Source organism: Halopseudomonas phragmitis (genome assembly GCF_002056295.1).
Taxonomy (GTDB): Bacteria; Pseudomonadota; Gammaproteobacteria; order Pseudomonadales; family Pseudomonadaceae; genus Halopseudomonas; species Halopseudomonas phragmitis.
In genome coordinates, this window is sequence record NZ_CP020100.1 from 1,335,242 (window position 1) to 1,391,725 (window position 56,484).

Here is a 56,484-nt window from a genome sequence, read left to right on the forward strand (position 1 = left end):
CCTGAGCCCACTGGGCACCGTAGTCGATGTAGGAACCCTTTCGGCCCATGTTTTCCAGGCTGTTGTCGAACGCCTCGTTCATCCACACGTCGTTGCCGGGCAGGCCCAGCGGGCTGTTGCCGTCGGCGCCGTTGTCAGACAGGAAGATGATGAAGGTGTTGTCGTACTGCCCGGTCTGTTTCAGGTAGTCGAACAGCCGGCCGATGTGATGATCCATGTTGTCGACCATTGCCGCGTAAACTTCCATGCTGCGCGCTTCGCGGGCTCTTTGCTCGTCGCTGAGTTGATCCCAGCTCGGCAGTACACCCTGCATCGGCAGGTGCGGTTCGATACCGGCATCGATCAGCCCGAGGCGCTGCATGTTTGCCAGTCGCTGCTGGCGGATCGCTTCATAGCCGGCGGCATAACGCCCTTCATATTTGTCCAGCCACTCATCTGGGGCATGCAGCGGCCAGTGTGGTGCGGTATAGGACAGCAGGGCAAAGAACGGCTTGCCGGTTTCCCGGTCGGTTTCGATGTAGTCGATCAGCTTGTTGGTGTGAAACTCGGTGGAGAAGAAGCCCTTGGGCACTTCGACCTGCTGGCCGTCTTCGCGGTAGATGGCCTTGGGGTCGACGCTGATGATCGCGGTCATGTCGTCGAAATGGCTGGCACCGCCCTGGACCAGAATGTATGAGCGGTCAAAACCACGGTTTTTCGGGCTCAGTTCTTCAGTGCGGCCCAGGTGCCACTTGCCGGTGGTATAGGTGCTGTAACCGGCGTCCTGCAGCACTTCGGCCAGATTGGCCACGCGCTGATTTAGATAGCCCTCATAACCAGGCTGGCCCTGCTGGAACGGCTGCATCAGTTCGGCCATGTTGCCCAGCCCGGCAATATGGCTGTCAGTACCGGACATCATCATGGCCCGGGTTGGCGAGCAGGTCGGCGCAGTGTGGAAGTTGGTCAGACGCAGGCCTTCGCCAGCCAGAGCATCGAGGTTGGGGGTGTCGATCTCGCCGCCGTAGCTGCCCAGATCGCTGTAGCCCAGATCGTCGGCCATGATGATCAGAAAGTTGGGCCGTTCGGCGGCGTGGCTGGTGGCACTGATAAGGCCGCAGGTGAGGGCGGCCAGGGCCAGATGCTTGAACTTCATCGAGGTGTCCTCTCTTGTTGTTGTGACTCAGAAACGGAATGAACTGCGCAGGGCAACGAACTGGGTGCTTTGCCCGCCGGCGCTGCGGACCACGCTGCCGGCCTTGAAGTACTGGTAGTCCAGGTCCAGGGTCAGGTTGGCGGTCGGGGTCCAGCGGGCGTTGAGTCGGTAGTTGGTGCCAATGTCGCGACCGCCGACGGCGGTGCTGCCCGGGACTACCTGCATACCGGGCAGGTAGATGGCGTCGGCACTGCTCTGGCGCCAGTGCTTGAAGATCGCCGGCTCTATACGCAGGTCGTGGCGGGGCGAGAAGGCCAGCATCGGGCCGGCCAGCAGCAGGTTGGCCGGATTGGTCAGGCCCGCCTCGCCATACACGCCGCCACGCGGGAAGTGCGGATCGAAGGTCTCGGCGCGGCCGTCAGTGGGGTCATCATCACCGGAAGACAGATCGAGCCGCATCGCCAGACGCGGCTTCCAGGCCTGGTCGAAGGTGTAGCCCGACTCGCTCCAGATCCCCCAGGCGCGGATCGACTGACCGGCGAAGTGGCCGCGTTGATGCATGAAATCCCAGCTCCAGTCGTAGCCGTCATGCCGACCGAACAGCCGGGTACCGAGGGTATAGCGCTTTTCCCGGCCAAGCGTGCCGAACAGTGGCCGCTGCTTGCGTTCCAGACCCATGGCGTACAGGTCGATGCCGGTAACCTGGGCTTGCGGCAGGCTGGCGTAGAGGCCGTAGAAACGGGTGTTGTTGTCGGACTTGTCATCGAAGTTGCCATCTTCGTGGCGCACGGTGCGCATGGCAAAGGCGTCCAGTGTGCGACCACCCTGACCGTTCAGGGTCAGGCGCAGGCCGTCGAAGGTCTGGCGGATATTCGGGGTTTCGGCGTAAGTCACCAGCGCGTGCACGCCATAGGCCATTTCCTGGCGTCCGGCGCGAATCCGCAGGCGCTGCTGGCCCAGATCGAGGTTGCTTTCAACGAAGGCCTGATGAATGTCGTTACGACTTTCATCGCGCGGGTTTTGCAGTTCCTTGCCCCAACTGCGGGTGTTTTCCAGTTGTACGAAGGCGCGCAGGCGGTCATCCAGCAGGTGCAGGTCAGCATGCAGCTGGGCGCGTTGTTGCAGGTAATTGTCCTTGTGCACCGGGGTCAGGCCGAACAGCGGCTGGCGCACATTGTCGGCCCGGTAGCGCAGCTCGCCGCCCAGTTGCAGCCAGGCCGAGTCGCTCAGGCGGTGGTAACGGTAGTTGTCGAACCAGTCGGTACGTTTGGCCGGGTCGTCGAGGAAGCGGTAATCCTCCAGCCAGCGCGGCAGGCCGGGGCGTAGCGGCCGGCTCTGCTCCAGCGGGTTAGCGCCTGGCGCCTGGGCCTGGGCCGGCGGGCTCACGGCGCCAGCTACCAGCAGGGCAGGGATGGACAGGGCAGTAATCAAGGTACGCATGTGCTTGTGGTCCCATCATTGTTGTTATCGGGACCTTGAGTATCCTGCGTGGACTGAGCCGGCGTTATCGCCAGTGCGCAGTTACTTGCGACGCTGCGCAACAAGCTGCGCTATGGCAGCTCATATCCGCGGTCGATATGGCTTCTCGACGAGACATGGGCGCGCTACTTTCGGGCATATACAAGAACAACATCACTCCATGGAGGCGTGTCGTGAGCTCAGAACTGCGCTGGTTGAATGCCTATCCCGATAGTGTGCGCTGGGACGCGCCGTTGCCACAGCGCAGCGTCGATGCGCTACTGGCCGAGGCGGTAGCGGCTTATGCCGAACGCCCGGCGCTCGACTTTCTCGGCAGCAAGCTCAGCTATGCCGAGCTGGACCAACTGATCCAGCGGGCCGCCTGTGGGTTGCAGCGCCTGGGCGTCGGCCCCGGCGTGCATGTGGGGCTGTATCTGCCCAACTGCCCGCATTACTTCATTAGTTTCTTTGCCGTGTTGCGGGCCGGCGGCACGGTAGTCAACTATTCGCCGCTGGATGCCGAGCGTACTCTGGCGCACAAGATCGAGGACAGTCAGACCGACATCATGGTCACCCTGGATCTGGCCGCGTTCTACCCGAAAATGGCTGCGCTGCTAACCAGCAGCCGTCTGCGCGCTTTGGTGGTGGGCCAACTGACCGAATTCAATACGGCGGTTGAGCCGGCGGTCGCGGCCCAGTTGGGGCCGTCTGCCGAGGTGACCTATGGCACCGATTGTCAGCGCTTCACCGCCCTGCTGGATAACCACGGCGAGCTCAAGGCCCATCCGCTGGATGATCCGAAAACCGTGTTGGCGGTGCTGCAATATACCGGTGGCACCACCGGTCTGCCCAAGGGCGCTATGCTGACCCACGGCAATATCAGCAGTTCCTGCGCGCAATTGCGCGAGATTCTCGCCAGCTATCTGCAGCCGGGCCAGGAGCGGGTGCTGGCGGTGCTACCGCCATTCCATATCTATGCGCTGATGATCAACATGGTGTTCAGTCTGCACCTGGGGGCCGAGATCTACCTGCATCCGCGCTTCGATGCCGAGACGGTCCTGCGCGAGATCGACCGCAATCGCATCACCACCTTCCCCGGGGTGCCGACCATGTTCATCGGTCTGCTGGCCCATCCGCTGACCGCTGAGCTGGATCTGACCTCGCTGAAGATGTGCAACTCCGGCGGTGCGCCGCTGCCGCTGGATGTCCAGCAGCGTTACCAGCAGGTCGCCGGTTGCGCTCTGCGTGAGGGTTGGGGCATGACCGAAACCACCACCACCGGGACTTTTACGCCCAAGGATGCCGAGCCGCATCCGGGCTCCTGTGGTTTGCCGGTGCCGGGCTGCCGGATCAGGATTTTGCCGCTGGATGGCAGCGATCGTGAGCTGGCACCGGGTGAGCGCGGCGAGGTATGCATCAGTGGTCCGAACATCACCGCTGGCTACTGGAAACGGGCCGACGCCAGCGCCGAGGCCATGACCGCCGATGGCTTTTTACGGACCGGAGATGTCGGCTATATGGATGCCGACGGCTGGGTGTATATCGTCGACCGCACCAAGGACATGATTCTGTGCAGTGGCTATAACGTCTACCCGCGGGTGATCGAGGAAGCCATCTACGAACATCCGGCAGTCGAGGAGGTTTCGGTGATCGGTATCGACGATCCCTATCGCGGTCAGGCACCCAAGGCCTTTATAAAGCTCAAGGCTGGTGCCGAGGCATTCGACTTCGCCACGCTGCAGGCGTTTCTTGAGTCGCGTCTGGGCAAGCATGAACGGCTGGCGGCCATGGAGATTCGCGAAGCGTTGCCCAAGACCCCGGTGGGCAAGCTGTCGAAGAAGGAACTGGTCGACGAGGAGCGCCAGCGCAGTCAGGCTTGCGCCTGAGCGCCCGGCCTTGCGTCAGCGCGCAAGATTTGCTGACGCCGGGCTGGACGCAGAGCCGTTGACCGGCGACCATGCCTGCAAACAATAACCCACAGGCATTCGGTTGATGGCTCATTCCAGCTGGTCACGCTCACTGGCCCCGATGCTGGCACTGTTGCTGCTGGGGCTGGCGATTGCCGGCTGGTGGTGGACCCAGAGCCCACGGTCGCCGGTAACGGTGTCCCAGCCCGAATCGGTGCCGGCCGACCCGGCCGCGGCTAACCCGACACCCTTGACCGCCGAGTTCGTCGGTAGCCAAACGTGCGCCAACTGTCACACCGAGCAGCACAGCGCCTGGCAGGCGTCCCAGCATGCCCATGCGATGGCCCACGCCAGCGTCGAGACGGTGCTCGGCAATTTCAACGATCAGCATTTCGACTATGCCGGTGTGCGCTCGCGCTTCAGTCAGCGTGACGGCCGTTTTTTCGTCAACACCGATGGTCCCGACGGCAGTCTGAGCGAGTTCGAGGTGCTCTATACCTTTGGCCTGGAGCCGTTGCAGCAGTATCTGGTCGATCTTGGCGCTGGCCGCTTGCAGGCGCTGTCGATTGCCTGGGACACGCGCCCGGCAGAGCAGGGCGGGCAGCGCTGGTTCCACATCTATCCGGATGAGGCGATCAGCCATCGTGACCCGCTGCACTGGACCCGGCCGAGCCAGAACTGGAACTTCATGTGCGCCGACTGCCATGTCACCGACTTTCGCAAGCAGTACGATGCCCAGAGCGACAGTTTCGCCAGCACCTGGGCCGAACTCGGGGTCGGCTGCGAGGCCTGCCATGGTCCCGGCAGCGCGCATCTGGCCTGGGCCGCTGGCGAACTGGAACATCAGGATCAGGGGTTGCTGCGCCAGTTCAGCGAGCGCCGCGACATGCACTGGCTGTATGAGCTGGAACGGGTCACTGCGCGGCGCAGTGTGGTGCCGGGCGAGCGCACTGAACAGGCAGTCTGTGCCCAGTGTCACAGCATGCGCAGCCAGGTGGCCGAAGGTTTTCAGCATGGCGGGTCACTGCTCGATCACTACCGCCCGGAGCTTTTGCGCGATCCGCTCTATCATGCCGACGGCCAGCAACGTGAAGAGGTCTTCATCAGCACCTCCTTTGCCCAGAGCCGGATGCATGCGGCCGGGGTCACCTGCAGCGATTGCCACGAGCCACACAGCCAGCGTCTGCGCGCCGATGGCAACGCACTGTGTGCTACCTGCCACAGCCCCAGGCATTTCGATCAGCCCAGTCATCATTTTCATTCGCCCGGCTCACCCGGTGCCCAGTGTGTCAACTGCCATATGCCGCAAACCACTTACATGGTCATCGACCCGCGGCGCGATCACCAATTGAGTGTGCCGCGTCCGGACCTGACCCTGGCGCTCGGCACGCCGAATGCCTGCAGTGGCTGTCATAGCGATCAGACGCCGGACTGGGCCGCGCAACATATTGAAAACTGGTTCCCCTCCGGCCAGTGGCGTCAGGCCCATTTCGCCAGCGCGTTCGCCGCTGCCGACGCCGGTGATCCGGCGGCCCAGACTGATTTACAGGCCTTGGTGCGAGATCCGGCGCTGGCCCCGGTGGTGCGCGCCAGTGCTACCCGGCGTCTGCTTCCCGGCACAGACCCGCAGGCCTGGACCCTGCTGGCAGAGCAACTGCGCAGTGATGATCCGCTGCTGCGCCAGGGCGCGCTGGAAGCGTTCGAAAATGCGCCGCAGGAGCCGCGTCAGCAGTGGTTGCCAGCGTTGCTGGAAGACCCACAACGTAGCCTGCGGGCCAGTGCCGCCAGGCTGCTGGCCGATGTGTTCTTGCCCGCGGTCGGGCAGCCGGCTTTCGCTCGGGCGCTGGCGGAGTACGAGGCTGAACTGGCACTGCATGCTGACCGGGCCGACTATTTGAACCAGTTCGGCCTGCTGCGTCTGCGCCAGGGCCGCGCCGGTGAGGCTGAGCAGTACTGGGATCAGGCGCTGCGCCGTGATCCGCAGCATAGTGCCAGCCGCCTCAATCTGGCCGACCTGTTACGGGCTCAGGGCCGTGAGCTGGCGGTTGACCGGTTGCTGCGTGATGGGCTGCTGGCGCAGCCGCAAGAGGGGCTGCTGCATTATGCGTTGGGGCTGTCGCTGGTTCGTCAGCAGCGTAGCGATGAAGCTATCGCCGCGCTACGCCAGGCCTATCGGTTGCGCCCTGAGGATCCACGCATGGGGTATGTGCTGGCCGTAGCACTGGAGCCGCAGCGTCCCGAGGAGGCCTTGAGCTTGTTGGCGCAGGCCAGCGAACGTCACCCGTTCGACCGCAACCTGCTGTGGGCCGGGGCCAGCTTCAGCGTCAGGCACCAACAGCTGGCGGCTGCCCGTGACTATGCCGAGCGGCTTTTGGCGCTGGAGCCGGAACACCCGGGGGCCCGGCAATTGCTGCGGCAACTGCCGGCGCAGGACTCAGGCCGATAGCCGGCTGGTCAACTGGTTGAGATCGCCTGACAGCCGTTGCAGACCCTGGCTGGCCTGGGTGGTTCGTTCAACATCATCCTGGTTGGCGGTGGCAATCTGAGTGATTTCGGTGATATTGCGGGTAATGTCCTCGGCTACGCTGGTCTGTTCCTCGGCCGCCGTGGCGATCTGCCGGTTCATGTCGCGAATGGATTCCACTGCCAGGGTGATCTGACGCAGACGGTCGCCGGCCAGATTGACCTGCTGCATGCCGGCCTCACTGCTGGCCTGCCCACTTTCAATCGCCTTGACCGCTTCGAGCGAACCTTGCTGAACGCTGTGAATGATCTGCTGGATTTCACTGGTCGAGGCGCTGGTACGCTGTGCCAGGGTACGCACCTCATCTGCCACCACGGCAAAGCCGCGTCCGGCTTCGCCGGCCCGTGCCGCCTCAATCGCGGCATTGAGTGCCAACAGGTTGGTCTGTTCGGCGATCCCCTGAATCACTTCCAGCACTTTGCCGATCCGGTTGCTGTCGCCTTCCAGGCGGCGGATCACGGCAGTGGTTCGCTCAATTTCCACCAGCATGCCTTGCATGGCGCTGATAGTGTGCTGCATCACCTGCTCGCCGGCCTGGGCGTTGTTGTCGGCCTGACTGGCGGCCTCTGCGGCCTGGGCGGCATGGCGTGCTACTTCGCCGGCGGTGGCCGACATTTCCTGCATGGCGGTCGCAACCTGATCGGTGCGCGAGAACTGGTCGCTGGTGCCGGTGGCCATGCGGGTGGCGATGGTGTTGAGTTCTCCACTGGCGCGATCCAGTTCCTGAGTGCTTTGCTGAAGGCGGTTGAAGGTGTCGGCGAGAAAACCGCGCAACTGGTTGGCCGCGCGGGCCAGGGTGCCTAGCTCATCACGTCGGTCACTGTTGATCTGCTGACCGAAGCGGCCCTGGCTGAGCAGCTCGACCTGGCGGATCAGGTGGGTGATCGGGTTGACCAAGCGGCGATTAACCAGCCATAGGCTGAGCAGGCCGACCGTCACCGCGGCTCCAACCAGAATCAGCACTGCGAGCCAAATGGCCTGATTGGCGCGCTGATTGATCTGAGAGGCTTCCGCAGTGGCGCGCAGGGTCAACTGATCAGCCAGGGCCTCCAGTTGCTCGCTGGTTGCCCGGTCGATACCGCGCACACCGCGGTCACCTGCTGCCGGGTCGGCACCTTCGGCCAGGAAGCTGCGCAGCCCCTCACGGTAGCCGCGACCCAGACTCTGGTGTTCCTGGCGTAATATCCCGATTTGCCGCAGGGTTTCACTGTCCAGCTCCAGCCTACTGATTTCGCCCAGTACGCGCTGAACTTCCTGTTCTTGGGTTTCGAACTGCCGCCAGTAACGCTCCTGCTCCTGGGGGTTGGCGCCGCGCAGCAGGACGTTCTTCCATTCCTGTACCTGGCTTTTGAACGCCAGGTTGGCATCGCCGATCAGCGCCGTGGCTGTCAGCGGGCCGTCGAGCAGGACACGGTAAGCCTGAAGACTGGAGGACAACACGCTGAAGCTGGCCAGTGATACCAGCAGCACCAGCACCAGACTGCCGCTCAACAACGCAAGGGTTTGGGTGCGTAAGGAGGAAGTCAGACTCATGATTGGATTCCTGTAGCAGGGAGCGAAGGGCGCGCAGCATACCTATAAACATCGAGGTTGTCTGATTATCGTCCACCGCTGGTGGTACTTAAGACCGCTGGTCGGGCTACCAGGCTTTGCCGCATAATGCCGACTTTTATCCGGGAGATGGATCGCTCATGTTGCTGGCTCTGGGTGCAGTGATTGTCGGACTGGCCTTGTTGGTCTGGAGTGCCGACCGGTTTGTCGATGGTGCTTCGGCAACGGCTACCCATGCCGGTGTGCCGCCCTTGCTGATCGGCATGCTGATCATCGGTTTTGGTACTTCGGCGCCGGAGATGGTGGTTTCGGCGCTGGCGGCGATGCAGGGCAATCCTGGCCTGGCGCTGGGCAATGCCTATGGCTCGAACATTGCCAATATCGGCCTGGTGATTGGTCTGGTGGCGCTGATCAGTCCGATTACCGTGCACTCTCAGGTGATTCGCAAGGAGCTGCCGATCCTGCTCGGGGTCACCGCGCTGGCCGGCTGGCAACTGCTCAATGGTCAGCTCAGCCGGCTGGATGCCTGGGTATTGCTGGCAGCGTTCTTTCTGCTGATGGGCTGGTCGGTCTGGCAGGGCATTCGTGGCCGTGGCGATGCCTTGGGCAGCGATCTGGAAGCCGAGGTCAAGGACCATGCCATGCCGCTGGGGCGGGCGCTGTTCTGGCTGTTGTTCGGCCTGGTCTTGCTGGTGGTCAGTTCGCGGATTCTGGTCTGGGGTGCGGTCAGCATCGCTCAAGGCCTGGGAGTCAGTGATCTGATTATCGGTCTGACCATAGTCGCGGTTGGCACTTCGCTACCGGAACTGGCCTCGTCACTGGCGGCGATCCGCAAGAACGAGCACGATCTGGCATTGGGTAACGTGATTGGCTCGGGCCTGTTCAATACCCTGGCGGTGGTCGGGATTGCTGCCGGGATCATGCCGTTGGCGGTTGAGCCGGCGGTGCTGTATCGCGACTGGGTGCTGATGGCTGGCCTGACTGTGGCGCTGTTTGCTATGGGCTTTGGCCTCAAAGGCCGGCAGGGGCGGATCAGCCGCCTGGAAGGTGGGCTGTTGCTGGCGGTGTATATCGGCTACAGCGGTTATCTGGTTTCAACCATCCTGAGTCCCTGAGCTCTGCAGTCAAAGCTTGAAGCATCCGGTATGACTTTTGGTCGGCTTGACTGGGGCTCAGGGGGCGGCCCCGTGTATCATGCCTCACTGAACAGCCTGGAGTGTGATTCCGTTGAGCGATATGACTGACAGTAGCCGCGCCACCCCGCAGCACAAACCCCGGCCGATGATCGACCTGCTGGTCAGCATCGTCATCCCTTCGGTGATTTTGATGAAATTCAGTGGCGAGCAGCACCTGGGGCCAACGCAAGGCCTGCTGGTGGCGCTGCTGTTTCCGTTGGGCTGGGGCCTGTTCGAGCTGGTGCGCTACCGCAAGTACAACTTCATTGCCCTGCTTGGGCTTATCAGCGTCGGTCTGACCGGCGGTATCGGCCTGCTCAAGCTTGATCCGCAGTGGCTGGCGATCAAGGAAGCGGCGGTACCAGGCATCATCGGCCTGGCAGTATTGATCTCGACCCGCACCCGCTATCCGCTGATTCGAACCCTGCTGTACAACAAGAAGGTGCTCAACGTTGAGCTGATCCACGAGCGTCTGGTCGAGCGCGGACTGGTCGAGGTGTTCGAAGCGCGTCTGCTCAAGGCCACTTATTTCCTGGCCGGCACCTTCTTCTTTTCCTCGACCATGAACTACATTGTCGCCAAATGGATCGTGGTCAGCCCAGCCGGCACCCAGGCGTTCAATGAAGAGCTGGGCAAGATGACCCTGGTCAGCTATCCGATGATCGCGATTCCGTCGATGATCATGATGATGCTCATCCTGTTCTACCTGTGGCGCACCATCCACGGCCTGACCGGGCTGAAGATGGAAGAGATTGTGGCCGAGCATCTGACCGAAAAAGCCTGAGAACCTGTGTACGACCTGCTGCGCGTCGGCCCTGCGTCGTTAAAAACAGGACTCTAGCTCGCTAGGTCGTTAAACAGGTTCTGGGTCAGATCAGTCTCAAACTACAGCGACTCCAGCGCCGCACGCAGGGTGGCGACGGTGCGGTCAGGGTTGTGCAGTTTGTCCAGCCCGAACAGTCCGATGCGGAAGGTGCGGAACCCGGCCGGCTCGTCGCACATCAGCGGTACACCGGCGGCGGTTTGCAGACCATGGGCCAGGAAGGCGCTGCCATTGTGAATACGTTCGTCGCCGGTATAGCTGACGACTACGCCCGGTGCGCCGAAGCCTTCGGCGGCAACACTCTTGAATCCTTTTTCAGCCAGCAACTGGCGTACCGCTTGGCCGAGCGCCAATTGCTCCTGCTTGACCTGGTCGAAGCCGTAGTCGCGGGTTTCCAGCATGGTGTCGCGGAACTGCTTGAGCGCATCGGTGGGCATGGTTGCGTGGTAGGCGTGGCCACCGTTCTCATAGGCTTGCATGATCTGCAGCCATTTTTTCAGGTCACAGGCAAAGCTGTTGCTGGTAGTGTCCTGGATCGCTTCAAGAGCGCGTTCGCCGAGCATCACCAGGGCGCTGCAGGGTGAGGCGCTCCAGCCTTTTTGTGGGGCGCTGATCAGGACGTCGACGCCGCAGGCCTGCATGTCGACCCAGACCGTGCCGGAGGCGATGCAGTCGAGTACGAACAGGCCGCCGACCTCGTGTACCGCATCGGCTACCGCGCGCAGGTAGTCATCGGGCAGGATGATCCCGGCAGCGGTTTCCACATGCGGGGCGAAGACTACGGCTGGCTGGTGCTTGTGGATTGCGGCCACCACCTCGTCAATCGGGGCGGGGGCGAAGGCACCCTGGTCACCGGCTTCGATCTGGCGGGCCTTGAGCACGATTTCCTCGGCCGGCAGGCGAGCCATTTCGAAGATCTGGCTCCAGCGGTAGCTGAACCAGCCGTTGCGGATCACCAGGCAGCGCTGATCCTGGGCAAACTGGCGGGCTACCGCTTCCATGCCATAGGTTCCGCCACCGGGTACTACGGCTACGGCGGCGGCGTTGTAGACATCTTTGAGGGTGCCAGAAATGTCGCGCATGACCTGCTGGAAGGTTTGCGACATGTGGTTCAGTGAGCGGTCGGTGAAAACCACCGAGTATTCGAGCAGGCCTTCAGGGTCGATGGCGGGAACCAGCTTGGACACGGGCATTCTCCGGATTCAGACGGACAAGACGCCCGGGCTTGCCCGGGCATTGATGCCACATCCTAACCTGATTTGCCGCAGGAATCAGTCCTGTTCGCGGCTCAAATGGAAGAAGAAGTCGGTCGGCTTGCCCTTGATGTCACCCAGACCGATGACCACCTCGTCATTGACCTTGCGAAAGTAGTCCATGATCGGTTGCTGGTCGTAGATCAGCGCCGCAGAAACCACTCCGGCGTATTTCATTTCACGCATCTGGGCCCGGCCCAGGCCCTCGAAGGTGACTACGGTGCCGTCCGGGCCATGGACCAGCAGGGGCTCGACATCGGTCAGGGAGTTGAAGCGCTTGCCGTACCAGTTGATCGGGTCCGGTTCAGCGCCGCCGTCGAATTTGCCGCCTTTCCAAGTACCGAGCATGAACTCGGGGCTGACCGGTTCGAGCTGCTCGAACAGCGGCATCAGCGTCTCGGCCGGGTAGGCCTGGCCGCTGGCGATCATCTCCAGCCAGCGCTGCTCCAGTTCATCAGCCAGGGCTGGGCTGCTCAGGACGGCACTCAGGCCGAGTGCGGTCAGGGTTTTGCGGGTCTTGCTCATGTCATGTCCTCGTGTTGTGACGGGGCATGAACGGACGGTCAACCGGTACACAGACTCCAGCAAGCATCACGGGCCGCATCGATGTCGGCCTGATCGAGCGTGATGTGGCCATCGCGCTCGCTCTTGATCAGGTGCACGAAGGCCCCCCAGACCAGTGACATCAACACTTCCGGCCGCACATCCTGGCGGAAGATGCCCTGCTGTTGCAGGCTGCGGTACTGGGCCAGTATCGGACGCAGGAGCTCGTGCTCCAGCGTGCGGCTGGCCTCGTCCAGATATGGACGATGGTCCTGCAGCTCAAGGAAACGATAGGCGTGCGGTGCTTCACGGGTGAAGGCCAGCATGCGCTGCCAGATCACATCGAACAGTTCTCGCGCCGGTCGGCTCAGGTCAAGGTCGCGGTACAGGCTCAGGTGCAGGGCCTGTTTTTCTTCGCGGAACAGTTCGTTGACCAGGGTTTCCTTGCTGTCGAAATACCGGTAGATGGTACCGGTGCCGACACCGGCCTGTTCGGCCAATACCGGCATCGGTACGCCATTGACACCACCTTCGGCAAAGACCTTGAGCGCCGCCTGAAGAATGGCGGTGCGCTTGTCCTTGATTCGTGGGCGGGGTTTGCGGGTAGCTGCTGAACGAGTATTCATTGGCGCATTCTACCTGCAATTGACCGTCTGTCCATCCCCTGGGTTTCAGGTGTAGAAGGTTTGGTAGGGCTGGAAAATGCAGATGTTGGTGCCGCCCATGGTGTTGCCGTCGGTTAACTCGGAAAAATAGGTAAAGGCGCTGCCGGCCTTGAGTTCGACCGGGATGCGAATCCGGTTGCGGTTCTTGCCGGCCTCCGGGTTGCTGAAGCGCTCAAGAAAGATGTTGTCCCACCAGTACAGGTTTTGCGGATCGAACTCCTTGCTGTTGCTGGCCTCGCAGATGCGGAAGACGGTCCAGCAATCGACGCCGCTCAGTTCCTTGAGCGAGTCGCAGGTCACTTCGACGCCGGTCAGCGCAGTGCCGGCCGGCAGCGGCTGGCACTGGCCGGGCTGATAGCTGGCCTTGAGCCGTTCGCGCTGCGGCAGATAGGCGGCCATCAGTTTGTCTGACGGGGCATTGTCCTGTACCCGGGAAATGGTCTTGACGCTGCCATCCTTGCACTTGACTTCGATGACGTACTCGCCGGGCTCCATGAATCCGCTGTAGAGGTTGATCATGTACCAGTGCGAGTTGGTGGTGCGGTCGAAGATATGGCCGTTGAGGTTGCTGATGGTATAGGGCTGGTTGGCGACTTCGGCCACGTAGCCGTTGGGGCCGCGGGCGGTGATGCTGTCGATCAGCTCATGCACCGGGTCGCCGCCGGTGGGATAGAAGGCGATCAGGAACTTGTGTTGTTCCTTGGGCAGCCCGGTGTTTTCGAAGTCCATGTAGACGTTGCAGGCCATCAGATCGTACAGCTCGACTTTACCTTGAGGCATGGTGTTCTCCTGGTTGTTGTGTTTATGAATGAATGTTCATTCAATATAGGAAGGGTAATCGCTGAGCCCGGGCTTGCCAAGTGTTTTCCTGACCAGAGGCTGTAAATGACAACGGGGCGCCAGGCGCCCCGTTGGGAGTTGAGCCGAGGCTCAGTTGCGGCGGCTTTCGACGACCGCTTTCCAGGTCACCGGATCATCTTCCGGCGGTGGCATGCGTGCGCGCTTGTCGGCACTGCGGATCAGGAACCAGGCCAGCAGGGTGAACAGGCCCACCGCCAGCAGGATCAGGCTGGCAATCGCATTGATCTCCGGCTTGACCCCCAGACGCACCGAGGAGAACACCTCCATCGGCAGAGTGGTGGCACCGGGACCGGAGACGAAGCTGGCCAGTACCAGGTCATCGAGTGACAGGGTGAAGGACAACAGCCAGCCAGCGGCGATCGACGGCGCGATCATCGGTACGGTGATCAGCAGGAAGGTCTTCCACGGCGGCGAACCCAAGTCCATGGCCGCTTCTTCGATCGACTGGTCGAGCTCGCGCAACCGGCCGCTGACGACGATGGCGACATAGGCGGTGCAGAAGGTGGTATGCGCGATCCAGATGGTCATGATGCCGCGCTCGGCCGGCCAACCAATCAACTGGGCCATGGCCACGAACAGCAGCAGTAGCGACAGACCGGTGATCACCTCGGGCATGACCAGCGGCGCGGTGACCATGCCGGAGAACAGTGTGCGGCCCTTGAAACGCTTGATCCGGGTCATCACGAAGGCGGCCAGGGTGCCCAGCGCCACCGCCGCGTTGGCGGTGTAGAAGGCAATCTGCAGGCTGCGTTTGACCGCATTGATCAACTGGGTGTTGTCCAGCAGGCCAACATACCAGTGCACCGACCAGCCGCCCCAGACGGTTACCAGCCGTGAAGCATTGAACGAGTAGATGACCAGAATGACCATCGGGATGTAGATGAACGCCAGCCCGACCCAGAGCATGATGGTGGAGAAACTGAAGCGTGAACTGTTCATGCGTTCTTCTCCATTTCCTTGGCCTGGTTATAGTGGAAGAAGATGATTGGAATAAGCAGGATCAGCAGCATCACGATCGCCAGCGCCGAAGCCACCGGCCAGTCGCGGTTGTTGAAGAACTCCTGCCACAGCACTTTGCCGATCATCAGGGTTTCCGGGCCGCCCAGCAGTTCGGGAATCACGAACTCGCCGACCACCGGGATGAACACCAGCATCGACCCGGTGATGATGCCGGTCTTGGACAGCGGCACGGTGACCTTCCAGAACGCCTTGATCTTGCTGGCGCCCAGATCCATGGCCGCCTCCAGCAGCGTGTCGTCATGCTTGACCAGGTTGGCGTATAGCGGCAGAACCATGAACGGCAGGTAGGCATAGACCACGCCGATATACACTGCGGTATTGGTGTTAAGGATCTGCATCGGGGTGCTGATCAGGCCCAGCGACATCAGGGTCGAGTTGAGCAGACCGTTGGTGCTGAGGATGCCCATCCAGGCATAGACCCGGATCAGGATCGCGGTCCAGGTCGGCATCATGATCAGCAGCAGAAACACCAATTGCTTGTCGCGCGGGGCTTTGGCGATGGCATAGGCCATCGGGTAGCCGAGCACCAGGCAAACCAGGGTCGAGTAGAAGGCGATCTTCAGTGAGCCCAGATAGGCCGAGAAATACAGCGCATCCTGGGTCAGGAACAGGTAATTGCCCATGTTCAGCACGATATTCAGCGACTGCTGGGCGTACTGGAAAATCGGCTCATAAGGTGGAATGGCAATGGCGGCCTGCGAGAAGCTGATCTTCAGCACGATGGCGAAGGGCAGCAGGAAGAACAGGAACAGCCACAGATAGGGAACGCTGATGACCCAGAAGCGTCCCCGCGGCAACAGTCTGGAGAGCATCTTGTTCATGAGTGCAGTACCACCCCGCTGTCATCGTCCCAGCTGACATAGACCTTATCTTCCCAGGTCGGGCGTGGGAGCCTGCGTTCGGAATTGGCGAAGAAGGCCTGGACGATCAGCCCGCTGTCGAGCTTGATGTAGTACACCGAATGGCCGCCCAGGTAGGCGATATCGTGGACCTTTCCGTGCGCCCAGTTGTACTCCTGCTCGGGCTTTTCGGTGCTGACCATGACCTTTTCCGGACGCAGGGCGTAGGTGATGCTTTTTTCCTGGGCGCGGGTGGTGATGCCGTGGCCGACATAGATTGGGCGATCCAGTTGCTGGCACTCGATGATCGCATGGTCTTCCATGTCTGCGGTGATCTGGCCCTCGAAGATGTTGACGCTGCCGATGAATTCGGCGACGTGACGGCTGGCCGGGCTTTCGTAGATGTCCATCGGGGTGCCGACCTGGGCGATCCAGCCCTGATGCATGATGGCGATGCGCTGGGCCATGGTCATGGCCTCTTCCTGGTCGTGGGTGACCATGATGCAAGTCACGCCGACCCGTTCGATGATTTCCACCAGCTCCAGTTGCATCTGGGTTCGCAGCTTCTTGTCCAGTGCGCCCATGGGCTCGTCGAGCAGCAGTAGCTTGGGCCGCTTGGCCAGTGAACGTGCCAGGGCCACCCGCTGGCGCTGGCCACCGGAGAGCTGATGCGGTTTGCGCCGGGCGTATTCGGTCATGTGCACCAGCTTGAGCATTTCTGCCACCCGCTCCTGGATTTCAGTCTTGGACAGCTTGTCCTGCTTGAGACCGAAGGCGATGTTCTGTTCCACACTCATGTGGGGAAACAGGGCGTAGGACTGGAACATCATGTTGATTGGCCGCTCGTAGGGCGGCAGGTTGGTAATATCCTGGCCGTCGAGCAGGACTCGGCCTTCTGTTGGTCGCTCGAAGCCGGCCAGCATGCGCAGCAGGGTGGACTTGCCGGAACCAGAGCCGCCGAGCAGGGCGAAGATTTCCCCGCGGTTGATGGTAAGGCTGACATCATCGACGGCCAGCGCTTCGTCGAAACGCTTGCTGACACGGTCGATCTTGACGAATTCATCGGGTTTTACCTTGGCCATGGCTTGCTTCATGGCACCTGCTGCACCAACCATAGGATTTCTCCGCTAACAGCTTTCTTATCTTTCTCTCGTTACCTGGCCCGTCATCATGCAGGCGGCGATGGAGATGGTTTCAGTTGAAAAGGCATGGCCTGACCGCGAGGGGGTTGCCAGTGGCAACCCCCTCGAGGTGGATCAACGACCGGATTTGATCCGGTTCCAGGAGCGCGTGATGATGCGCTGGCTGGCCAATGGCCGGGGCTTGGCTACATACAGATTGGCCATCACCTCTTCGGTCGGGTAGATCGACTCATCCGCCAGAATGTCGGCATCGACCAGTTCGTCAGCCGCCTTGTTCGGATTGGCGTAGGACACATAGTCGGTGATCGGCGCGATCACTTCCGGGCGCAGGATGTAGTTGATGAAGATGTGGGCGTTTTCGGCGTTCGGTGCATCCTTGGGGATCGCCATCATGTCGAACCACAGTGCGGTGCCTTCCTTGGGGATGGTGTAGCCGATGTTAACGTTGTTGCCGGCTTCCTCTGCGCGGTCGGCGGCCTGGAATACATCACCGGAGTAGCCGACGGCAACACAGATCTCGCCATTGGCCAGATCGGAGATATAGCGCGAGGAGTGGAAGTAGGTGACGTGGCTGCGCACGCTCATCAGCAGGTCTTCGGCCTTTTTCAGGTCGTCGGCGTCATTGCTGTTGGGGTCCAGGCCCAGATATTTGAGCGCGGAGGTGAGCATTTCATCACCGGAGTCGAGCATAGACACACCGCAGCTCGACAGCTTGCTGACCACTTCGGGGTTGAATACCAGGTCCCAGGAGTCCAGCGGCGCGTCTTCGCCGAGGATGGCGGTGACCTTGTCGATGTTGTAGCCGATACCGTTGGTGCCCCACAGGTAGGGGATAGAGTAGGTGCTGCCCGGGTCCACGGTTTCCAGGTCGTCCATCAGGGCCGGGTTGAGGTTGGCCATGTTGGGCAGCTTGCTGTGATCCAGCGGCAGGTAGACGCCAGCCTCGATCTGCTTGCTCAGATAGTGATTGGACGGCACCACGATGTCGAACCCGGAGCGACCGGTCAGCAGTCGCGCATCGAGCACTTCGTTGGAGTCGTACACGTCGTAGGTCACCTTGATGCCGGTCTCTTTCTCAAAGTTGGCAATGGTGTCCTCGGCGATGTAGTCCGACCAGTTATAGATCTTCAGCTCGCCAGCGGCCTGGGCTGCACCGGCGAACAGGCCAGCGGTGGCCAGGGCCAGCAACGTCTTCTGCATTGGTTGTTTCATGGTGTCTCCTGTTGCAGACTCCAGCCAACGCCTGTGGCCTGGTCTGCCTTGTTGGTGTTGGCCGGGTGCTGAACCCGGCCGTTTCAGGGTAAATGGGTTCAGCGTCCGGCTTTGATCCTGGTCCATGAGCGGGTGCGTACGCGCTCGATATTCACCGGCAGTTCGGCCAGGGTGAAGAGTTTATTCAAGGTCTCTTCGGGCGGATAGATGCTCGGATCATTTAATACTTCAGGGTCAATCAGCGACTTGGAGGCCAGGTTGCCATTGGCGTAGGCGACATAGTTGCTGATCTCGGCAATGACTTCGGGTTTCATGATGTAGTTCAGGAACGCATGGGCGTTGTCGACGTTGCGTGCATCCCTGGGAATGGCCATCATGTCGAACCACATTGGTGCGCCTTCCTTGGGAATCACGTACTCGATGACCTGGCCGTTCTCGGCCTCTTCGGCGCGGTCGGCGGCCTGGATCACGTCGCCTGACCAGGCTACGGCTACGCAGATGTCGCCATTGGCCAGATCGGTGATGAACTTGGACGAGTGGAAGTAGGTGATGTGTGGGCGAATGCTCATCATCAGCTCTTCGGCCTTGGCATAGTCATCGGCATTGGTGCTGCTGGGCGGCAGGCCCAGGTAGAACAGTGCGGCCGGGGTGATCTCTGACGGTGCATCGAGGAAGGCGACACCGCAGGAGGCCAGCTTGGCGATGTTTTCCGGTTTGAACACCAGATCCCAGGAATCGACCGGGGCGTCTTCACCCAGCACGGCCTTGACCTTGTCGACGTTGTAGCCGATGCCGGTGGTGCCCCACAGGTAAGGGAAGGCGAACTGGTTGCCAGGGTCATTGGTTTCCAGGGCCTTGAGCAGGACCGGATCAAGGTGCTCCCAGTTCGGCAGTTTGCTGCGATCCAGTGGCAGGAAAGCGCCGGCCTTGATCTGTTTGGCCAGGAAGCTGTCACTGGGCACCACGATGTCGAAGCCGGAGTTACCGGACAACAGCTTGGCTTCCAGCACTTCGTTGCTGTCGAAGACGTCGTAGACCACCCGGATGCCAGTCTCGGCCTGGAAGTTGGCCAGAGTGTCTTCAGCGATATAGTCGGACCAGTTGTATACGTTTACTACGCCCTGGGCTTGAACGCCGGCACTGAGTGTCAATGCCATGGCGCTGGCCAGCAGGGTCTTGCTCAGATGCTTTTGCATTGGTTCTTCTCTCCATCCGTTTTGTAAACGCGGTGCCGTGTGCGACACGCTCCCTCCCCAGCACATGCCCGGGGACCGGGCATGCTCCAGTGTAGTCGCTGGTCCGGCCCTGGCTCAGACGCCGAGCTGTTCGGCGGCCAAATCCAGACAACGCCAAGCCTTGGCGACCAACTCGTCGATTTCCTCCGGCTTGATCACCAGCGGCGGCGACATGATCAGGGTGTCACCGACCGCGCGCATCACCAGGCCGTTGCGTACGCACAGGTCACGACACAAGGTCCCGGTGCTGCCCTTCTCGGCGAAGCGCTCCCGGGTAGCCTTGTTCTTGACCAACTCGATAGCGCCGAGCAGGCCAACACCGCGTACCTCGCCAACCAGACGGTGTTCCGCCAGACTGGCGATTTTGCTCTGCAAATACGGTGCCGCTTCCTGCTTGACGTAATCGACGATCTTTTCTTCGCGCAGAATGCGCAGGTTTTCCAGGCCGACTGCGGCCGCCACCGGATGTCCGGAGTAGGTGTAGCCGTGGAAGAACTCGCCGCCGTGTTCGATCAGAGTGTTGGCTACCCGGTCGCCGACGATCACTCCGCCCATGGGCAGATAACCGGAGGTCATACCCTTGGCAATCGGCATCAGGTCCGGCTTGAGGTCGAAGTACTGGCTGCCGAACCATTCGCCGGTGCGACCGAAGCCGCAGATCACTTCGTCTACCACCAGCAGAATGTCGTACTTGGCGAGAATCCGCTTGATCTCCGGCCAGTAGGTCGATGGCGGAATGATTACCCCGCCGGCGCCCTGGATCGGTTCGGCGATAAAGGCCGCGACCTTGTCCTCGCCCAGTTCTTCGATCTTGGCCTCGAGCTGACGTGCAGCCCACAGGCCGAACTCCTCGGGATCCATATCACCGCCTTCGCCGTACCAGTACGGCTGCGGGATATGCACGATGCCGGGAATCGGCAGGTCGCCCTGTTCGTGCATCACCGACATGCCGCCGAGGCTGGCGCCGGCCACGGTTGAACCATGGTAGCCGTTGATCCGGCTGATGATGGTCTTCTTGCCCGGCTTGCCCTTGAGGTCCCAGTAGCGGCGGACCATACGCAGCACGGTGTCGTTGGACTCCGAGCCCGAGCCGGTGAAGAACACGTGGTTCATGTGCGCCGGAGCGATCTCGGCAATCGCCTTGGCCAGTTGTACCGCCGGCGGGTTGGCGCACTGGAAGAAGCTGTTGTAGTAGGGCAGCTCAAGCATCTGCTTGTAGGCCACCTCGGCCAGTTCGGTACGGCCGTAGCCGATGTTGACGCACCACAGCCCGGCCATGCCATCGAGAATCTGGTTGCCTTCACTGTCCCACAGGTAAACCCCCTGAGCCCGCTCGATGATGCGCGCGCCCCGGGCGCCCAGGTCTTTGTGGTCGGTGAACGGATGCAGGTAATGGGCGGCATCCATGGCTTGCAGCTCGGCGGTGGTATGTCGGATCTGACTGCTCATTGATTCTTCCTCCATGCCGGCCCAGGGCGATACGCCGGCAAGTTGCCTTCAACCGCGCCCGGCCCGGGCGCTTCTATTTATACGCTCAGCAGCAGGAACTCACGTTCCCAGGAACTGATTACACGTTTGTAGTTTTCGTGCTCGACCCGCTTGACCGCGACATAGCCACGGCAGAACTTCTCGCCCAGCACTTCCTGGACCTCGTGACACTGCTCCATGCGCTCCAGTGCCGACTCCAGGGTCAGCGGCAGGCGCAGGTTGCGGCGCTCATAGGCACGGCCCTTGACCGGCGCCGATGGGGTGATCTTGCTGACCATGCCCAGGTAGCCGCACAGCAGGCTGGCGGCAATGGCGATATAGGGGTTGGCGTCGGCCCCGGCCAGGCGGTTCTCGACCCGGCGGTTCTGCGGATCGGAGTCCGGCACGCGCAGGCCGGCAGTGCGGTTCTCCTCACCCCATTCGACGTTGACCGGTGCCGAGGTGTCGGGCAGGAAGCGGCGGAATGAGTTGACGTTCGGGGCGAACAGCGGCAACACCTCGGGGATGAAACGCTGCAGGCCGCCGATGTGATGCAAGAACAGTTCGCTCATGGTGCCGTCGGCATTGGAGAACACGTTCTTGCCACTCTTGCGGTCGATGATGCTCTGGTGCAGGTGCATGGCGCTGCCCGGCTCGTTGGTGATCGGCTTGGCCATGAAGGTGGCGGTCATGTCGTGCTTGAGTGCAGCCTCGCGCATGGTGCGCTTGAACACCAGGATCTGGTCGGCCAGTGACAGTGGGTCGCCGTGACGGAAGTTGATCTCCATCTGCGCGGTGCCTTCTTCGTGGATCAGGGTATCCAGATCCAGGCCCTGGGCCTCACACCAGTCGTACATGTCTTCGAACAACGGATCGAATTCGTTGGCAGCGTCGATCGAGAACGACTGCCGGCCGGTTTCCTGGCGTCCGGAACGTCCGATCGGCGGCTGCAGCGGCAGGTCCGGGTCCTCGTTGCGGCGGGTCAGGTAGAACTCCATCTCCGGCGCCACCAGTGGCTGCCAGCCCTTGTCGGCATACATCTTGAGCACTTTCTTCAGGATGTTGCGCGGTGACATGTCGATGGGGTTGCCCATCTTGTCATAGCAGTCGTGGATGATCTGTGCGGTTGGCTCGATAGCCCACGGCACCAGATAGATGGCGCTTTCATCCGGCTTGCAGACCATGTCGATGTCGGCCGGGTCGAGCAGCTCGTAATAGATGTCATCTTCGACGTAGTCACCGGTCACCGACTGCAACAGAATGCTTTCGGGCAGGCGCATGCCTTTTTCCGAGATGAATTTCATCGTCGGCGCGATCTTGCCGCGGGCAATGCCGGTCAAATCCGAGACCATGCATTCCACCTCAGTGATCTTGTGTTCCTTGAGCCATGCTTCAATCTTGTCCATACAATCCTCAGGAGTGCCTGGCTGCACGTGCCCGGCAGGCGTCGCCAAACGCCTTGAATATCGACAGGTAGAAGGGGTTTTTCGTGACCTTCCACTCTGGATGCCATTGCACGCCCAGCGCGAAGTTGGGAGCTTGGCTGACCGAAAAGGCTTCGATCAGTCCATCGGGCGCAGTTGCTTCGGGCCGCAATCCGGGCGCCAGCTGGTCCACGCCCTGGGTATGCAGGGAGTTGACCTGTGCCGAGTTGCGGCCTGACAGTTCATAGAGTAGTCCTCCCGGTTCGATCTGAACCTCGTGGGACAACCCATATTGGACATCAACTGGCTGCTCCTTGTCTTCACGATGCTCGATGAATCCACCGACTTCGTGCAGGCGCTGGTGCAGGCTGCCGCCAAAGGCGACATTCATTTCCTGAAAACCGCGACAGATACCCAGCACCGGGATGCCGCGCTCGACGGCGCGCTTGATCAGCGGCAGGTTGGTGGCATCGCGTTTGGGATCATGTTTGGTGCCCTCGACACTGGCTGGGCCCTGATAGTGATGCGGTTCGACATTCGAGGGCGAGCCGGTGAACAGCAGTCCGTCAAGATTATCGAGCAGTTGCTCGGCATCCAGGCGCTCGCCCAGTGCCGGGATCAGCAGAGGCAGGCCGCCGGCACCATCGACCACGCCGAGAATGTATTTCTCACCGACGATGTGGAACGGGTGAAGGCCAAGCTGGTCGGTGCAACAGGAGATGCCGATAAGGGGTTTGCGTGTCGTGGACATGATGCTGAGTCTGTGTTGTATATCTGACATGACGTCATTGTTGTTCGATTTTTTACACAATAGCAATAAAAAATAATTAACACAAAGCCCGTTTTTTTTGACAGATAAAACCGCTTTGCCGTGAGTGTTAGGGATCCTAATGGGCCTAAATGGTGCAGTGTGCACCGCGATTGGGCGGGTGCGGCTCTATTGACTCCCCAAGGCCTTTCGGATTTACTCTCATCTTAGAGCTAACGTGATTGATATATTTTACAAATAACAGGTGACAAACCATGCAAGCCCAAGCCGGAACGGACGCTACCGCAGTGAAGGCTGTCGCAGCCGCCATCAAGCCTGCCAGTGTCCAGGAAGCTGAGGCGTTCCTCGCCAAGCATCCGGAAATCCACTTCATCGATCTATTGATCGCCGATATGAACGGCATCGTGCGCGGCAAGCGCATCGACCGCTCCGCCCTGGTCAAGGCCTATGAAAAGGGCATTGCCCTGCCGGCTTCGATCTTTGCCCTGAACATTCAGGGCACAACGGTTGAAGAAACCGGGCTGGGGTTGGAAATCGGTGATGCTGATCGCATTTGTATGCCAATCCCCGGGACGCTGAGCATCGAGCCCTGGCAGAAGCGTCCAACCGGACAGTTGCTGATGACCATGTTCGAGCTGGATCGAACGACGCCCTTCTTCGCTGATCCCCGTTATGTCCTGCAACGCATCGCCCAACGCTTCGAAGAGTTTGACCTGAAAATTGTTTCAGCTTTTGAGTTGGAGTTTTACCTGATCGACCAAGAGAACATTACCGGTCGCCCTCAGCCCCCCCGTTCCCCTATTTCCGGCAAGCGCCCCAACTCGGTTCAGGTCTACTCGATGGATGATCTGGATGAGTACGCCGAGTTTCTCGAGGACGTCATCGAAGCTGCCCACGAACAGGGCATCCCCGCTGACGCCATCGTCGCCGAATCGGCGCCTGGTCAGTTCGAGGTCAACCTGCATCACGTCGATGATCCGGTGAAGGCTTGTGACTACAACGTCTTGCTCAAGCGGGTGATCAAGAGCGTGGCCTATGATCACGAGATGGACACCACCTTTATGGCCAAGCCTTATTACGATCAGGCAGGCAATGGCATGCATGTGCACATCAGCCTGGTCGACAAGGATGGCCGCAATGTGTTCGCGCCCAATCCCGATGGCAGTCTGAGTGATCTGCTGCGCTGGTCGATTGGTGGTCTGCTCGAGTGCCTGCCGCAGTACATGGCGTTCCTGTGCCCGAACGTGAATTCCTACCGCCGTTTCAGTGCCGGCTTCTATGTGCCCTGTGCGCCGACCTGGGGGATCGACAACCGTACCGTGGCAGTTCGGGTGCCCGGTGGCGAGCCGGAAGCGATGCGGATCGAGCATCGCCTGGCCGGTGCCGATGCCAACCCTTATCTGCTCATGGCCGCGCTGCTCAGCGCCATCCACTACGGCATCAGCAACAAGATCGAACCGCCAGAGATGACTGAGGGCAATGCCTACGAGCAGCACGAGGTGTCGCTGCCAACCAACCTGCGTGATGCGCTGCGGGAGTTGGAAAACTCCGAGGTGATGAAGGCCTACATCGGCGAGGAGTATCTGGACGTGTTCGAGCTGTGCAAGGAAAGCGAGCTGGACGAGTTCGAGAAAACCATCTCTGATCTGGAGTATATGTGGTATCTGCATACGGTCTGAGTGTGGCCTGCTGCTGATACGAAAATCCCGCCTGCGTGGCGGGATTTTTGTGTCCCCCCGGATGGTCCGTGCCATTGCTTGGGGCCAACACCAAAACTGATTTAATCAGTGTTTCCTTAATCGTTTGCTCAAGGAAAAACCTATGATCGCTCAACCTACCTGGTATCAGGCCAGTGCCCATTCAGCACCGGCGCATCCAGCGCTCAGCGGCGAGCGCCGCGCCGACGTCTGTATCGTCGGCGGTGGCTTTACCGGGGTCTCGGCAGCGCTGGAACTGGCCCAGGCCGGGCGCCGGGTCATCCTGCTGGAGGCCGAGCAGATCGGCTGGGGCTGCTCCGGGCGCAATGGCGGACAGATCAACCCCGGGCCGGCCTGTGACTATGCAACCCTGGTGCGTCAACTGGGCGCGGCCGATGCGCGCAAGGTCTGGGCCTTGTCGGTCGAGGGGGTTGAACTGTTGCGCCGGCGGGTGGCCGAGCATGCCATTGACTGTGATTTGAAGGCCGGCATCCTGCTGGTGGCCAACAAACTCCGCCAGGTCGATGAACTGCAGCAATGGCAGGCCTCGTTGCAGGCGCTGGATTACCAGCAGCTGGAGTTTTATGACCGGGCCAGTCTGCAGCAGTTGCTGCGCGCCGATTATCAGGCCGGGGTCATGGACTGGGGGGGTGGTGACCTGCATCCACTCAATTATCTATTGGGCCTGGCGCGTGCGGCGCAGGCGTGCGGTGCCGAGCTGTTTGAGCGCTCAAGGGTGCTGGACTGGCAGCAGGATGCTCTGGGGGTGACTGTACGCAGCTCGCACGGGCAGGTACGGGCCGAGCAACTGATTCTGGCCGGCAATGCCTATGTCGGAAAGCTGTTGCCCTGGACCCAGCGACGCTTCATGCCGATCGGCAGCTATATCGGTGCCACGGCGCCGCTCGGAGATCTGGCCGGACAACTGATTCCGTCGCGCGCGGCGGTCTGCGATATGAACCATCTGATCGACTATTACCGCCTGACTGCCGACAACCGGCTGCTGTTCGGTGGCCGGGCCAGTGCCCGCGACGGCCATCCGAACCGCTTGCGGGCGGTCATGCGCACACGCATGGCGCAGGTATTTCCGGCGCTGGCCGAGCAGGACTTCGAATATCTGTGGGGCGGTCAGGTGGCGATGACCGCCACCAAGGCGCCGCAGTTTGGCCGCATCGGCAGCCGGGTGCTGTTTGCCCAAGGTTATTCGGGGCAGGGGGTGGCGCTGGCTGGGCTGGCCGGACAATTAGTGGCCCAGGCATTGATCGGCCGGGCTCAGGGCTTTGATCTGTTTGCCCGGCTGCGGCATCCGCTGGTGCCGCCGGGGGCACCGTTGCAGGTGGCGGTCCGGGCTTTGGCCTTGCTGTGGTATCGTCTGCGCGATATGCGATAAAGCGGCCAAACCATGACCAAGCCCAAAGTCCCGAAACGTCGAGCCAGCAGCCAGGATCGGATCGAACGGATTCTCGATGCTACTGTGCGCCTGCTCAGCCGCCAGAGCCTGGCGGAGCTGTCGATCTACACCATCGCCGAGGAGGCCGAGATACCACCTTCATCGGTCTATCACTTCTTCCCGCAGTTGGGTGATGTGCTGGCGGCTTTGGCTATGCGGGTGTTTGCCGAGCTGGATGAAGTGCTGAATGCACCGTTCCAGCAGCCGGCTCCTGCCACCTGGATGGCGCTGGTCGAGCAGTTGGAGGCGCGTTTTCAGCACTACTACCAAACCCATCCGGCAGCCTGTGAACTGATCCTCGGTGCCTATGAGTTGGCGGCGATCCGTCAGGCCGACCGCCAGCATGACCGGCAGTTGGGCGATAGCCTGCGGGTATGCCTGGAGCGTCATTTTCAGCTGCCGGTGCTGCCGGAGCAGGTTGATATCTTTACCCTGGCCATGCAGGCAGCGGACAAGCTGCTGGCGGTCGATTACCAGCAGCACGGGCGCCTGACGCCAGCCATGTGTCAGGAAGCGACCCGCATGATGCTGGCCTATCTGGGCCTGTATCTGCCGCCGCTGTTGGCGCCGGTGCGAGCTGACTGATGGGGCTGTGGCGGCGCTGGAAGCTCTGGCGCGAAAATCAGCGTCTGGCCCGTTTGCAGGTCGGGCCGCAGGATTGGCAACGGGCGCTGGGTGACTGGCCGGCCTGGCAACGTTTGCCGGCCCCGCAGCGCCAGCGTCTGCAGGATCTGGCTCTGCGCTTTCTGCTGCGCAAGCATCTGGTGGCCGTGCAGGGCGCCGAGCTGGATGACCGGTTGCGCCTGCGAATTGCTGGCATGGCGGCGTTGCCGGTGCTGGAGTTGGGCCTGGACTGGTATGCCGGCTGGCACACTCTGATCATTTATGACGGGCCGTTTGTTACCGAGCACCAGTGGATGGACGAGGCTGGCGTGGTCCATGAGGAACTCAGTGAACGCAGCGGCGAAGCCTGGGAGCGCGGGCCGGTGGTGTTGTCTCTGGCCGATGTCCTGGCCTCTGGTCAGGGCCAGGGCTACAACGTGGTAATCCATGAGTTGGCGCATACCCTGGATATGCGCCAGTCCGGCGCCAATGGCGCGCCACCGCTGCATGCCGGGATGGATGCCGATGCCTGGCAGCGCGATATGCAGGCCGCCTGGGATGATCTGGCCCGGCGAGCTGAGCAGGGCGACTGGCTGCCGGTCGACGAATACGCTCTGGAAGATCCGGCCGAGTTCTTCGCGGTACTCTCGGAAAGTTTCTTTGAAAACCCCGCACCCTTGCATCAGGCCTGGCCGCGGGTCTATCAGCATCTGTGCGCGTTTTACCGCCAGCAACCGCGGTAGTGCCCGACGCGATTTACTGGCCTGTTGCTCGGTTCGGCGTACGCGGCCTTAGCGACTATTCTGAATGCAGCAGATCAGGTTTTTTGCAGATAAAAATCGGCATTTTTTTGTCACTTGAAAGCTGTAGTGTGTTTTTTAGCTTGTAAGGCAGATATTTATCGAATATAAAGGTTGAAATCCTCTCACCTAGGAGTCTGTCATGTCTCGTCTCGTCAGCGTTGCCGCCACCCAGATGAGTTGTAGCTGGGATCGTCAGGACAATATCGCCAAAGCCGAACGCCTGGTGCGTGAGGCCGCCGCCAAGGGGGCGCAGATCATCCTGATTCAGGAGTTGTTCGAGACTCCGTATTTCTGCCAGAAACCCAATGCCGACTACCTGCAACTAGCGACCACAGTCGATGAAAATCCGGCTATTGCGCATTTCCAGCAACTGGCCCGGGAGCTGGAAGTAGTGCTGCCGATCAGTTTCTTCGAGCTGGCCGGTCGGGCCCGGTTCAACAGCATTGCGATCATCGATGCCGATGGACGCAACCTTGGGGTCTACCGCAAAAGCCATATTCCCGACGGCCCGGGTTATCACGAAAAGTACTACTTCAACCCCGGCGATACCGGGTTCAAGGTCTGGGATACCCGCTATGCACGGATTGGGGTCGGGATTTGCTGGGACCAGTGGTTCCCCGAATGCGCCCGGGCGATGGCGCTGCTGGGCGCGGAAGTATTGTTCTATCCGACTGCGATCGGCACCGAACCGCATGACCCGAACATCAATTCCCGGGAGCATTGGCAGCGGGTCCAGCAGGGCCATGCCGGTGCCAACCTGATGCCGTTGGTGGCCAGCAACCGGATCGGCAAGGAGGTTCAGGGCGATTACGACATCAGCTTCTACGGCTCTTCCTTTATTGCCAACCAGTTGGGCGAGAAGGTTCAGGAGCTGAACCAGACCGAGGAGGGCGTGCTGGTCCAGCAGTTCGATCTCGATCAGCTGGAACATATCCGCAGCGCCTGGGGTGTATTCCGTGATCGTCGGCCAAATCTGTACGGGCCGATCAAGACCCTGGATGGTTCGCTGGAGTCCTGAACATGTATACCCTGCATTCCACCCCGCGGGCCGATGGCTTTTACATGCCCGCCGAATGGGCGCCGCACGGCCAGACCTGGATGGTCTGGCCAGAGCGCCCGGACAATTGGCGACTTGGGGCCAAGCCGGCTCAGGCGGCGTTTGCCGAAGTAGCCAAGGCGATTGCCGGATTCGAGCCGGTCAGTGTCTGCGTCTCCGCCGGCCAGTACGAAAATGCCTGCGCTCAGCTCGACCATCCGGGAATTCGGGTACTGGAGATGAGCAGTGACGATGCCTGGGTACGCGATACCGGGCCGACCTTTGTCATCAATGGTCAGGGCGGGTTGCGTGGCGTCGACTGGACCTTCAACGCCTGGGGCGGCTTCAATGGCGGCTTGTATTGGCCCTGGCAGCGTGACGATCAGGTGGCCGGCAAGATCCTCGGGCTGGAGCGCTGCCCGCGCTACCGTACTGACGGTTTTGTGTTGGAGGGTGGCGCCATTCATGTGGATGGCGAGGGTACGCTGATTACCACCGAGGAATGCCTGCTCAATCCCAACCGCAACCCGCATCTGGTGCGCGAGGAGATTGAGCTGCGGCTCAGCGACTACCTGGGCATCGACAAGGTGATCTGGTTGCCGCAGGGGCTTTACAACGACGAGACTGACGGGCACGTCGACAATTTCTGCTGCTTCGTGCGGCCCGGTGAAGTGCTGCTGGCCTGGACCGATGACGAGGCTGATCCCAACTATCCGCGTTGCCAGGCTGCGCTCAAGGTGTTGCAGGCCAGTCGCGATGCAAGGGGCCGGGAGCTGTTGGTGCATCGGATGCCGATTCCTGGGCCGCTGCAGGCCTCGGCCGAAGAGTGCGCCGGGGTGGATCGGGTAGTCGGCACTCAGCCGCGTGATCCGTCGATCCGCCTGGCCGGGTCCTATGTCAACTTCCTGATCGTCAACGGTGGCATCGTCGCCCCCAGTTTTGCTGATCCCGCCGATGAACAGGCCCGCGAGATATTGGCCCAGCTGTTTCCCGAACGCCGGGTCGTGATGGTTCCGGGGCGGGAAATTCTGCTCGGCGGCGGCAATATCCACTGTATTACTCAGCAACAACCTCAGCCTTGACACCACCCCGGTCCTGAATTCGGTTATAGTCAGGCCGGGGCCAGCCCCGTGTTGCCAGCGCCACCCCGTTCGGTGTGGCGCTGTTCAGGTCCAAGAGCGGACCAGTATCTTGCATTGTAAGGATTAGCATGCACTCCATATCCCTCTTTCGTTTTGCTCCGCTAGGCACTCTGGTTCTTGGTCTGGCGTTGTCCGGTTGTGCCGTGACTCAAACAGCTACCACCCCGGCAGATGGTGTCAGGACGCTGGCTGGTGAAATCACCACGCGCAGCGCCGTTAACCACAAGGACGGTACGCGCTACCAGAGCTTTACTCTCAATCTGCGTCAGGGCGAAATGATCCGGGTCAGCCAGGAAGGTGCGCTGAGCGCCCCGGTGTTCACTTTGCTCGACCAGCAGCAACAACTGATCAATGGCCCGCGCCCCGGAACGCTGTACCTGACGCCGCCTGCCGATGGACGCTACACCCTGACTGTCAGCGGTGCCGACAGTAGTGCCTATGGCCCCTTTCGTCTGACCCTGGAGCCGGTGATCCCGCACAATCAGGGTGAGCTGGTCGTGGGTGAGCCGATCCACGGGGTGCTGACGGGCAGTGCCAACCAATATCAGTTGACGGTCAGCGAGGCCGGCCTGTACGAGCTGACGCTGGATTCCGATGAGTTCGACGCAGTGCTGAAGCTGCAGGGCAATGGCCTGGAGCTGGAGGATGACGATGGCGGCACTGGCACCAACTCTCGGCTGTCGACCCTGTTGCAGGCCGGTAGTTATCAGGTTATCGCCGGTAGTTGGGGTGACTCGGAAGCGGGTGTCTACAGCCTGGCATTGAATCGCCGGACGTTGCCGGCCGATCTGGTGCTGGTCAATGAGGGCGCCTTGCGTCTGGGTGATGAAATCACTGGCCTGGCTACCAGCGAGGCGCGGACCTACAGCCTGAATGTGCCCAGCCGCGGCATGCTGCGTTTGCGCATGAGTTCGGTTGAGGTCGACAGCTACCTGCAACTTGAAGGTCAGGGGCTGAACGTGACCGACGATGACGGTGCCGGCCAGGGCTATGACGCCCAGATCGTTACCCTGGTTGAGCCGGGCAGCTACAGCGTCAAGGCCTCCAGTGTCGGCAGCGACAGCGGCCTGTTTACCCTGAGCAGCAGCCTGAGCCCGGTGCGTTCGGTCGGTAGTCTGGTGCGGCCGGGGGATGCCGTGGCCGGGTCTCTGAGCAATGGCCGTACGGCGACCACCACGCTGCGTATCAGCGAGGCTGGCAGCTATCGCATTGAGCTGTACTCAAGTGCCTTCGATGCCTATCTCAAGCTGGAGGGCAATGGTCGTCAGGAAGAGGATGATGATGGTGCCGGTGGGACCAATGCTGGTCTGAACCTGCATCTTGAGCCGGGCGACTATCAACTGATCGGCTCGGCCTACGGTAATTCGGGTAGTGGCGATTATCTGTTATTGGTTGAGGCGCGCTAAACGAGCGACCGAGGCTATTTGCCCGGTGCTATCTGAACGCCCTGGCCCGCCGCGAAGCGACTGGCCAGGGCGGCGCGTTACTCAGCCCGCCAGAAGTTGCCGTCCACGGCCTACCGCCGCCAGCACCTGAGCCGGTGCGGTGCCGCCGATATGGTCGCGGGCATTGACCGAGCCTTCCAGAGTCAGCACTTCGAATACATCCTCGCCGATCTGGTCGCTGAAGCGGCGCAGCTCATCCAGGCTCATCTCGGCCAGATCCTTGCCGCTGTCCACTCCGTATTTCACCGCGTGGCCGACGATCTCGTGGCAGTCGCGGAACGGGATGCCCTTGCGCACCAGGTAGTCAGCCAGGTCGGTAGCGGTGGAGAAGCCACGCCGTGCCGCCTCGCGCATCACGTCCACGCGCGGCTTGATCGCCGGGATCATGTCGGCGAAGGCGCGCAAGCTGTCGCGCAGAGTGTCGACCGCATCGAACAGCGGTTCCTTGTCTTCCTGATTGTCCTTGTTGTAGGCCAGTGGCTGGCTCTTCATCAGAGTCAGCAGGCCCATCAGGTGGCCGTAAACCCGGCCGGATTTGCCGCGTACCAGCTCCGGCACATCGGGATTTTTCTTCTGCGGCATGATCGAAGAGCCGGTGCAGAAGCGGTCGGGCAGTTCGATGAAGTTGAACTGGGCGCTGGTCCATAGCACCAGCTCTTCGGAGAAGCGCGACAGGTGCATCATCGCCAGGGCAGCAGCGGCGCAGAATTCGATGGCAAAATCGCGGTCGGAAACGCCGTCCAGCGAGTTGCCCGAGACAGCCTCAAAACCCAGCAGTTCGCAGGTGATGCTGCGATCAATCGGGTAGGTGGTGCCGGCCAATGCCGCCGAGCCCAGCGGCATGCGGTTGACCCGCTTGCGGCAGTCCTGCAGGCGCTCACGGTCGCGCTGGAGCATTTCGAACCAGGCCAGCAGGTGGTGGCCGAAAGTGACCGGTTGAGCGGTTTGCAGATGAGTGAAGCCGGGCATGATCACTGCCGCGTGCTGCTCGGCCTGATCCAGCAGGCCGCGCTGCAGGCGTTCGAGCTCGGTGACGATGACATCAATTTCTTCGCGCAGCCACAAACGGATATCAGTGGCGACCTGGTCGTTGCGCGAACGGCCGGTGTGCAGTTTTTTGCCGGTGATGCCGATACGCGCGGTCAGGCGCGCCTCGATGTTCATGTGCACGTCTTCCAGATCCACCCGCCAGTCGAACTGCCCGGCCTCGATCTCGGCCTGAATCTCGGTCAGCCCGTCGATGATCGCGTTGCGCTCGGCTTCGCTCAGCACGCCAACCTTGCAAAGCATGGTTGCATGGGCGATCGAGCCCTGGATGTCGTGTTTGTACAGGCGTTGATCGAAGTCCACCGAGGCGGTGAAACGGGCGACGAAGGCGTCGACCGGCTCGCTGAAGCGGCCGCCCCAGGATTGGTTGGTTGTCTTGTCTTGGCTCATGTCCGGAAGATCCCGCATTACACTGGATGAAAGCGCCATAGCATACCACTTCAGGCTTGCGCGAGGGCGCCCGGCTGGCGGACACTGCGCGAATGGCGAACGGATTCTGGAAACTGCTCAAACAGCCCTATGTCGGGGAGGATTTTTTCCTCCCCGATCTGTGCTCATCTTTGGCGGTCTTCACCCTGGTGGTGCTGGCCGAGCTGGTGGTGCTGTTGTGGGTGCTGGCGCAACCGGCAACCGGTGGTTTCGACTGGCTTGGATTGGCCATGGCTTCGCTGTTCGTGCAATGGATAGTGCTGTTGTCGGCGGCGGTACTGTGCCGGCTGCGCGGCTGGATGCAGCGCCGGGCTCTGGGGCTGGCGATTGCGGTCTGTTATGCGGTGGTCATTGGTCTGACCCTTGCGTTTACCATTCTTGGCGAGTGGCTGCAGCAGGGCATGCTCGGCCCATTGCGCTGGCAGCCCGAGCAATTGCTGCGCCATGGCGTGATTGCACTGATCATGACCAGCCTGCTGCTACGCTACTTTTACCTGCAACAGCAGTGGCAGCGCCAGAACCAGGCCGAGACCCGGGCCCGGTTGCAGGCGCTGCAATCGCGTATTCGCCCGCATTTCCTGTTTAACAGTCTGAACAGCATTGTCAGTCTGATTGACTCTGACCCACGCAAGGCGGAAAACGCAGTGCTGGATCTGTCCGATCTGTTCCGGGCCAATCTGTCCGACGCCGACGGGCTGGCCGACTGGGCGGCTGAGCGGCGGCTGTGCGAAGGCTACTTGCGTATCGAACAATATCGCCTGGGTGACCGGCTCAAGGTGGACTGGCAGGTCGAGCAACTGCCGCCGGACACCCCCATGCCTCTACTGACTCTGCAGCCGCTGCTGGAGAACGCTATCCTGCATGGCTTGCAGCCCAGCGTCAGCGGTGGCGATATCAGGATCAGCGGCCACTGGCATGACGGACAGGTCGAACTGGAAGTCTCAAACAGTTGTCCATTACAGGATGACAGCCATCAGGGGGCGCGGATGGCGCTGGATAATATCCGGGCCCGATTGGTGGCGCTGTTTGGCGCATCGGCGCGGGTTGAAGCCTGGCGCCAAGGGCCGCGCTTCTTTAGTAAGCTGGTCTATGCTTGTAAGCAACCCTCTCATTTATCGCAGAGAAGTCACTGAGGCATGAAAGTACTGATCGCCGATGATGAACCCCTGGCCCGTGAACGGCTGGCTCGCCTGGTGTCGGCCATGCCGGGCTACAGTGCTTTGCCGGATATGGCTTGTAATGGTCATGAGGTGCTGCAACTGGTTTGCGAACAGCACCCGGACATCGTTTTGCTGGATATTCGCATGCCCGGACTCGATGGCCTGCAGGTGGCCGCCCGGCTATGTGAGCTCAATGACGCACCCGCGGTGGTGTTCTGTACCGCTCATGGTGAGTACGCGCTTGAGGCATTTAATGTCAGTGCTGTGGGCTATCTGCTCAAGCCCGTGCGCAGTGAGGCGCTGGCTGAGGCGCTGGCCAAGGCGCAGAAGCTCAATCGCATGCAACTGGCCAGTCTTGGCAAGTCCAACGGCTTGGCCGAGGAAGGACTGGTGCGCAGTCATATCAGCGCCCGCACCCGCAAGGGCGTGGAGTTGGTGCCGATCGAGGATGTGTTGTACTTCATTGCCGACCACAAATACGTCACTCTGCGTCACAGCGGTGGTGAAGTGCTGCTGGACGAGCCGCTCAAGGCCCTTGAAGAAGAGTTTGGCGATTATTTTGTCCGGATTCATCGCAATGCGCTGGTGGCCCGTGCCCGGATCGAGCGTTTGCAGCGCAGTGCCGTTGGCCACTTTCATCTGTATCTCAAGGGCTTGCCCGAGGAAACCCTGACGGTCAGTCGCCGGCATGTGCCCGGGGTTCGCAAGTTGATGGAGAAGCTGTGAGATCTCTGCGGCAACCGCCCGCGTGGATGCAGGGCAGGGCATGGCGTATCATGCCCCTTGGCTTTGAATGAGAATCCCATGACTCGACATCTGCGAATTGCCACCCGCAAGAGCGCCCTGGCCCTGTGGCAGGCCGAATACGTCAAGGCGCGCCTGGAACAACTGCATCCTGAGCTGAGTGTCAGCCTGGTCCCCATGGTCAGTCGGGGTGATAAGCTGCTGGACTCCCCGCTGGCCAAGATCGGCGGCAAGGGACTGTTCGTCAAGGAGCTGGAAACCGCCATGCTTGAGGGTGAGGCGGATCTGGCTGTGCATTCGATGAAGGATGTGCCCATGGCGTTCCCCGAGGGGTTGGGCCTGTATGTCATCTGTGAGCGTGAAGACCCGCGGGACGCCTTCGTTTCCAACCATTTTGACAGTCTGGACAGCCTGCCTGAGGGCAGCGTGGTCGGTACTTCCAGTCTGCGCCGGCAGGCGCAGTTGATGGCCCGCCGCCCGGACCTGGCGGTGCGCTTTCTGCGCGGCAACGTCAACACCCGGCTGGCCAAGCTGGATGCCGGCGAGTACGACGCCATTATCCTCGCCGCCGCCGGGCTGATGCGCCTGGGCTTCGAGCAACGCATTCGCTACGCCATGCCGCCGGAAGAGAGTCTGCCGGCCGGTGGCCAGGGCGCGGTCGGCATCGAGTGCCGCAGCGATGATCTCGAACTGCAGGCGCTGCTGGCGCCGCTCAATGATCAGGACAGCGCCCTACGGGTGCGTGCTGAGCGGGCGCTGAACCGGCGTTTGAATGGTGGCTGCCAGGTGCCGATTGCCTGTTATGCCGAGCGCGCCAATGGCCAGCTCTGGCTGCGTGGGCTGGTTGGCGACCCGGATGGCAAGCAACTGCTGCGCGCCGAGGCTCGCGGCGATGAGCAGGATCCCGAAGCGCTGGGTGTGGCGGTTGCCGAGCAATTGCTGGCCCAAGGGGCCCAGGCGATTCTGGACGCGGTTTACGCGCAGTGACGCCATTGGTTCTGCTGACCCGGGCCGAGGCGGATAACCAGCGCCTGGCCGGTCAGCTTGAGCAGCGAGGGATCAGTAGTCTGAGCATGCCTTTGCTGCATATAGAACCAGAACCGGAAACTCCGGAGCAGCGCAGTCTGATGCTGGAACTGGATCGTTATCGGGCAGTCATGGTAGTCAGCCCGGTGGCCGCCCGGCTGGGGCTGGAGCGCCTGGATCGCTACTGGCCCCAGGTGCCGGTCGGGATCGACTGGTTTGCCGTAGGCGCTGCGACGGCTGCCGAGCTTGAGGCCTATGGCCTGCGTGTGCATATTCCGCAGGACGGCCAGGACAGCGAAGCCCTGATGCGTCTGGCGCCGTGGCGTGCGGTCTTGGCCGCGCCTGAGCCGCGGCTGCTGATCTGGCGCGGCGTTGGTGGCCGTGAGTTGTTGGCCGGCGAGGTGCGTGCGGCAGGCGGAACGGTGGATTACCTGGAGCTGTATCGGCGTTTGCCTGTACCGGACTTGCCCCGCCAATTGGCGGCTGCGACGGCGGCCGGTGTGCGGGGAATACTGATATTGAGCGTCCAGGCGCTGGAGTTCTGGCATCAGGCTGCCGGTGCAACCTGGGCAGAGCAGCGCCATTGGCGCTGCTGGGTGCCGGGCGCGCGGGTGGCCGAACGGGCCAGGGCCCTGGGCTGTGATGATGTGATTGTGTGCCATGGCGCGGATGATGCGGCGGTGGTAGCGGCGTTGGCTGCTCATCCGCTGGGCTGAAATAGGGGAACAGCGTGGAACCGACTGATCAGAACAACAGGGAAACCCGGGAAGGGGGGCAGCCGGACGAGCCGGTGGCCAAAACGACAGCCCCGGTAGCCGGCGCAGGCAAGGCCGAACCGCCTAAAACGTCACCCAAGCCTGTCGCCAGTGAGCGCAAGAGTGGACGCGGGTTGGGCATGCTGGCCCTGCTGGTAGCGTTGGCGGCCCTGGGGCTGAGCGCCTGGCACTGGTATCAGACTCAGGCTTTCATGGCTGAGCAGGTGGCGGTGGATGCGCAGCTTGAGCGTCTGGCTGAACTTCAGCAACACAATGAGCAGGTGTTGGCCAGCCGGTTGGAAGGCCTTCCGCAAGCGGCCGACTGGCAGCGATCTGAGCGTCTGCTGGCTGATCTGCAGCGTAGTCAGCAAGCACTGAGCCAGCGTCTGGAGACCTTGCAGGGTGACGCACGGGCCGACTGGAAACTGGCTGAAGCCGAGTTTCTCCTGCGTCTGGCGTCGTTGCGCCTGTTGGCCACTCAGGATGTAGCTTCGGCCCGTGAGTTGCTGACGGCGGTTGATGCAATCCTGCAAAGTCAGCCTGATAGCGGCGTGTTCGCCGTGCGCGAGCAACTGGCCGGTTATCAGGCCCAGCTCGATGCTTTGCCAGTGCTTGACCGCCCGGGGTTGTTCCTGCGCCTGAGTGCTCTGCGTGATCAGGTCGGCCGGCTGGTCGCGCTCCCGGTACCGGTGTTCGACCCGGATGAGGTCACCGTGGAAGACGAGTATGAAGACCGACTGGCCCGGCGCGACCGCTGGGAGCGGGTGTTGATGCGTCTGGAACGTTATGTGCGGGTCGATTTCCAACGCGGCAAGGTGATCACTCCGCTACTCGACGAAGCCGAGATGCAGCGGGTGCAGCGTACTCTGCAGCTGACCCTGGAGCTGGCCCAGTGGGCCGCGCTGCGCGGCGAGAGTCAGGTTTATCGCAATAGTTTGGAGCGGGCCGACGCCATCCTGCAGCAGTTCTTTGAGCTGGATAACCCCCAGGTGCGGGCGATGCAGGGCCAGTTGGCTGGCCTGATCGATGTGCCAGTTGGTATCGAGCCGCCTGACCTGGCGCCACTGCAGCAGGGGCTGGCGGCCTACATTCAGAGTCGCCGTAGTCTGCCGACTGGTAACGCGGAGGCTGACTGATGAGCAAGAGCTATCTGGCAGTCCTGGCGGTCCTGCTGGTCGCCGCGCTGCTGGGCATGGCAGTGGCTGAAGATCCTGGCTATCTGCTGATCGCCTGGCGCAACATGTCGATTGAGACCAGTATCTGGGTTGGGGTCGGTTTTCTGCTGGCGCTGTGGTTGCTGTACGGTCTGCTGCGGGCTCTGGTTCGCCTGCTCAATGCCTCTGGCCGGCGAATCAATCCCTGGTCACGCCGCAACCGCCAGCGTCGGGCCAACGAGGTCGCTACCCGGGGTTTGCTGGAGTTCGCCGAGGGCCACTGGGCGACTGCCTTACGTCTGCTCAAGCGTTCGGCTCCGCAGGCCGAGTTGCCGTTGATCAATTATCTGGCCGCCGCCCGGGCTGCGCATGAAATGGAAGATTATGCCGAGTGCGACAGCCTGCTGCGCGAAGCCTACGAAAGCAATCCCAAGGCCGATGTGGCGATCGCGGTAACCCAGGCTCAACTGCAGATTGCCCGTGGTCAGTTGGAGCAGGCTCTGGCTACCCTGACCCGGCTGCGCAAGCAGCATCCCAAGCATCTTTATGCCCTGAAGCTGATGAGTCAGCTCTACCTGCGGCTTGAGGACTGGGACCGGCTTGAGCAGTTGTTGCCGGACCTGCGCCGGCACAAGGTGCTTAAGGCTACTGATCAGCAGGCACTGGAACATCAGGTTTACGTCGCCTTGCTGAGCCAGGCCGGTCAGCGTAGCCGTCAATTGGATGCCGGTCAGTCCAGTCCGCTCAGCCAGGTCTGGGAGAAGCTGTCCAGGGAGTTGCGTCAGGACCCGGCGCTGATTGAGGCCTATGCTCTGCAACTGCGTGCAATCGGGGCAGAGGCGCAAGCTGAGGAACTGCTGCGCGAGAGTCTGCGCCAGCATTATCACGACCGGCTGGTACACCTTTATGGTTTGATCCAGGGTAAAGATCCTGCACGGCAGTTGGCTGGGGCTGAGCGCTGGTTGGCCGAACACCCGCATAATCCGACCCTGTTGCTGGCGCTTGGCCGCCTGGCCCTGCGTAACAGCCTGTGGGGCAAGGCTCGAGAGTATCTGGAGGCCAGCTTTGCCAGTCGCAAGGATATTCAGACCTGCGCCGAGCTGGCGCGCATGCTGGAGCATATCGGTGAGCACCAGGCCAGTCAGCGTACGCTGCAGGAGGGCTTTGAGCTGATGCTGCACGATCTGCCGCAACTGCCTACGCCCAAGTCGCGTTCGGCCTAAAGTTGACGGTCCAGCTTGTCTCGGGCGGCGCGGCCGGCCTGGGTGTTGTTGAAGCAGACATGCAGGCTCAACTCACCCAGTAGTCGGGGGTGAAACTGTAACTGGTCTCGGGCCCGGCGCAGGCTTGGTAGCTGATTCTGCCAGTGCCGCATGACCTCACGATCGACCACTACCAAATCAACTCGCCGATACAGTAACTTGAGCAGGTTGATCTGGTCGTTGACCCCTTCTTCGACCTGTAGCAGGCCTGCCGCGACCTGCTGATCAAAGGCCGGGGTTTGGTGATAACCGCTGACCACGCCGATCCGGTAGGGGCTTAGATCCTCCAGCGTTTCCCAGTGCAGGGCCTGGTCACTATGGTAGGCCAGGCCCAGCGAGCTGGTACCCAGAGCCTTGGAGTACAGGCAGTCAGAATTCGGGGACAGGTATTCGGGATAGTAGCCCAGGTAGTGGGGGTCTTCGGTCGCCTGCTTTACCGCCCGGTTCCAGGGCAGGAAACGAACTGCCAGATCAAGGTCATAGTTGGCCAGCGCTTGGCGAATCCGGCTGGTGATGCTGCCTTGGCCAGGCAGAGACTCGGCGCTGTACGGTGGCCAGTTCAGGCTGGTCAGGTTCAACTGGTTGCCCTGGGCCAGAAGGCCAGGACTCAGGCCCAGCATCAGAAGCAGCAGAGGCAATGATCTGATCAGGCGCATGCGTTGTCAGTCTGTCCGTATACTGTCAAATGGCGTGGGCTTCCCAAATGGTGGAAAGAGTTTGTGGCTTTATAGTGCGACCTAAAAGTTGGTTTGGTGAAGCCCTGATGGAGAATTAATTCGCTTTTGGTCTTTCAATGACCTCTTGGTGCATAAGCGAACACGTCTGCGTGCATGCGTTCGGCAGGCATTCCGGCAGCCACCAGAGCGTCGAGCGTGGCATAGACCATCACTGGTGAGCCGCTCACATAGAACTCGTAATCGGCCAGGTCTGCCAGGTCTTCGCAGACGGCCTGGTGCAGCATGCCCTGGCGTCCGGGCCAGTCCGGCTGGTCGCTAACCACCTGCTCCAGATACAAGTTGGGATGCGCTCGCCACTGTTCCCAATAGGGGGCTTGATACAAGTCGGCGGTCTTGCGCACTCCCCAGTACAGATGGATCGGGTGTTCAAAGCCGCGGTTCAGAGCATCCTGGATCAGGCTTTGCATTTGTGCCAACCCGGTGCCAGCGGCAATCAGTACCAGTGGGCGGTTGGGCAGCTCCAGTAGGTGGCAGTTGCCAAAGGGAACCTTGACCCGGGCCAGACGCTGTTGCTGCAACTGTTCTATCAGTTGCTGGGCCGAAGCTTCCCGGCTCAGGATGTGCAACTCCAGCAGCCGTGGTTCCGATGGTGCGGAGGCGATGGAGAAGGCTGAGGCCTCGCCGTCGTCGCGCTCGAGTAGCAGATACTGGCCGGCATGGTAGTGCAGGGGTTTGCCGGCCGGGGTGCGCAAGCGCACGCGCCAGACATCGCCGCCGAGTTCCTGGAGCTCTTCGAGCTGACAAGCCAGGCTGCGCAGTGGCAGCTCGCCGGGGGCCAGGACGCCTTCCCAGTGCAGTTCGCAGTCTTCCAATGGCTCGGCCAGGCAGGTGAAGAGTTCACCTTGGGCAAGCTGTGAGTCGCCCTGGCGCACCCGGCCGCTGATCAGGTTGGCGGCGCAGATGTGGCAGTTGCCATTGCGACAGCTTTGCGGTGCATCAAAACCCAGACGCCGCGCCGCATCAATGATGCGCTCGCCGGGTTGTAGTTCCAGTACGTGCCCCGAGGGTTGCAGGGTTACTTTCATCAATCGATTCCCAGCTCGGCCCAGAGTGCGTCGATTCGTTGCACCACGGTGGGGTCCTGGGCAATGGCTACACCCCATTCGCGGGTGGTTTCGCCGGGCCACTTGTTGGTGGCATCCAGACCCATTTTGCTCCCCAGGCCAGAAATTGGCGAGGCGAAATCCAGGTAGTCGATCGGGGTGTTGTCGATCATCACCGTGTCGCGCTTGGGGTCCATGCGGGTGGTGATGGCCCAGATCACATCGTGCCAGTCGCGGGTGTTGATGTCGTCATCGACCACGATTACGAACTTGGTATACATGAACTGGCGCAGGAAACTCCAAACTCCGAGCATGACCCGCTTAGCGTGACCCGGATACTGCTTCTTCATTGACACCACCGCCATCCGGTAGGAGCAGCCTTCCGGCGGCAGGTAGAAGTCGGTGATCTCCGGGAACTGCTTCTGCAAGATGGGAACGAACACCTCGTTCAGGGCCACGCCGAGGATCGCTGGCTCATCCGGCGGGCGGCCGGTGTAGGTGCTGTGGTAGATCGGTTTTTCGCGGCGGGTGATGCGCTCAACGGTGAACACCGGAAAACTGTCGACTTCGTTGTAATAGCCGGTATGGTCGCCGAACGGGCCTTCCTCGGCCATCTCGTCCGGGTGGATCACCCCTTCGAGGATGATTTCGGCACTGGCCGGTACTTGCAGCTCACTGCCCCGGCACTTGACCAGTTCGGTGCGCTGGCCACGCAGCAGGCCGGCAAAGGCGTATTCGGACAGGCTGTCGGGCACCGGGGTGACCGCGCCGAGAATGGTTGCCGGATCGGCGCCCAATGCGACCGCGACCGGAAACGGCTGACCGGGGTGCTTTTGCTGCCACTCGCGAAAATCCAGAGCGCCACCGCGATGGCTGAGCCAGCGCATGATGACCTTATTGCGACCGATCACCTGCTGGCGGTAGATGCCCATGTTCTGCCGCTCCTTGTGCGGTCCCTTGGTGACGACCAGGCCCCAGGTGATCAGCGGGCCGGCATCGCCTGGCCAGCAGGTCTGCACTGGAATGCGACCCAGATCAACGTCATCGCCTTCTTCGATTACCGCCTGGCAGGGGGCATCACGCACCACCTTGGGCGCCATGGACAGGACTTTCTTGAAGATTGGCAGTTTCGACCAGGCGTCCTTCAGGCCCTTGGGCGGGTCGGGTTCCTTGAGAAACGCCAGCAGCTTGCCGATCTCACGCAGTTCGCTAACGTCGCTGGCACCCATGCCCATGGCTACCCGCCCGGGGGTACCGAACAGGTTGCCAAGTACAGGCATGTCGAAGCCGATGGGGTTTTCGAACAGCAGGGCCGGGCCGGCCTTGCGCAGGGTGCGGTCGCAGATCTCGGTCATCTCCAGCACCGGTGAAACCGGGGTCTGGATGCGTTTCAGTTCACCGGCCTTTTCCAGGCCCTTGATGAAATCGCGCAGGTCGGAATATTGCATCTCAGCTTCAAGCCTCAAGCGGCAAGCTGCAAGCAGTCCGTGGATCGCTCCAGCTTGGGGGTGGTCAGATGCGCATTATGCCGGTAAAGCGGTCTGCCGGGTGGCAGAAAGTGCAACAGGCTGCAAGTGCGGTTAACACCTGCAGCCTGTGACTGGGCGTACAGCTTAGTTTTTACTGCGCTTCATCGACTGGAAGAACTCGTCGTTGGTCTTGGTGTCTTTCAGACGGTCGAGGAGGAATTCGATGGCGGCGATTTCATCCATGGAGTGCAGGATCTTGCGCAGAATCCACATCCGTTGCAGTTCGTCGTCGCTGGTCAGCAGTTCTTCGCGGCGGGTGCCCGAGCGGTTGATGTTGATCGCCGGGAATACGCGTTTCTCGGCAATCTTGCGATCCAGGTGGATCTCCATGTTGCCGGTGCCCTTGAATTCTTCGTAGATCACTTCGTCCATCTTCGAGCCGGTATCGACCAGCGCGGTGGCGATGATGGTCAGGCTGCCGCCTTCCTCGATGTTACGCGCGGCACCGAAGAAGCGCTTGGGCTTTTCCAGGGCGTGAGCGTCGACACCACCGGTCAGGACCTTGCCGGAGCTCGGGATCACGGTGTTGTAGGCGCGGGCCAGACGGGTAATGGAGTCGAGCAGGATGATCACGTCTTTCTTGTGCTCGACCAGGCGTTTGGCTTTCTCGATTACCATCTCGGCAACCTGGACGTGGCGGCTCGGCGGCTCGTCGAAGGTTGAGGCGACCACTTCGCCGCGCACGGTGCGTTGCATCTCGGTCACTTCTTCCGGGCGCTCGTCGATCAGCAGTACGATCAGGTGGCATTCGGGGTTGTTGCGTGCGATGTTCGAAGCAATGTTCTGCAGCATCAGCGTCTTACCGGCCTTCGGCGGGGCTACCAGCAGGCCGCGTTGGCCTTTGCCGATCGGGGCGCACAGATCGATGATGCGTGCCATCAGGTCTTCAGTTGAGCCGTTGCCGGCTTCCATCTTCAGCCGTTCGTCCGGGAACAGTGGGGTCAGGTTCTCGAACAGGACCTTGTTCTTGGTGTTTTCCGGCCTGTCGAAGTTGATCGAGTCAACTTTGAGCAGAGCGAAGTAGCGTTCACCATCCTTGGGAGGGCGAATCTTGCCGGAAATGGTGTCACCAGTGCGGAGGTTGAAGCGGCGGATTTGGCTGGGAGAAACGTAGATGTCGTCGGGGCCGGCGAGGTAGGAGGAGTCGGCCGAGCGGAGAAAACCAAAACCATCCTGCAGAATTTCCAAAACGCCATCGCCGTGAATATCTTCGCCGCTCTTGGCGTGCTTCTTGAGTATGGCGAAGATCACATCCTGCTTGCGTGATCGGCCCATGTTTTCAAGGCCCATCTGGTCGGCGATTTCAAGCAGTTCGGAAATGGGTTTTTGTTTGAGTTCAGTCAGATTCATAGGGTCGGTTAAATAGTGAGTTTTCGGCAGGACGGGTTTGTCCGAAGTCGCCCAGGTGAATGGGGGACAGTGATTCAAAGGATGCTAAGTAGGGAAGCCACAGCCGCAGGGAGCGGCAAGGGATTGGGCAAATCTAACACTGCCAGGCGACGACGTCCAGCCTGTATGCATAATCCCCGGCCGAAGCCGGGGAGAAGCGGGTCACAGATTGCTGTCGAGGAACGCAGCCAGCTGTGACTTGGACAGGGCGCCGACCTTGGTAGCTTCGACATTGCCGTCCTTGAACAGCATCAGAGTCGGGATGCCACGCACGCCGTACTTGGGCGGGGTATCGGTGTTTTCGTCGATGTTCAGCTTGCAGATTTTCAGCTTGCCTTCGTAATCCTTGGCGATTTCGTCAAGGACCGGTGCGATCATCTTGCACGGGCCACACCACTCTGCCCAGTAGTCGACTAGTACCGGGGCGTCGGACTTGAGGACTTCGGCCTCAAAGCTGCCGTCGGTGACATGCACGATCAAATCACTCATGTGTCTCTCCAAGGGAAATAAGGGTTGGAATGGCGTGCATCATAGCACCACCGTGCGGCCAAGCGGAAGGCGAGTCGGTTTGCTGCAGCGAGTGGGCAAAGGCGCGGGTTGCAGTGTTAGAATCCGGACAGACTTTTCAAGGGACATTGGTATGGCACAGACAGAACTGGCCGACTTTCCATTGATCGCCGCAATTGACCTGGGCTCCAACAGTTTCCACATGGTGCTGGCCAGGGTTGATCACGGCGAGATCCGAATTCTTGAGCGCCGCGGGGAAAAGGTCCAACTGGCCGCCGGGCTCAATGAGCTGGGCGAACTGAGTGAAGAGGCGATGCAGCGTGGGCTGGATTGTTTACGCCGTTTCGCCCAGTTGATCAGCGGCCTGCCCGATGGTGCGGTACGGATCGTCGGTACCAATGCCCTGCGTGAGGCGCGCAACCGGGCTCAGTTTATTCGTCAGGTGCGGCAGATTCTCGGTCATCGGGCTGAGGTGATTTCCGGGCGCGAAGAGGCGCGGCTGATTTATCTGGGGGTTTCGCACACCCTGGCCGATGATGCCGGCAAGCGCCTGGTAGTCGATATCGGTGGTGGCAGTACCGAGTTCATCGTTGGTGAGCGCTTTGAGTCGCTGCTGCGTGAAAGTCTGCATATGGGCTGTGTGTCCTACAGCCGTGACTTCTTTGCCGACGGGCGGATTTCAGCTGCCCGTTACGCCCAGGCCTATACCGCCGCGCGCCTGGAGCTGATGAATATCGAACAGGCCATCAGCCGTCTGGGCTGGCAGGAGGCGGTCGGCGCATCTGGGACCATTCGTGCCGTGGGCTTGTGCATTCAGGCGGCCGGGCGTGGTCAGGGCGAGGTAACGCTTGAGGGTTTGCAATGGCTCAAGCGCAAGGTACTCAAGGCCAGCCATGTCGACAAGCTGGAGCTGGATGGGCTCAAGCCAGATCGGCGGCCGATTCTGCCGGCCGGTCTGGCGATCCTTGAAGCCCTGTTTGACGCTCTGGGGGTACAAAGCATGACACATTCAGAAGGGGCGTTGCGTGAGGGCGTGCTGTACGACCTGATAGGCCGCCACCAACACGAGGATGTGCGTGAGCGAACCCTGAATGCGCTGGTCGAACGTTGTCATGTCGATCTGGAACAAGCAGCCCGGGTCGAGGCCAAGGCCATCAGCTTGCTGGGTAAGGTCAACGGGGCCTGGGGACCGTTCGATGCCAAGCAGGTCGAGCTGCTGCGTTGGGCTGCCCGGGTTCACGAAGTGGGGTTGGATATTGCCCACAATCAGTACCACAAGCACGGCGCCTATCTGATCGAGCATGCCGACCTGCCGGGATTTTCACGCCAGGACCAGCAGGCGCTGGCGTTACTGATCCGTGGTCAACGGCGCAATTTGCCATCGGCTGAGCGGCTGAGCGAGTTCGGCGATGACTCTGGCTGGCTGTTGCGGCTCTGTATGCTGCTGCGTCTGGCCATCCTCTATCACCACATCCGAGGCTTTCAGGATATGCCGGCCCTGACGGTCGAGGCCGGCGATGACTTCCTGATTCTGAACTTCCCGGACGGCTGGCTCGAGAGTAATCCCCTGACCCAGGCCGATTTCGCTCAAGAGGCCCAGTTCTGGGCCAAGATTGGTTATACGCTGACAGTGCGCTGAGGCGAGCTGGCCAGCTTTTCCAGCAGTGTCATCTGTGCACTGCGCGGATTCTGATTGCCGGTCGGGCTTGAACGCAGATAGCTGCCGTCAGGCTGCAGAATCCAGCTCTGGGTATTGTCGCTGAGAAACACCTGCAACTCCTGCTTGGCGCGGCTGACCAGTTTCTTGCCTTCCAGCGGGAAGCAGGTCTCCACCCGGTTATCCAGATTGCGTTCCATCATGTCGGCGCTCGATAACCAAACCTGCTCCTGGCCTTCATTGAGGAAGTAATAGACCCGGCTGTGCTCCAGGAACCGACCGATGATCGAACGGACCGTAATGTTGTTCGACACCCCGGGAATGCCCGGGCGCAGACAGCACATGCCACGCACGATCAGATCGACCTTGACCCCGGCCTGCGAGGCCTTGAACAGCGCCTTGATCACCTTGGCATCGGTCAGAGCGTTGACCTTGGCGATGATGTGCGCGGGCTTGCCGGCCTGGGCATTGAGGGTTTCGCGGTTGATCAGCTCAAGCAGTCGTTTCTTCAGGGTGAAGGGCGCCTGCAGCAGTTTCTTCATGCGCAGGGTCTTGCCCATGCCGATCAGCTGGTTGAATAGTTTGTGCACGTCTTCAGTCAGGGCCAGGTCTGAGGTCAGGATGCTGTAGTCGGTATACAGCCTGGCGTTGCCGGCGTGATAGTTGCCGGTGCCAAGATGGGCATAGCGGCACAGGGTTTTGTCCTCGCGGCGCAGGATCAGCATCATCTTGGCGTGGGTCTTGAAGCCGACCACGCCGTAGATCACTACCGCTCCAGCCTGCTGCAAGCGGCTGGCCAGTTGCAGGTTGGATTCCTCGTCAAAGCGTGCACGCAGCTCGATCACCACCGTGACTTCCTTGCCATTGCGTGCGGCATCGACCAGAGCGTTGACGATTTCCGAGTTGGCACCGGTGCGATACAGGGTCTGCTTGATTGCCAGTACGTTGGGATCCTGGGCGGCCTGGCGCAACAGATCGACCACCGGGCTGAACGATTCGTAGGGGTGCAGCAGCAGGATGTCCTGCTTGCTGATTGCCTGGAACAGGTTGTCGGCACTCGAGAGTAGCTTGGGAATCCCCGGGCTGAACGATGGGAATTGCAGATTGGTGTGGTTGGTCAGGCCGGTGATCGAGAATAGTCGGGTCAGGTTGACCGGGCCGTTGACCTCGTACAGCTCCGACTCGCTCAGACCGAACTGCCTTAGTAGAAAGTCTGTCAGCGGCTTGGGACAATTGTCAGCGACTTCCAGACGTACCGCATCGCCGTAGCGACGTGACAGCAGTTCGCCGCGCAGGGCCCGGGCCAGATCATCGACCTCGTCCGGGTCGACGATCAGGTCGGCGTTGCGGGTCAGACGGAACTGATAGCAGCCCAGCACCTTCATGCCGGGGAACAGGTCGTCAGCATGGTCGTGAATGATCGAGGACAGGAACACGAAGTTGTCACCGCCGTCGCACAGTTCGTCTGGCAAGCGGATCAGCCGTGGCAGTGAGCGCGGTGCCGGGATGATCGCCAACCCCGAGTCGCGGCCGAAGGCGTCCACGCCCTCGAGTTGAACGATGAAGTTCAGGCTCTTGTTGACCAGCAGCGGGAACGGATGGGTGGGGTCAAGGCCAATCGGGCTGATGATCGGAGCCACTTCCTGGCGGAAGTAGCGGCGGATCCACAGGGTCTGCTTGTGGGTCCACTGCCGCCGGCGCACGAAGCGAATGCCGTGTTCGGCCAGTTGCGGCAGCAGTACGTCGTTGAGCAGGGCGTACTGGCGGGCCACCTGCTGGTGGGCGATTTCGCTGATCTTGCTCAGTACCTGTTGCGGTTGCAGACCGTCGGGCCCGGTCTGCTCGCGGGCGAAGGTGATCTGCTTTTTCAGCCCGGCGACGCGGATTTCGAAGAACTCGTCGAGGTTGCTGGAAAAAATCAGCAGGAACTTCAGGCGCTCGAGCAGCGGATAGGATTCATCCAGTGCCTGCTCGAATACCCGGATATTGAACTGCAACTGCGACAGTTCACGATGGATATACAGCTCCGGGGCATTGATGTCGGCCGGGGTTACCGGTTCGACCGCTGCTGGGGCGGAAACACTGTGGACCACCCGGGCTGGCGCCTCACTGGTCTCTAGCTCACTGGTTGCAGCCAGTTCGTCCTGGTCAGTGGGTACGCTCTTGAGTTCCTGCATGACATCCTCGATAACTTGGGTTACTCGCGGTCGCGCAACTGGCGGGCCGCAGTCTTGGCAAAATAGGTCAGGATCGCGTCGGCCCCGGCGCGCTTGATCGCGGTCAGAGATTCGAGAATCACCGCTTCGCTGAGCCAGCCGTTGGCGATGGCGGCCTGGTGCATGGCGTATTCGCCGCTGACCTGATAGACGAAGGTCGGCACCTTGAAGGTGTTCTTGACCCGGTGAACGATATCCAGATAGGGCATGCCCGGCTTGACCATGACCATGTCGGCACCCTCGCTCAAATCCTGGGCCACTTCGTGCAGCGCTTCGTCGCTGTTGGCCGGGTCCATCTGGTAAGCCGCCTTGTTGCTCTTGCCGAGGTTGGCGGCTGAGCCGACTGCGTCACGGAACGGACCGTAGTAGGCGCTGGCATATTTGGCCGAGTAGGCCAGAATCCGGGTGTTGACGTGTCCGGCGGCTTCCAGGGCCTGGCGCATGGCGCCGACCCGGCCGTCCATCATGTCCGAGGGGGCAACAATGTCGGCGCCGGCTTCAGCATGCGAAAGCGCCTGTTTGACCAGTACCTCGACAGTGATGTCGTTAAGCACATAGCCGTTTTCATCAATGATGCCATCCTGGCCGTGGGTGGTGAACGGGTCCAGGGCCACGTCGGTGATAACCCCCAGTTCGGGGAAGTGGGCCTTGAGTTCGCGTACTGCGCGCTGAGCCAGACCGTCCGGGTTGTAGGCCTCGGCGGCATCCAGAGATTTGCGCTCCAGCGGTGTGACAGGAAACAGCGCTACGGCTGGGATTCCCAGTTTGACCAGTTCGGCGGCCTCTTCCAGCAGCAGATCAATCGACAGTCGCTCAACACCGGGCATAGAGGCTACTGCTTCGCGCTGATTGCGACCTTCAAGCACGAATACCGGGTAAATCAGGTCGTCGACACTCAGGCAAGTCTCGCGGACCAGGCGGCGGGTGAAGTCATCGCGGCGATTGCGACGCAGGCGGCTCAACGGAAACTGGCGGCTGGCTGGTTCGAAACTCACTGGAACTCCCGGGGTGTCACAGACACCTGTCTGGTTTACGTTATACGTCCAGATTATGACGGAATTGCGACAGCAAGCGTAAGGCCATCTGGTCCTCTTGGTCGGTGCTGGGATGGCGGGCGAGTTCGACCCGGTTGCGACCCATTGCCTTGGCGCGATAAAGCGCCGCATCGGCAGCGGCCAGCAGCGTCTCGAAAGCGTAGCCATGATGTTCCGAGCAGGCCACGCCGAGGCTGATGCTCAGTGGCACCTCGTGGTCGGCCAGTTCCTGGGGCTGCAGGCCGACGCTGCGGCGGATGCGCTCGGCCACCTGACCGGCACTGTGCGTGTTCAGGCCGGGTAAGATCAGGGTGAATTCTTCGCCGCCAAAACGGCCGAGCAGGTCGTCGCTGCGTAATTGCTGACGGATGCGTGCGACCATATGACACAGCACTGCATCGCCGATCTGATGGCCGAATTGGTCATTGACCCGTTTGAAGTGGTCGGCGTCGAGCATGATCAGAGTAATCGGCTGCTGGGTTTGGCTGGCGTGTTCTAGCTGAGCCTGGGCCTGTTGCGAGAAGCTGCGGCGGTTGAGAGTGCCGGTCAGGGCGTCGCGTTCGGATAGTCGGCGCAGGTTCAGGGTGCTGCGATAGTGGCTCATCAGGATGAAGCCGCCGGCAATGCCGATCTGGGCCACCATCACGGCCAGCAGGGTCAGGTGCTGTAACGGGCTATCGGCCATCGGCTGGGCGGGCATGGCATCGTTGAGGCTGGCGATCGCCCGGACCATCAGACCAAAGCAACATAACAGGGTCAGAATACCGGTGAACCAGTAGGCGCCACGCAGGGGCGGTTCAACCTTGATCAGCAGTTCGCGGCTGCATAGCAGGCAGAGCAGGGCAAAACCCAGCGAGCTGATGCTGACCCGGGCAACCAGGCTGTCGATGGGAAAGCGCAGCAGCCAGAGCAGGAGCATCATCAGTAGTGCGCTGGCAATGGGCACGGCTCGGGGTTGGCTGAGACCTTTGAATGCGCGGATACCGAGCCAGATTATGCCCAGTCCGCCAGCCATCAGGCCATTGGCGAGGATGACCGACAGGCCGTGATGCAGGTAATCCTGATTGATGTTGAGCAGCAGGCCCAGCATCAAGGCGCTATTGCCCAACGCCCAATGCCGTAGCCCTTGCTGGTTGTCGGCATGCCAAGCGGCCATGCACAGCAGCAGGGTCATGCTCAGGGTGACCAGTGACAGGGTTATCGCCAGAGTGGTGATATCCAGTTCCACAGACATGCGGACACATCCTTGTCCGGAGCTAACCGGATCGCTGCAAGCGGCCAGGAGCTACAACCTATTCAGCCTAGTCGCTGAACGGTATTGGGGAAAGCGGCCTGGCGCCCTGTTGTTGGCAAAGTGTGCGGTGGTCTACAAAACGGCTGCATTCCACTACGCTCAAAGACTGCATGGGAGAGCGTTGGTTCGCCTGGATATAATGCTCGCCCTGTTTTTTGACCGGCGGTCATGGCGGAAGGTTCTATGCGAGTGTGGCAACGAAATGTACTGACGGGTGGATTGATCGGTCTGTGGCTGTCTGGTCTGGCCTGGGCCTTCTGGTGGTTCGAGGGGCGCTATGTGAAGACCTTTGATCGACCGGCCTTTTTCCACGGTGTGACAGTGACGCCGCCGTTTCCCACTGGTGCGGTGCAGGTGGTGCATGTCTGGCGTTCAGGCTGTCCCTGCAATGCCGGGCATCAGGACTATGTCAATGAAATGAGCGAGCGGTTCGCCGCCCAAGGCGTGCGCTTCGCCCGAGCCGGTCTGGCCGATGATCCTGGCTTGGGCGGGGTGCTCAAGGATCTTCCCTATTGGCCGATACCCGAGGCGTGGGCCAACTGGCCGGGTGCGCCGGCGGTGGCGATTTGGGATGCGACAGGTCACCTGGCCTATGTCGGCCCTTACAGTGACGGCGCGCACTGCAACAGCGACAGCAGTTTTATCGAGCCGGTGCTGGTGGCGTTGCTGCAGGGGCGCTCGGTGGCTATTACCCAGCAGGATACCGTGTCCTGTTTGTGTGATCTGTGAGCCTGAGCGTAACTCCCAAGTGTTACAGCGGGGGTGCTCAGCGGGGTGTTGATGCACCCAGACCCTTGGCCAGCAGTCGATCCAGAGCGTTGGCGAAGCTTTGCTTGTCCTTTTCGCTGAACGGTGCTGGACCGCCGCGTCCGGCCAGCCCGGCGCCGCGCAGTTCATCCATCAGGTTGCGTACGGCCAGGCGTTCGCCAATGCTGGCCTTGTCGTAGACCTGGCCGCGCGGGTTGATGGCGGTGATGCCGCGCCGTACCAGGCCGTCGGCCAGCGGAATGTCGGCGGTGACCACCAGGTCGCCGGCGTTGGCGTGTTCAATGATGTAGTGGTCGGCGGCATCGGCGCCGCCGGGCACTACGACCTGACGCATGCCGGGTGCGGGCGGCAGCCCCAGTGAACTGTTGGCCACCAGTACCAGTGCCAACTGCCGGCGTTTGGCGGCACGCATGACCACCTCGCGGATCGGGCGCGGGCAGGCGTCGGCATCTATCCACAGGGTCATGTGCGCTCCTTTAGCTGCTGAGTTCGGCTTGCAGGCTTTCCAGGGCTTCCTGGGCTTCCAGCCACTGCAGTTCCAGTTCGTCGATTTGCTGGCGACAGGCGCTCTGGTCGGCCAGCAGGGTTTTCAGCTTATCCTTGTTGTCGGCGCTGTAGATGCTGCTGTCAGCCAGCGCCTGCTCCAGCGCGTGCATCCGTTCCTGGGCCAGGCCCAGCTGTTTTTCCAGCTGGTCGGCGGACTTTTTCAGTGGTGCCAGCTTCTGTCGTAATTCGGCGGCCTGCCGGCGCAGGGCCTTGGGGTCCTGGCGCGCTGCCGGGTTGCCGGTCTCGGCCGGCTGGGCGTTTTTAGCCTGCTGCTGGCGGAACTGGGCCAGCCAGCGGGTATAGCTGTCCAGGTCCTGATCGTAGTCCTGCAGCTTGCCATCGGCCACCAGCCACAGCTCGTCGGTGGTGGCACGGATCAGGGCGCGGTCGTGGGAGACCAGCAGCATGGCGCCTTCGAATGCCTGCAGGGCAATGGTCAGGGCATGGCGCATGTCCATGTCCAGGTGGTTGGTCGGTTCGTCGAGTAGCAGCAGGTTGGGCTTTTGCCAGGCGATCAGGGCCAGTGCCAGGCGTGCCTTTTCGCCGCCGGAGAAGTGCCTGACCGGTTGATCGATGCGCTCGCCGCGAAAGTCGAAACCGCCGAGAAAGTTGCGCAGGCTCTGTTCACGTTCCTGTGGCGCAATCCGAGCCAGATGCAGCAGTGGACTGGCCTCGGGGTCCAGGCTTTCCAGTTGATGCTGGGCGAAGTAGCCGATGGCCAGGTGCTCGCCGGTCTTCAGTTCGCCTGCCAGCAGCGGCAGTTCGGCGGCCAGAGTCTTGATCAGGGTTGATTTGCCGGCGCCGTTGGGGCCCAGCACACCGATCCGGGCACCGGGCGCCAGTTGCAGCTTGACGTCACTGAGGATCGGTTTGGCGCCATAGCCGAGAGTGGCTTGCTGCAGGTCTAGCAGCGGGGTGGACTGCTGGTCGGCCTCGCGGAAGCTGAACTCGAACGGTGAGTCGATATGGGCCGGGCTCAGGGCCTCCATGCGCTCCAGGGCCTTGAGCCGGCTCTGCGCCTGGCGCGCCTTGCTGGCTTTGGCGCGGAACCGGGCAATGTAGCTTTGCATGTGGGCTCGTTGGGCCTGCTGTTGCTCGAACGCGGCCTGCTGCTGGCTGAGACGTTCGGCACGGGTGCGCTCAAACTGGCTGTAGCCGCCGCGGTAGAGGTTGAGCTGACGGGATTCGACATGCACGATATGCTCGACTACGGCATCGAGGAAGTCGCGGTCATGGGAGATCAGCAGCAAGGTGCCGCTGTAGCCCTTGAGCCAGTCTTCGAGCCAGAGAATCGCGTCCAGATCCAGGTGGTTGGTCGGCTCGTCCAGCAGCAACAGGTCAGAGGGGCACATCAGGGCCTGGGCCAGGTTCAGGCGCATCTGCCAGCCACCGGAAAACTCGCCGACGCGCGCCTCGCACTGAGCTGGGGTAAAGCCCAGGCCGGCCAACAGGGTGCGTGCCCGGCTGTCAGCGCTGTAACCGCCATGGGCCTCCAGTTCGGCATATAGCGTGCCGAGGGCGTTGGCGTCATGGGCCTGTTCGGCGACGGTCAGTCGGCGCTGAATATCGCGCAGGCGCTGGTCGCCGTCGAGCACGTAGTCGACCGCCAGGCGCTCCAGGTCTTCGATTTCCTGGCGCATATGGGCGATCCGCCAGTCGGCGGGGACCTGACAGTCACCAGCGTCGGCGTGCAGTTCGCCGCGCAGCAGGGCGAACAGGCTGGATTTGCCTGCACCGTTGGTGCCGAGCAGGCCAATTTTCTGGCCGGCGTGCAGGGTCAGGTTGGCGTTTTCCAGCAGGCGCATGGCGCCGCGCTGAAGAATGAGGTTTTCGATCTTGATCATGGTCGCGGAGTATATCAGGCGTGGTGAAGCAGGCCCTATAGCGGAGGTGAGATGATGGATGACTTGCAGGGCTATGCTGTCAGGCTGTATCAGCACGAGGGGGTTGAGCCCTTGTTGTTGGCCTTGCAGGACGAGGTGGGGCTGGATGTATTGCTGTTGCTTAGCGCCTGCTGGTTGGGTGCGCGAGGTGTTGCGCCGGCAGCGGTGGACTGGGTTGCGTTGGCTGGGCGCTGTCAGCCCTGGCGCCAGGAACTGATTGAACCGCTGCGTCAGTTGCGGCGCTTGCTCAAGGGTGAGTCGGGAACGGAGTTGCTGCGAGCGCAGGTCAAGGCTTGTGAACTGGAGGCCGAGTGGCTGCAGTTGCGGCGCTTGGCATCCAGTCTGGAGAGCTTGCCGGGGGCGGATAGTCCATGCTGGCTGGCACAGTTGCACGCTTGTTGTCAGGCTCAGGGATCACAGCCCGACCGGGCGCAGTTGTGGCGCCTGGCCGAGTTGTGCCGCGAGCTGTCTGATTAGACGGGCTAGGCGCGGCTACCGCTCAGGCGGCTGTCGTGGGGTTTTTCGCGGCGCGAGCGGGGCGTGGTTTGACTGGAGCATCGCGCTTGTCGATGGCCTGGGTCACCTGGGTGTCGAGCCGGTCGAGGCTTTTGGCCAGGCGCAGGGTCTGGCGTACGTCGCTTTGCAACTGCCGGGTGTACTGCTCGGCGGCGCTGCGTGAGCTGTGCAACTGATCCAGTGCAGCCTGCAATTCGGCGACCTTGGTTCTGGCTTTGTCCAGGCTCTTGCGTCCGGCATCCTGCTGCTCGCGCTCGGCCAGCTTTTCCCGGGCTTCGGCCAGCTTGCCGTCGAGCTTGGCGTGTTGCTGGTTGAGCTTCTCCAGCGCCTTGCGGGCATCGCGCTCGGCCTTTTCGCAAGCCTCGGCCAGGTGTTCGTTGAGAGTACGGGTCAGGGTCTGCAACAGATGCAGTGGGGTGCTGACCCGGGGTTTACGGCCTTTGCTTTGCTCGGTCACGGCGTGCTCCTGCACTCAGGTGGTCAGCATGTCCTTGTGGGCGGTATGCAACACTTCGATCAGGCAGTCCTCCAGTTCGAAGCGCTCATGCAGTAGCCCGCCGAGCTGGCGTAACTCGCTCTGCAGCTCGGTTTCCTCAGCCAGGGTCGCGGCATCGCCGAAACGGTCGTTGAAGGCTACGGCGGTACGGGTGATGGTTTCGATCCGGGGATAAACCTGCTTGATCAGCGCCAGGGCGCCCTCGTCATTGAAGTCTTCGGCTTCGCGGATCAGTTGTTCGTAGATTTCGAAATGTCCAGCCGAGGTGTAGTCAACGAGTATGTCGCAGAACGACTCGAGAATGCGGTCGGGGTGCTGGTCGGGGGCTGGGCGGTCACGTAGTGTAGTGTATTCGAGCACCAGTTGCTTGCGCTCGGCGAGCCAGCGGTCGATCAGTTGATGAACACCGCCCCAGCGTTCCTGGGATGTAGTGCAGCTCTCCAGCATCTTCCACCTCGGTCTCTTCAAGGTCGGTCGGCCGCAGGTCGGTCGACCGGGTTGATTTGCTGTTCTTCTACCTGTCGCAACAGGATATGCCCTGGCGCCTCACTCATCAAGCTACGAACGTCAGTCTTGGCGACGTAGCAGTTGCACCAGTGCGAACAGGCTGAAGGCAATGAAGCCCAGCAACGTGCCTTCGGGGATGCTCAGGCCGAGAAAAGTCCAGGAAACCTCGGCGCAGTCAGCGGTACCGCTCAGCAGCAAGCTCAGCATTTCCTGAAACGGCAACACGTCAATCATGTAGTCCAGGCTGGGCAGGCAGGCCGGGAGCTGGTCGGGCGGCAGGTACTGCAGCCAGACCTGGCGAGCAGCGATGGCAGCGCCGAACAGTGCGAACACTAGCGTGCCGAGGGCGTAGCCGCGAGAGGCCAGGCGGCGCCGGCCATCGGCCTTGGGCTGGGGGTTATGGATGACTGCCGCCAGGCAGACCAAGCCGATCAGAATTACCGCTACCCGTTGCACGATACACAGAGGGCAAGGCTCCAGTCCCATGCCGTGCTCCATGTACAGGGCAATGGCCATGAGCAGGACGCAGGCGATGAAGGCCAGCAGATAGAGAGGGCGTGAAGCGGGAAGGGTCATGCGTGCATCCGTCTGGTATGAGGGCTGGCGGATACCTTAGAGCATGCCGGGCGAGGTGACAAGAATGCGTTCAGGACACATTTTCGGACACGATTGACCGCATGTGCGGTCAATCGTGTCGGGGCGATCAGGCGTTGGCCTGTTCCTCGGCCTGGCGGCGCTGTTCGGCCTGGGCGAACAGGGCGTCGAAGTTGACCGGTGACAGCATCAGGGGAGGGAAGCTGCCACGCAGGACCAGATTGTCGATCGCTTCGCGGGCGTAGGGGAACAGGATGTTCGGGCAGAAGGCGCCCAGAGTGTGGCGCATGGCCGCTTCATCCAGGCCGCTGATGGCGAAGATGCCGGCCTGCTGAACTTCGGCGATAAAGGTGGTTTCGTTGTTGTCGCCATTGGTGACAGTGGCCGACAGGCTCAGAACTACCTCAAAGATGCCGTCTTGCAACTGATTGTGACGGGTATTCAGGTCCAGATTGACCTGCGGGTTCCACTGGCTCTGGAACACGGCGGGGGCCTTGGGCGATTCGAAGGACAGGTCTTTGACATAGATGCGCTGCAGGCTGAACTGCACCTGCGGCTGGTTGCCCTGGGCGCCGTTAGCGGCTGAATTGTTCTGGTTTTCCTCGGCCATGTTCGGTCCTTAATACGATTGTGTGTTGGTTAGTGTATCTGGGGTCAGGCCAGCAGCTTATCAAGTCTGCCACTGCGCTCAAGCAGCATCAGATCATCGCAGCCGCCGACATGGGTGCCCTTGATCCAGATCTGCGGCACTGATGTCCGCCCGGCCAGGCGTGCCATCTCGGCGCGTAGCGCCGGCTGGCCATCGACGATGATTTCCTGATATTGCACCTGCTTGCTGTCGAGCAACTGCTTGGCGCGGATGCAGAACGGGCAATAGTTGCTCGAATAGATGATCACGTCGGACATGGCTTACTTGACCAGAGGCAGACTGTCGGCGCGCCAGCCGCTGATGCCGCCGGACAGCCGGCTGACATTGTTGAAGCCGGCGGCCTTGAGCTGTTTGGCGCACGGGCCG

At 61.3% G+C, this 56,484-nt stretch carries 52 protein-coding genes (2 of these 52 only partly in view); 20 read left to right on the forward strand and 32 right to left on the reverse strand.

Annotated elements, in window-relative coordinates:
• Together BVH74_RS06195 and BVH74_RS06200 are read right to left on the reverse strand one after the other, a co-directional pair.
• A protein-coding gene (locus BVH74_RS06195) for an arylsulfatase (RefSeq protein ID WP_080049222.1) crosses the window boundary here: on the reverse strand, window positions 1-1,132 show its 5' portion. 536 nt of this gene lie to the left of the window's left edge; the window shows 1,132 of its 1,668 coding nt (coding positions 1-1,132); its start codon is at window positions 1,130-1,132; its stop codon lies beyond the left edge, outside the window.
• Between the two features lie 27 nt (window positions 1,133-1,159).
• The gene (locus BVH74_RS06200) at window positions 1,160-2,572 is read right to left on the reverse strand and encodes an alginate export family protein (protein ID WP_080049223.1); all 1,413 of its coding nucleotides are present in this window, start codon (window positions 2,570-2,572) and stop codon (window positions 1,160-1,162) included.
• 212 nt (window positions 2,573-2,784) lie between these two features.
• Here BVH74_RS06200 and BVH74_RS06205 point away from each other — a divergent pair, with 212 nt between their 5' ends.
• Complete coding sequence (locus tag BVH74_RS06205; RefSeq protein ID WP_231705576.1) at window positions 2,785-4,476, forward strand: long-chain-fatty-acid--CoA ligase; 1,692 nt, start codon at window positions 2,785-2,787, stop codon at window positions 4,474-4,476.
• Between the two features lie 106 nt (window positions 4,477-4,582).
• Window positions 4,583-6,943, forward strand: a complete 2,361-nt coding sequence (locus BVH74_RS06210; protein WP_155121697.1) for a multiheme c-type cytochrome — start codon at window positions 4,583-4,585, stop codon at window positions 6,941-6,943.
• Here the strand turns inward: BVH74_RS06210 and BVH74_RS06215 are convergent.
• Entirely contained in the window at window positions 6,932-8,554 is a 1,623-nt protein-coding gene (locus BVH74_RS06215; protein ID WP_080049225.1) for a methyl-accepting chemotaxis protein, read from the reverse strand. The genes BVH74_RS06210 and BVH74_RS06215 overlap by 12 nt on opposite strands.
• Window positions 8,555-8,712: 158 nt before the next feature.
• Between BVH74_RS06215 and BVH74_RS06220 the strand changes: the two genes are divergently transcribed.
• Window positions 8,713-9,687 carry a calcium/sodium antiporter gene (locus tag BVH74_RS06220; protein ID WP_080049226.1) on the forward strand — a complete coding sequence of 325 codons (975 nt, stop codon included), beginning with the start codon at window positions 8,713-8,715 and terminating at the stop codon, window positions 9,685-9,687.
• Window positions 9,688-9,808: 121 nt separating this feature from the next.
• Complete coding sequence (locus BVH74_RS06225) at window positions 9,809-10,531, forward strand: VC0807 family protein (RefSeq protein WP_080049227.1); 723 nt, start codon at window positions 9,809-9,811, stop codon at window positions 10,529-10,531.
• A gap of 101 nt (window positions 10,532-10,632) precedes the next feature.
• Here BVH74_RS06225 and BVH74_RS06230 read toward each other — a convergent pair whose 3' ends face one another.
• The 12 genes from BVH74_RS06230 to BVH74_RS06285 all read right to left on the reverse strand — a co-directional run bounded on the left by BVH74_RS06230 (window position 10,633) and on the right by BVH74_RS06285 (window position 22,982).
• A complete protein-coding gene (locus BVH74_RS06230; RefSeq protein WP_080049228.1) occupies window positions 10,633-11,757 on the reverse strand; it encodes an aminotransferase class V-fold PLP-dependent enzyme in 1,125 nt (374 codons plus the stop codon).
• Between the two features lie 84 nt (window positions 11,758-11,841).
• Window positions 11,842-12,348 carry a DUF4334 domain-containing protein gene (locus tag BVH74_RS06235; RefSeq protein WP_080049229.1) on the reverse strand — a complete coding sequence of 169 codons (507 nt, stop codon included), beginning with the start codon at window positions 12,346-12,348 and terminating at the stop codon, window positions 11,842-11,844.
• 38 nt (window positions 12,349-12,386) lie between these two features.
• Window positions 12,387-12,992: a TetR/AcrR family transcriptional regulator gene (locus tag BVH74_RS06240; RefSeq protein ID WP_080049230.1), complete on the reverse strand. Its 606-nt coding sequence runs from the start codon at window positions 12,990-12,992 to the stop codon at window positions 12,387-12,389.
• A 45-nt stretch (window positions 12,993-13,037) separates the two neighbouring features.
• Window positions 13,038-13,811, reverse strand: coding sequence for a hypothetical protein (locus BVH74_RS06245; RefSeq protein ID WP_080049231.1), 774 nt, complete (start codon window positions 13,809-13,811; stop codon window positions 13,038-13,040).
• Window positions 13,812-13,961: 150 nt separating this feature from the next.
• Window positions 13,962-14,831, reverse strand: coding sequence for an ABC transporter permease subunit (locus tag BVH74_RS06250; RefSeq protein ID WP_080049232.1), 870 nt, complete (start codon window positions 14,829-14,831; stop codon window positions 13,962-13,964).
• The gene (locus BVH74_RS06255; protein ID WP_308417523.1) at window positions 14,828-15,733 is read right to left on the reverse strand and encodes an ABC transporter permease subunit; all 906 of its coding nucleotides are present in this window, start codon (window positions 15,731-15,733) and stop codon (window positions 14,828-14,830) included. The genes BVH74_RS06250 and BVH74_RS06255 overlap by 4 nt, the downstream gene beginning before the upstream one ends.
• Entirely contained in the window at window positions 15,730-16,866 is a 1,137-nt protein-coding gene (locus BVH74_RS06260; RefSeq protein WP_080049233.1) for an ABC transporter ATP-binding protein, read from the reverse strand. Before BVH74_RS06260 ends, BVH74_RS06255 begins: the two co-directional genes overlap by 4 nt.
• A gap of 141 nt (window positions 16,867-17,007) precedes the next feature.
• Window positions 17,008-18,105, reverse strand: coding sequence for a polyamine ABC transporter substrate-binding protein (locus BVH74_RS06265; protein ID WP_080049234.1), 1,098 nt, complete (start codon window positions 18,103-18,105; stop codon window positions 17,008-17,010).
• A 98-nt stretch (window positions 18,106-18,203) separates the two neighbouring features.
• On the reverse strand, window positions 18,204-19,301 hold the full coding sequence (locus tag BVH74_RS06270; RefSeq protein WP_080049235.1) for an extracellular solute-binding protein: 1,098 nt from the start codon (window positions 19,299-19,301) through the stop codon (window positions 18,204-18,206).
• 114 nt (window positions 19,302-19,415) lie between these two features.
• Window positions 19,416-20,789 carry an aspartate aminotransferase family protein gene (locus BVH74_RS06275; protein WP_080049236.1) on the reverse strand — a complete coding sequence of 458 codons (1,374 nt, stop codon included), beginning with the start codon at window positions 20,787-20,789 and terminating at the stop codon, window positions 19,416-19,418.
• Window positions 20,790-20,866: 77 nt separating this feature from the next.
• Window positions 20,867-22,213 carry a glutamine synthetase family protein gene (locus tag BVH74_RS06280; RefSeq protein WP_080049237.1) on the reverse strand — a complete coding sequence of 449 codons (1,347 nt, stop codon included), beginning with the start codon at window positions 22,211-22,213 and terminating at the stop codon, window positions 20,867-20,869.
• Window positions 22,214-22,220: 7 nt separating this feature from the next.
• Window positions 22,221-22,982 (reverse strand): gamma-glutamyl-gamma-aminobutyrate hydrolase family protein, encoded by a 762-nt coding sequence (locus tag BVH74_RS06285; RefSeq protein WP_080049238.1) that lies wholly within the window; start codon window positions 22,980-22,982, stop codon window positions 22,221-22,223.
• A 272-nt stretch (window positions 22,983-23,254) separates the two neighbouring features.
• Between BVH74_RS06285 and BVH74_RS06290 the strand changes: the two genes are divergently transcribed.
• The 7 genes from BVH74_RS06290 (at window position 23,255) to BVH74_RS06320 (ending at window position 31,137) form a co-directional block, all read left to right on the forward strand.
• Window positions 23,255-24,679, forward strand: coding sequence for a glutamine synthetase family protein (locus tag BVH74_RS06290; RefSeq protein WP_080049239.1), 1,425 nt, complete (start codon window positions 23,255-23,257; stop codon window positions 24,677-24,679).
• A 142-nt stretch (window positions 24,680-24,821) separates the two neighbouring features.
• On the forward strand, window positions 24,822-26,087 hold the full coding sequence (locus BVH74_RS06295; protein ID WP_080049240.1) for an NAD(P)/FAD-dependent oxidoreductase: 1,266 nt from the start codon (window positions 24,822-24,824) through the stop codon (window positions 26,085-26,087).
• Between the two features lie 12 nt (window positions 26,088-26,099).
• Window positions 26,100-26,732: a TetR/AcrR family transcriptional regulator gene (locus BVH74_RS06300; RefSeq protein WP_080049241.1), complete on the forward strand. Its 633-nt coding sequence runs from the start codon at window positions 26,100-26,102 to the stop codon at window positions 26,730-26,732.
• Window positions 26,732-27,493 carry a M90 family metallopeptidase gene (locus BVH74_RS06305; RefSeq protein WP_080049242.1) on the forward strand — a complete coding sequence of 254 codons (762 nt, stop codon included), beginning with the start codon at window positions 26,732-26,734 and terminating at the stop codon, window positions 27,491-27,493. The genes BVH74_RS06300 and BVH74_RS06305 overlap by 1 nt, the downstream gene beginning before the upstream one ends.
• 199 nt (window positions 27,494-27,692) lie before the next feature.
• Window positions 27,693-28,571, forward strand: coding sequence for an N-carbamoylputrescine amidase (gene aguB, locus BVH74_RS06310; RefSeq protein WP_080049243.1), 879 nt, complete (start codon window positions 27,693-27,695; stop codon window positions 28,569-28,571).
• Between the two features lie 2 nt (window positions 28,572-28,573).
• Window positions 28,574-29,671: an agmatine deiminase gene (gene aguA, locus BVH74_RS06315; RefSeq protein ID WP_080049244.1), complete on the forward strand. Its 1,098-nt coding sequence runs from the start codon at window positions 28,574-28,576 to the stop codon at window positions 29,669-29,671.
• 128 nt (window positions 29,672-29,799) lie between these two features.
• The gene (locus BVH74_RS06320) at window positions 29,800-31,137 is read left to right on the forward strand and encodes a hypothetical protein (protein ID WP_080049245.1); all 1,338 of its coding nucleotides are present in this window, start codon (window positions 29,800-29,802) and stop codon (window positions 31,135-31,137) included.
• An 81-nt stretch (window positions 31,138-31,218) separates the two neighbouring features.
• Here the strand turns inward: BVH74_RS06320 and argH are convergent, their stop codons facing one another.
• The gene (argH, locus tag BVH74_RS06325; RefSeq protein WP_080049246.1) at window positions 31,219-32,613 is read right to left on the reverse strand and encodes an argininosuccinate lyase; all 1,395 of its coding nucleotides are present in this window, start codon (window positions 32,611-32,613) and stop codon (window positions 31,219-31,221) included.
• A gap of 92 nt (window positions 32,614-32,705) precedes the next feature.
• Here argH and BVH74_RS06330 point away from each other — a divergent pair, with 92 nt between their 5' ends.
• From BVH74_RS06330 to BVH74_RS06355, 6 genes are all read left to right on the forward strand, one after another.
• On the forward strand, window positions 32,706-33,785 hold the full coding sequence (locus BVH74_RS06330; protein ID WP_080049247.1) for a sensor histidine kinase: 1,080 nt from the start codon (window positions 32,706-32,708) through the stop codon (window positions 33,783-33,785).
• A gap of 3 nt (window positions 33,786-33,788) precedes the next feature.
• Window positions 33,789-34,538 carry a LytR/AlgR family response regulator transcription factor gene (locus BVH74_RS06335; protein ID WP_080049248.1) on the forward strand — a complete coding sequence of 250 codons (750 nt, stop codon included), beginning with the start codon at window positions 33,789-33,791 and terminating at the stop codon, window positions 34,536-34,538.
• Between the two features lie 78 nt (window positions 34,539-34,616).
• Complete coding sequence (gene hemC / locus BVH74_RS06340) at window positions 34,617-35,543, forward strand: hydroxymethylbilane synthase (RefSeq protein ID WP_080049249.1); 927 nt, start codon at window positions 34,617-34,619, stop codon at window positions 35,541-35,543.
• The gene (locus tag BVH74_RS06345; RefSeq protein ID WP_231705577.1) at window positions 35,540-36,298 is read left to right on the forward strand and encodes a uroporphyrinogen-III synthase; all 759 of its coding nucleotides are present in this window, start codon (window positions 35,540-35,542) and stop codon (window positions 36,296-36,298) included. Before hemC ends, BVH74_RS06345 begins: the two co-directional genes overlap by 4 nt.
• 14 nt (window positions 36,299-36,312) lie before the next feature.
• On the forward strand, window positions 36,313-37,473 hold the full coding sequence (locus tag BVH74_RS06350) for a uroporphyrinogen-III C-methyltransferase (protein ID WP_080049250.1): 1,161 nt from the start codon (window positions 36,313-36,315) through the stop codon (window positions 37,471-37,473).
• Complete coding sequence (locus tag BVH74_RS06355; protein WP_080049251.1) at window positions 37,473-38,714, forward strand: heme biosynthesis HemY N-terminal domain-containing protein; 1,242 nt, start codon at window positions 37,473-37,475, stop codon at window positions 38,712-38,714. Before BVH74_RS06350 ends, BVH74_RS06355 begins: the two co-directional genes overlap by 1 nt.
• On the opposite strand, the gene BVH74_RS06360 is transcribed toward BVH74_RS06355, so the two are convergent.
• The 5 genes from BVH74_RS06360 to trxA form a co-directional block, all read right to left on the reverse strand.
• Window positions 38,711-39,409: a transporter substrate-binding domain-containing protein gene (locus tag BVH74_RS06360; protein ID WP_080049252.1), complete on the reverse strand. Its 699-nt coding sequence runs from the start codon at window positions 39,407-39,409 to the stop codon at window positions 38,711-38,713. The genes BVH74_RS06355 and BVH74_RS06360 overlap by 4 nt on opposite strands.
• Before the next feature lie 134 nt (window positions 39,410-39,543).
• Entirely contained in the window at window positions 39,544-40,515 is a 972-nt protein-coding gene (locus BVH74_RS06365) for a CDP-6-deoxy-delta-3,4-glucoseen reductase (protein WP_080049253.1), read from the reverse strand.
• The gene (gene ubiD / locus BVH74_RS06370) at window positions 40,515-41,981 is read right to left on the reverse strand and encodes a 4-hydroxy-3-polyprenylbenzoate decarboxylase (protein WP_080049254.1); all 1,467 of its coding nucleotides are present in this window, start codon (window positions 41,979-41,981) and stop codon (window positions 40,515-40,517) included. The genes BVH74_RS06365 and ubiD overlap by 1 nt, the downstream gene beginning before the upstream one ends.
• Window positions 41,982-42,146: 165 nt before the next feature.
• A complete protein-coding gene (gene rho / locus BVH74_RS06375; RefSeq protein WP_080049255.1) occupies window positions 42,147-43,412 on the reverse strand; it encodes a transcription termination factor Rho in 1,266 nt (421 codons plus the stop codon).
• Window positions 43,413-43,613: 201 nt separating this feature from the next.
• On the reverse strand, window positions 43,614-43,940 hold the full coding sequence (trxA, locus tag BVH74_RS06380; protein WP_080049256.1) for a thioredoxin TrxA: 327 nt from the start codon (window positions 43,938-43,940) through the stop codon (window positions 43,614-43,616).
• Window positions 43,941-44,091: 151 nt separating this feature from the next.
• On the opposite strand from trxA, the gene ppx reads away from it, so the two are divergent.
• On the forward strand, window positions 44,092-45,597 hold the full coding sequence (ppx, locus tag BVH74_RS06385) for an exopolyphosphatase (RefSeq protein ID WP_080049257.1): 1,506 nt from the start codon (window positions 44,092-44,094) through the stop codon (window positions 45,595-45,597).
• Here the strand turns inward: ppx and ppk1 are convergent.
• The 3 genes from ppk1 to BVH74_RS06400 are packed head-to-tail and all read right to left on the reverse strand — an operon-like array spanning window position 45,576 to window position 50,099.
• Window positions 45,576-47,792, reverse strand: coding sequence for a polyphosphate kinase 1 (gene ppk1 / locus BVH74_RS06390; protein WP_080049258.1), 2,217 nt, complete (start codon window positions 47,790-47,792; stop codon window positions 45,576-45,578). The two genes, ppx and ppk1, sit on opposite strands and share 22 nt — an antisense overlap.
• A 20-nt stretch (window positions 47,793-47,812) precedes the next feature.
• Window positions 47,813-48,826: a porphobilinogen synthase gene (gene hemB, locus BVH74_RS06395; RefSeq protein ID WP_080049259.1), complete on the reverse strand. Its 1,014-nt coding sequence runs from the start codon at window positions 48,824-48,826 to the stop codon at window positions 47,813-47,815.
• A 40-nt stretch (window positions 48,827-48,866) separates the two neighbouring features.
• A complete protein-coding gene (locus BVH74_RS06400) occupies window positions 48,867-50,099 on the reverse strand; it encodes a GGDEF domain-containing protein (protein WP_080049260.1) in 1,233 nt (410 codons plus the stop codon).
• Between the two features lie 249 nt (window positions 50,100-50,348).
• Here BVH74_RS06400 and BVH74_RS06405 point away from each other — a divergent pair, with 249 nt between their 5' ends.
• Window positions 50,349-50,888, forward strand: coding sequence for a DUF6436 domain-containing protein (locus tag BVH74_RS06405; protein WP_231705578.1), 540 nt, complete (start codon window positions 50,349-50,351; stop codon window positions 50,886-50,888).
• Between the two features lie 37 nt (window positions 50,889-50,925).
• Here the strand turns inward: BVH74_RS06405 and BVH74_RS06410 are convergent, their stop codons facing one another.
• Window positions 50,926-51,393, reverse strand: coding sequence for a YaiI/YqxD family protein (locus BVH74_RS06410; RefSeq protein WP_080049262.1), 468 nt, complete (start codon window positions 51,391-51,393; stop codon window positions 50,926-50,928).
• Between the two features lie 10 nt (window positions 51,394-51,403).
• Window positions 51,404-53,317 (reverse strand): ATP-binding cassette domain-containing protein, encoded by a 1,914-nt coding sequence (locus BVH74_RS06415; protein ID WP_080049263.1) that lies wholly within the window; start codon window positions 53,315-53,317, stop codon window positions 51,404-51,406.
• Between the two features lie 51 nt (window positions 53,318-53,368).
• Here BVH74_RS06415 and BVH74_RS06420 point away from each other — a divergent pair, with 51 nt between their 5' ends.
• Window positions 53,369-53,833, forward strand: a complete 465-nt coding sequence (locus tag BVH74_RS06420) for a TIGR02444 family protein (protein ID WP_080049264.1) — start codon at window positions 53,369-53,371, stop codon at window positions 53,831-53,833.
• Between the two features lie 22 nt (window positions 53,834-53,855).
• Here the strand turns inward: BVH74_RS06420 and BVH74_RS06425 are convergent, their stop codons facing one another.
• From BVH74_RS06425 to BVH74_RS06450, 6 genes are all read right to left on the reverse strand, one after another.
• Window positions 53,856-54,329, reverse strand: coding sequence for a hypothetical protein (locus BVH74_RS06425; RefSeq protein ID WP_080049265.1), 474 nt, complete (start codon window positions 54,327-54,329; stop codon window positions 53,856-53,858).
• A 15-nt stretch (window positions 54,330-54,344) separates the two neighbouring features.
• On the reverse strand, window positions 54,345-54,815 hold the full coding sequence (locus BVH74_RS06430) for an Rsd/AlgQ family anti-sigma factor (protein ID WP_080049266.1): 471 nt from the start codon (window positions 54,813-54,815) through the stop codon (window positions 54,345-54,347).
• Between the two features lie 120 nt (window positions 54,816-54,935).
• On the reverse strand, window positions 54,936-55,451 hold the full coding sequence (locus BVH74_RS06435; RefSeq protein WP_080049267.1) for a disulfide bond formation protein B: 516 nt from the start codon (window positions 55,449-55,451) through the stop codon (window positions 54,936-54,938).
• Window positions 55,452-55,578: 127 nt separating this feature from the next.
• Window positions 55,579-56,079, reverse strand: coding sequence for a protein-export chaperone SecB (gene secB / locus BVH74_RS06440; protein ID WP_080049268.1), 501 nt, complete (start codon window positions 56,077-56,079; stop codon window positions 55,579-55,581).
• Window positions 56,080-56,123: 44 nt separating this feature from the next.
• Entirely contained in the window at window positions 56,124-56,375 is a 252-nt protein-coding gene (gene grxC, locus BVH74_RS06445) for a glutaredoxin 3 (RefSeq protein ID WP_080049269.1), read from the reverse strand.
• A 3-nt stretch (window positions 56,376-56,378) separates the two neighbouring features.
• On the reverse strand, window positions 56,379-56,484 hold the final stretch of the coding sequence (locus BVH74_RS06450) for a rhodanese-like domain-containing protein (RefSeq protein ID WP_080049270.1). The gene runs 317 nt beyond the window's last position; the window shows 106 of its 423 coding nt (coding positions 318-423); its start codon lies beyond the right edge, outside the window; it ends in the stop codon at window positions 56,379-56,381.

What these genes read in the sequence shown, in the direction of transcription:
- BVH74_RS06200 (WP_080049223.1), bottom strand. Translation starts at nt 2,572, where the DNA reads ATGCGTACCTTGATTACTGCCCTGTCCATCCCTGCCCTGCTGGTAGCT.
- BVH74_RS06210 (WP_155121697.1), top strand. Translation starts at nt 4,583, where the DNA reads ATGGCTCATTCCAGCTGGTCACGCTCACTGGCCCCGATGCTGGCACTG.
- BVH74_RS06215 (WP_080049225.1), bottom strand. Translation starts at nt 8,554, where the DNA reads ATGAGTCTGACTTCCTCCTTACGCACCCAAACCCTTGCGTTGTTGAGC.
- BVH74_RS06220 (WP_080049226.1), top strand. Translation starts at nt 8,713, where the DNA reads ATGTTGCTGGCTCTGGGTGCAGTGATTGTCGGACTGGCCTTGTTGGTC.
- BVH74_RS06225 (WP_080049227.1), top strand. Translation starts at nt 9,809, where the DNA reads ATGACTGACAGTAGCCGCGCCACCCCGCAGCACAAACCCCGGCCGATG.
- BVH74_RS06235 (WP_080049229.1), bottom strand. Translation starts at nt 12,348, where the DNA reads ATGAGCAAGACCCGCAAAACCCTGACCGCACTCGGCCTGAGTGCCGTC.
- BVH74_RS06240 (WP_080049230.1), bottom strand. Translation starts at nt 12,992, where the DNA reads ATGAATACTCGTTCAGCAGCTACCCGCAAACCCCGCCCACGAATCAAG.
- BVH74_RS06245 (WP_080049231.1), bottom strand. Translation starts at nt 13,811, where the DNA reads ATGCCTCAAGGTAAAGTCGAGCTGTACGATCTGATGGCCTGCAACGTC.
- BVH74_RS06250 (WP_080049232.1), bottom strand. Translation starts at nt 14,831, where the DNA reads ATGAACAGTTCACGCTTCAGTTTCTCCACCATCATGCTCTGGGTCGGG.
- BVH74_RS06255 (WP_308417523.1), bottom strand. Translation starts at nt 15,733, where the DNA reads ATGAACAAGATGCTCTCCAGACTGTTGCCGCGGGGACGCTTCTGGGTC.
- BVH74_RS06260 (WP_080049233.1), bottom strand. Translation starts at nt 16,866, where the DNA reads ATGGTTGGTGCAGCAGGTGCCATGAAGCAAGCCATGGCCAAGGTAAAA.
- BVH74_RS06265 (WP_080049234.1), bottom strand. Translation starts at nt 18,105, where the DNA reads ATGAAACAACCAATGCAGAAGACGTTGCTGGCCCTGGCCACCGCTGGC.
- BVH74_RS06270 (WP_080049235.1), bottom strand. Translation starts at nt 19,301, where the DNA reads ATGCAAAAGCATCTGAGCAAGACCCTGCTGGCCAGCGCCATGGCATTG.
- BVH74_RS06275 (WP_080049236.1), bottom strand. Translation starts at nt 20,789, where the DNA reads ATGAGCAGTCAGATCCGACATACCACCGCCGAGCTGCAAGCCATGGAT.
- BVH74_RS06280 (WP_080049237.1), bottom strand. Translation starts at nt 22,213, where the DNA reads ATGGACAAGATTGAAGCATGGCTCAAGGAACACAAGATCACTGAGGTG.
- BVH74_RS06285 (WP_080049238.1), bottom strand. Translation starts at nt 22,982, where the DNA reads ATGTCCACGACACGCAAACCCCTTATCGGCATCTCCTGTTGCACCGAC.
- BVH74_RS06290 (WP_080049239.1), top strand. Translation starts at nt 23,255, where the DNA reads ATGCAAGCCCAAGCCGGAACGGACGCTACCGCAGTGAAGGCTGTCGCA.
- BVH74_RS06295 (WP_080049240.1), top strand. Translation starts at nt 24,822, where the DNA reads ATGATCGCTCAACCTACCTGGTATCAGGCCAGTGCCCATTCAGCACCG.
- BVH74_RS06300 (WP_080049241.1), top strand. Translation starts at nt 26,100, where the DNA reads ATGACCAAGCCCAAAGTCCCGAAACGTCGAGCCAGCAGCCAGGATCGG.
- BVH74_RS06305 (WP_080049242.1), top strand. Translation starts at nt 26,732, where the DNA reads ATGGGGCTGTGGCGGCGCTGGAAGCTCTGGCGCGAAAATCAGCGTCTG.
- aguB (WP_080049243.1), top strand. Translation starts at nt 27,693, where the DNA reads ATGTCTCGTCTCGTCAGCGTTGCCGCCACCCAGATGAGTTGTAGCTGG.
- aguA (WP_080049244.1), top strand. Translation starts at nt 28,574, where the DNA reads ATGTATACCCTGCATTCCACCCCGCGGGCCGATGGCTTTTACATGCCC.
- BVH74_RS06320 (WP_080049245.1), top strand. Translation starts at nt 29,800, where the DNA reads ATGCACTCCATATCCCTCTTTCGTTTTGCTCCGCTAGGCACTCTGGTT.
- argH (WP_080049246.1), bottom strand. Translation starts at nt 32,613, where the DNA reads ATGAGCCAAGACAAGACAACCAACCAATCCTGGGGCGGCCGCTTCAGC.
- BVH74_RS06330 (WP_080049247.1), top strand. Translation starts at nt 32,706, where the DNA reads ATGGCGAACGGATTCTGGAAACTGCTCAAACAGCCCTATGTCGGGGAG.
- BVH74_RS06335 (WP_080049248.1), top strand. Translation starts at nt 33,789, where the DNA reads ATGAAAGTACTGATCGCCGATGATGAACCCCTGGCCCGTGAACGGCTG.
- hemC (WP_080049249.1), top strand. Translation starts at nt 34,617, where the DNA reads ATGACTCGACATCTGCGAATTGCCACCCGCAAGAGCGCCCTGGCCCTG.
- BVH74_RS06355 (WP_080049251.1), top strand. Translation starts at nt 37,473, where the DNA reads ATGAGCAAGAGCTATCTGGCAGTCCTGGCGGTCCTGCTGGTCGCCGCG.
- BVH74_RS06360 (WP_080049252.1), bottom strand. Translation starts at nt 39,409, where the DNA reads ATGCGCCTGATCAGATCATTGCCTCTGCTGCTTCTGATGCTGGGCCTG.
- BVH74_RS06365 (WP_080049253.1), bottom strand. Translation starts at nt 40,515, where the DNA reads ATGAAAGTAACCCTGCAACCCTCGGGGCACGTACTGGAACTACAACCC.
- ubiD (WP_080049254.1), bottom strand. Translation starts at nt 41,981, where the DNA reads ATGCAATATTCCGACCTGCGCGATTTCATCAAGGGCCTGGAAAAGGCC.
- rho (WP_080049255.1), bottom strand. Translation starts at nt 43,412, where the DNA reads ATGAATCTGACTGAACTCAAACAAAAACCCATTTCCGAACTGCTTGAA.
- trxA (WP_080049256.1), bottom strand. Translation starts at nt 43,940, where the DNA reads ATGAGTGATTTGATCGTGCATGTCACCGACGGCAGCTTTGAGGCCGAA.
- ppx (WP_080049257.1), top strand. Translation starts at nt 44,092, where the DNA reads ATGGCACAGACAGAACTGGCCGACTTTCCATTGATCGCCGCAATTGAC.
- ppk1 (WP_080049258.1), bottom strand. Translation starts at nt 47,792, where the DNA reads ATGCAGGAACTCAAGAGCGTACCCACTGACCAGGACGAACTGGCTGCA.
- BVH74_RS06400 (WP_080049260.1), bottom strand. Translation starts at nt 50,099, where the DNA reads ATGTCTGTGGAACTGGATATCACCACTCTGGCGATAACCCTGTCACTG.
- BVH74_RS06410 (WP_080049262.1), bottom strand. Translation starts at nt 51,393, where the DNA reads ATGACCCTGTGGATAGATGCCGACGCCTGCCCGCGCCCGATCCGCGAG.
- BVH74_RS06415 (WP_080049263.1), bottom strand. Translation starts at nt 53,317, where the DNA reads ATGATCAAGATCGAAAACCTCATTCTTCAGCGCGGCGCCATGCGCCTG.
- BVH74_RS06420 (WP_080049264.1), top strand. Translation starts at nt 53,369, where the DNA reads ATGATGGATGACTTGCAGGGCTATGCTGTCAGGCTGTATCAGCACGAG.
- BVH74_RS06430 (WP_080049266.1), bottom strand. Translation starts at nt 54,815, where the DNA reads ATGCTGGAGAGCTGCACTACATCCCAGGAACGCTGGGGCGGTGTTCAT.
- BVH74_RS06435 (WP_080049267.1), bottom strand. Translation starts at nt 55,451, where the DNA reads ATGACCCTTCCCGCTTCACGCCCTCTCTATCTGCTGGCCTTCATCGCC.
- secB (WP_080049268.1), bottom strand. Translation starts at nt 56,079, where the DNA reads ATGGCCGAGGAAAACCAGAACAATTCAGCCGCTAACGGCGCCCAGGGC.
- grxC (WP_080049269.1), bottom strand. Translation starts at nt 56,375, where the DNA reads ATGTCCGACGTGATCATCTATTCGAGCAACTATTGCCCGTTCTGCATC.